This is a genomic window from Streptococcus sp. SM5, from assembly GCF_027497975.1.
Window position 1 is genome coordinate 115,344 of record NZ_JAJNSC010000004.1, and the last position, 57,671, is coordinate 173,014.

General features: G+C 39.7%; 60 protein-coding genes and 1 pseudogene (2 of these 61 cut by a window edge). 8 read left to right on the forward strand and 53 right to left on the reverse strand.

All coding sequences use genetic code 11. The annotated features are described in order from the left end of the window. From groL to PAN07_RS04510, 21 genes are all read right to left on the reverse strand, one after another. Nucleotides 1-1,350, reverse strand: the 5' portion of a protein-coding gene (groL, locus tag PAN07_RS04410) for a chaperonin GroEL (RefSeq protein WP_269797235.1). Its footprint begins 270 nt before the window's first position; the window shows 1,350 of its 1,620 coding nt (coding positions 1-1,350); the start codon lies at nt 1,348-1,350; its stop codon lies beyond the left edge, outside the window. Nucleotides 1,351-1,365: 15 nt separating this feature from the next. Further along, nucleotides 1,366-1,650 (reverse strand): co-chaperone GroES, encoded by a 285-nt coding sequence (gene groES / locus PAN07_RS04415; RefSeq protein ID WP_269797236.1) that lies wholly within the window; start codon nt 1,648-1,650, stop codon nt 1,366-1,368. Nucleotides 1,651-1,957: 307 nt separating this feature from the next. After that, nucleotides 1,958-2,353 (reverse strand): single-stranded DNA-binding protein, encoded by a 396-nt coding sequence (locus tag PAN07_RS04420; RefSeq protein ID WP_006144984.1) that lies wholly within the window; start codon nt 2,351-2,353, stop codon nt 1,958-1,960. 72 nt (nt 2,354-2,425) lie between these two features. After that, nucleotides 2,426-3,187, reverse strand: coding sequence for an SDR family NAD(P)-dependent oxidoreductase (locus tag PAN07_RS04425; RefSeq protein ID WP_269797237.1), 762 nt, complete (start codon nt 3,185-3,187; stop codon nt 2,426-2,428). 41 nt (nt 3,188-3,228) lie between these two features. Further along, nucleotides 3,229-3,855: a YtpR family tRNA-binding protein gene (gene ytpR / locus PAN07_RS04430; protein WP_269797238.1), complete on the reverse strand. Its 627-nt coding sequence runs from the start codon at nt 3,853-3,855 to the stop codon at nt 3,229-3,231. A 9-nt stretch (nt 3,856-3,864) separates the two neighbouring features. Continuing rightward, the gene (locus tag PAN07_RS04435) at nt 3,865-4,182 is read right to left on the reverse strand and encodes a thioredoxin family protein (RefSeq protein ID WP_006144978.1); all 318 of its coding nucleotides are present in this window, start codon (nt 4,180-4,182) and stop codon (nt 3,865-3,867) included. Further along, nucleotides 4,179-4,469: a DUF4651 domain-containing protein gene (locus tag PAN07_RS04440; protein ID WP_024053819.1), complete on the reverse strand. Its 291-nt coding sequence runs from the start codon at nt 4,467-4,469 to the stop codon at nt 4,179-4,181. Before PAN07_RS04440 ends, PAN07_RS04435 begins: the two co-directional genes overlap by 4 nt. 75 nt (nt 4,470-4,544) lie before the next feature. Continuing rightward, the gene (locus tag PAN07_RS04445; protein ID WP_000119707.1) at nt 4,545-4,799 is read right to left on the reverse strand and encodes a DUF1912 family protein; all 255 of its coding nucleotides are present in this window, start codon (nt 4,797-4,799) and stop codon (nt 4,545-4,547) included. A gap of 9 nt (nt 4,800-4,808) precedes the next feature. After that, nucleotides 4,809-6,143 (reverse strand): DUF438 domain-containing protein, encoded by a 1,335-nt coding sequence (locus PAN07_RS04450; protein ID WP_269797239.1) that lies wholly within the window; start codon nt 6,141-6,143, stop codon nt 4,809-4,811. Continuing rightward, a complete protein-coding gene (locus PAN07_RS04455) occupies nt 6,143-6,376 on the reverse strand; it encodes a DUF1858 domain-containing protein (protein ID WP_000368732.1) in 234 nt (77 codons plus the stop codon). Before PAN07_RS04455 ends, PAN07_RS04450 begins: the two co-directional genes overlap by 1 nt. A gap of 104 nt (nt 6,377-6,480) precedes the next feature. Continuing rightward, on the reverse strand, nt 6,481-7,260 hold the full coding sequence (locus PAN07_RS04460; RefSeq protein ID WP_269797240.1) for a hypothetical protein: 780 nt from the start codon (nt 7,258-7,260) through the stop codon (nt 6,481-6,483). 146 nt (nt 7,261-7,406) lie between these two features. After that, nucleotides 7,407-7,757 carry a 30S ribosome-binding factor RbfA gene (rbfA, locus tag PAN07_RS04465; protein ID WP_269797241.1) on the reverse strand — a complete coding sequence of 117 codons (351 nt, stop codon included), beginning with the start codon at nt 7,755-7,757 and terminating at the stop codon, nt 7,407-7,409. Between the two features lie 250 nt (nt 7,758-8,007). Next, a complete protein-coding gene (infB, locus tag PAN07_RS04470; RefSeq protein ID WP_269797242.1) occupies nt 8,008-10,749 on the reverse strand; it encodes a translation initiation factor IF-2 in 2,742 nt (913 codons plus the stop codon). 16 nt (nt 10,750-10,765) lie between these two features. Continuing rightward, on the reverse strand, nt 10,766-11,065 hold the full coding sequence (locus PAN07_RS04475) for a YlxQ-related RNA-binding protein (RefSeq protein ID WP_269797243.1): 300 nt from the start codon (nt 11,063-11,065) through the stop codon (nt 10,766-10,768). Continuing rightward, nucleotides 11,058-11,351, reverse strand: coding sequence for a YlxR family protein (locus PAN07_RS04480; protein ID WP_269797244.1), 294 nt, complete (start codon nt 11,349-11,351; stop codon nt 11,058-11,060). The genes PAN07_RS04475 and PAN07_RS04480 overlap by 8 nt, the downstream gene beginning before the upstream one ends. 21 nt (nt 11,352-11,372) lie before the next feature. Next, nucleotides 11,373-12,509, reverse strand: a complete 1,137-nt coding sequence (gene nusA, locus PAN07_RS04485; RefSeq protein ID WP_269797245.1) for a transcription termination factor NusA — start codon at nt 12,507-12,509, stop codon at nt 11,373-11,375. A 41-nt stretch (nt 12,510-12,550) separates the two neighbouring features. After that, on the reverse strand, nt 12,551-13,030 hold the full coding sequence (gene rimP, locus PAN07_RS04490) for a ribosome maturation factor RimP (RefSeq protein ID WP_269797246.1): 480 nt from the start codon (nt 13,028-13,030) through the stop codon (nt 12,551-12,553). A 127-nt stretch (nt 13,031-13,157) separates the two neighbouring features. After that, nucleotides 13,158-13,793, reverse strand: a complete 636-nt coding sequence (gene trmB, locus PAN07_RS04495) for a tRNA (guanosine(46)-N7)-methyltransferase TrmB (RefSeq protein ID WP_269797247.1) — start codon at nt 13,791-13,793, stop codon at nt 13,158-13,160. After that, complete coding sequence (locus PAN07_RS04500; protein ID WP_269797248.1) at nt 13,790-14,584, reverse strand: phosphotransferase family protein; 795 nt, start codon at nt 14,582-14,584, stop codon at nt 13,790-13,792. The genes trmB and PAN07_RS04500 overlap by 4 nt, the downstream gene beginning before the upstream one ends. A gap of 47 nt (nt 14,585-14,631) precedes the next feature. After that, the gene (locus PAN07_RS04505; protein ID WP_269797249.1) at nt 14,632-15,681 is read right to left on the reverse strand and encodes an ABC transporter permease; all 1,050 of its coding nucleotides are present in this window, start codon (nt 15,679-15,681) and stop codon (nt 14,632-14,634) included. Next, the gene (locus tag PAN07_RS04510) at nt 15,678-16,409 is read right to left on the reverse strand and encodes an ABC transporter ATP-binding protein (protein WP_269797250.1); all 732 of its coding nucleotides are present in this window, start codon (nt 16,407-16,409) and stop codon (nt 15,678-15,680) included. The genes PAN07_RS04505 and PAN07_RS04510 overlap by 4 nt, the downstream gene beginning before the upstream one ends. Before the next feature lie 67 nt (nt 16,410-16,476). Between PAN07_RS04510 and PAN07_RS04515 the strand changes: the two genes are divergently transcribed. The 3 genes from PAN07_RS04515 to PAN07_RS04525 all read left to right on the forward strand — a co-directional run bounded on the left by PAN07_RS04515 (nt 16,477) and on the right by PAN07_RS04525 (nt 17,920). Next, nucleotides 16,477-16,887: an HIT family protein gene (locus tag PAN07_RS04515; RefSeq protein ID WP_269797251.1), complete on the forward strand. Its 411-nt coding sequence runs from the start codon at nt 16,477-16,479 to the stop codon at nt 16,885-16,887. Nucleotides 16,888-16,896: 9 nt separating this feature from the next. Beyond that, complete coding sequence (locus PAN07_RS04520) at nt 16,897-17,181, forward strand: hypothetical protein (protein WP_269797252.1); 285 nt, start codon at nt 16,897-16,899, stop codon at nt 17,179-17,181. Nucleotides 17,182-17,266: 85 nt separating this feature from the next. Next, entirely contained in the window at nt 17,267-17,920 is a 654-nt protein-coding gene (locus tag PAN07_RS04525; protein ID WP_269797253.1) for a hypothetical protein, read from the forward strand. A 77-nt stretch (nt 17,921-17,997) separates the two neighbouring features. On the opposite strand, the gene dnaJ is transcribed toward PAN07_RS04525, so the two are convergent. The 22 genes from dnaJ to recJ all read right to left on the reverse strand — a co-directional run bounded on the left by dnaJ (nt 17,998) and on the right by recJ (nt 43,220). Continuing rightward, nucleotides 17,998-19,134, reverse strand: a complete 1,137-nt coding sequence (gene dnaJ / locus PAN07_RS04530; RefSeq protein WP_269797254.1) for a molecular chaperone DnaJ — start codon at nt 19,132-19,134, stop codon at nt 17,998-18,000. 357 nt (nt 19,135-19,491) lie between these two features. Beyond that, nucleotides 19,492-21,315 carry a molecular chaperone DnaK gene (gene dnaK / locus PAN07_RS04535; protein WP_269797255.1) on the reverse strand — a complete coding sequence of 608 codons (1,824 nt, stop codon included), beginning with the start codon at nt 21,313-21,315 and terminating at the stop codon, nt 19,492-19,494. Nucleotides 21,316-21,606: 291 nt separating this feature from the next. Next, nucleotides 21,607-22,122: a nucleotide exchange factor GrpE gene (gene grpE / locus PAN07_RS04540; protein WP_269797256.1), complete on the reverse strand. Its 516-nt coding sequence runs from the start codon at nt 22,120-22,122 to the stop codon at nt 21,607-21,609. A gap of 26 nt (nt 22,123-22,148) precedes the next feature. Next, a complete protein-coding gene (gene hrcA, locus PAN07_RS04545; RefSeq protein WP_269797257.1) occupies nt 22,149-23,183 on the reverse strand; it encodes a heat-inducible transcriptional repressor HrcA in 1,035 nt (344 codons plus the stop codon). Between the two features lie 161 nt (nt 23,184-23,344). Continuing rightward, complete coding sequence (locus tag PAN07_RS04550) at nt 23,345-23,857, reverse strand: DUF2812 domain-containing protein (RefSeq protein ID WP_269797258.1); 513 nt, start codon at nt 23,855-23,857, stop codon at nt 23,345-23,347. 21 nt (nt 23,858-23,878) lie between these two features. After that, a complete protein-coding gene (locus tag PAN07_RS04555) occupies nt 23,879-24,454 on the reverse strand; it encodes a DUF2812 domain-containing protein (protein ID WP_269797259.1) in 576 nt (191 codons plus the stop codon). Next, nucleotides 24,454-24,774 (reverse strand): PadR family transcriptional regulator, encoded by a 321-nt coding sequence (locus PAN07_RS04560; protein WP_269797260.1) that lies wholly within the window; start codon nt 24,772-24,774, stop codon nt 24,454-24,456. Before PAN07_RS04560 ends, PAN07_RS04555 begins: the two co-directional genes overlap by 1 nt. Before the next feature lie 119 nt (nt 24,775-24,893). Next, the gene (gene glnA / locus PAN07_RS04565; RefSeq protein ID WP_269797261.1) at nt 24,894-26,240 is read right to left on the reverse strand and encodes a type I glutamate--ammonia ligase; all 1,347 of its coding nucleotides are present in this window, start codon (nt 26,238-26,240) and stop codon (nt 24,894-24,896) included. Nucleotides 26,241-26,275: 35 nt separating this feature from the next. After that, nucleotides 26,276-26,632, reverse strand: a complete 357-nt coding sequence (glnR, locus tag PAN07_RS04570) for a transcriptional repressor GlnR (RefSeq protein WP_000659542.1) — start codon at nt 26,630-26,632, stop codon at nt 26,276-26,278. Nucleotides 26,633-26,714: 82 nt separating this feature from the next. Further along, the gene (locus tag PAN07_RS04575) at nt 26,715-27,236 is read right to left on the reverse strand and encodes an aromatic acid exporter family protein (RefSeq protein WP_235083761.1); all 522 of its coding nucleotides are present in this window, start codon (nt 27,234-27,236) and stop codon (nt 26,715-26,717) included. 132 nt (nt 27,237-27,368) lie between these two features. After that, nucleotides 27,369-28,349 carry a phospho-N-acetylmuramoyl-pentapeptide-transferase gene (mraY, locus tag PAN07_RS04580; protein WP_269797262.1) on the reverse strand — a complete coding sequence of 327 codons (981 nt, stop codon included), beginning with the start codon at nt 28,347-28,349 and terminating at the stop codon, nt 27,369-27,371. Between the two features lies 1 nt (nt 28,350). Beyond that, nucleotides 28,351-30,606 (reverse strand): penicillin-binding protein PBP2X, encoded by a 2,256-nt coding sequence (gene pbp2X / locus PAN07_RS04585; protein WP_269797263.1) that lies wholly within the window; start codon nt 30,604-30,606, stop codon nt 28,351-28,353. Between the two features lie 3 nt (nt 30,607-30,609). After that, entirely contained in the window at nt 30,610-30,927 is a 318-nt protein-coding gene (gene ftsL, locus PAN07_RS04590; RefSeq protein ID WP_269797264.1) for a cell division protein FtsL, read from the reverse strand. 9 nt (nt 30,928-30,936) lie between these two features. Next, nucleotides 30,937-31,887, reverse strand: a complete 951-nt coding sequence (rsmH, locus tag PAN07_RS04595; protein WP_269797265.1) for a 16S rRNA (cytosine(1402)-N(4))-methyltransferase RsmH — start codon at nt 31,885-31,887, stop codon at nt 30,937-30,939. Nucleotides 31,888-31,953: 66 nt separating this feature from the next. Then, nucleotides 31,954-33,780: an excinuclease ABC subunit UvrC gene (uvrC, locus tag PAN07_RS04600; protein WP_269797266.1), complete on the reverse strand. Its 1,827-nt coding sequence runs from the start codon at nt 33,778-33,780 to the stop codon at nt 31,954-31,956. Between the two features lie 62 nt (nt 33,781-33,842). Further along, complete coding sequence (locus tag PAN07_RS04605) at nt 33,843-34,559, reverse strand: M57 family metalloprotease (RefSeq protein WP_269797267.1); 717 nt, start codon at nt 34,557-34,559, stop codon at nt 33,843-33,845. A gap of 118 nt (nt 34,560-34,677) precedes the next feature. After that, nucleotides 34,678-35,910: an aminoacyltransferase gene (locus PAN07_RS04610; RefSeq protein ID WP_269797268.1), complete on the reverse strand. Its 1,233-nt coding sequence runs from the start codon at nt 35,908-35,910 to the stop codon at nt 34,678-34,680. Further along, entirely contained in the window at nt 35,910-37,142 is a 1,233-nt protein-coding gene (locus tag PAN07_RS04615; protein ID WP_269797269.1) for an aminoacyltransferase, read from the reverse strand. The genes PAN07_RS04610 and PAN07_RS04615 overlap by 1 nt, the downstream gene beginning before the upstream one ends. 121 nt (nt 37,143-37,263) lie before the next feature. Then, nucleotides 37,264-38,043, reverse strand: coding sequence for an alpha/beta hydrolase family protein (locus tag PAN07_RS04620; RefSeq protein WP_269797270.1), 780 nt, complete (start codon nt 38,041-38,043; stop codon nt 37,264-37,266). A gap of 70 nt (nt 38,044-38,113) precedes the next feature. Further along, complete coding sequence (locus PAN07_RS04625) at nt 38,114-39,775, reverse strand: ribonuclease J (protein WP_269797271.1); 1,662 nt, start codon at nt 39,773-39,775, stop codon at nt 38,114-38,116. A 371-nt stretch (nt 39,776-40,146) separates the two neighbouring features. Beyond that, nucleotides 40,147-40,806 (reverse strand): CHAP domain-containing protein, encoded by a 660-nt coding sequence (locus tag PAN07_RS04630; RefSeq protein WP_269797272.1) that lies wholly within the window; start codon nt 40,804-40,806, stop codon nt 40,147-40,149. 194 nt (nt 40,807-41,000) lie between these two features. Continuing rightward, complete coding sequence (gene recJ, locus PAN07_RS04635) at nt 41,001-43,220, reverse strand: single-stranded-DNA-specific exonuclease RecJ (protein ID WP_269797273.1); 2,220 nt, start codon at nt 43,218-43,220, stop codon at nt 41,001-41,003. Nucleotides 43,221-43,435: 215 nt separating this feature from the next. Here recJ and PAN07_RS04640 point away from each other — a divergent pair, with 215 nt between their 5' ends. Then, on the forward strand, nt 43,436-44,038 hold the full coding sequence (locus tag PAN07_RS04640) for a class I SAM-dependent methyltransferase (protein ID WP_269797274.1): 603 nt from the start codon (nt 43,436-43,438) through the stop codon (nt 44,036-44,038). 184 nt (nt 44,039-44,222) lie between these two features. Here the strand turns inward: PAN07_RS04640 and PAN07_RS04645 are convergent, their stop codons facing one another. Both PAN07_RS04645 and PAN07_RS04650 read right to left on the reverse strand, forming a co-directional pair. Further along, a complete protein-coding gene (locus tag PAN07_RS04645; RefSeq protein ID WP_269797275.1) occupies nt 44,223-44,660 on the reverse strand; it encodes an Rrf2 family transcriptional regulator in 438 nt (145 codons plus the stop codon). Nucleotides 44,661-44,719: 59 nt separating this feature from the next. Continuing rightward, complete coding sequence (locus tag PAN07_RS04650; protein ID WP_269797276.1) at nt 44,720-45,559, reverse strand: metallophosphoesterase family protein; 840 nt, start codon at nt 45,557-45,559, stop codon at nt 44,720-44,722. A 145-nt stretch (nt 45,560-45,704) separates the two neighbouring features. Between PAN07_RS04650 and PAN07_RS04655 the strand changes: the two are divergent. Further along, nucleotides 45,705-46,156, forward strand: a pseudogene (locus PAN07_RS04655) (universal stress protein). A gap of 33 nt (nt 46,157-46,189) precedes the next feature. On the opposite strand, the gene PAN07_RS04660 reads toward PAN07_RS04655, so the two are convergent. Continuing rightward, on the reverse strand, nt 46,190-47,581 hold the full coding sequence (locus PAN07_RS04660) for a Cof-type HAD-IIB family hydrolase (RefSeq protein ID WP_269797277.1): 1,392 nt from the start codon (nt 47,579-47,581) through the stop codon (nt 46,190-46,192). Between the two features lie 66 nt (nt 47,582-47,647). Between PAN07_RS04660 and PAN07_RS04665 the strand changes: the two genes are divergently transcribed. Next, entirely contained in the window at nt 47,648-48,610 is a 963-nt protein-coding gene (locus tag PAN07_RS04665; RefSeq protein ID WP_269797278.1) for an asparaginase, read from the forward strand. A gap of 41 nt (nt 48,611-48,651) precedes the next feature. Here PAN07_RS04665 and ccpA read toward each other — a convergent pair whose 3' ends face one another. Next, nucleotides 48,652-49,659, reverse strand: a complete 1,008-nt coding sequence (ccpA, locus tag PAN07_RS04670) for a catabolite control protein A (RefSeq protein ID WP_142558440.1) — start codon at nt 49,657-49,659, stop codon at nt 48,652-48,654. A gap of 196 nt (nt 49,660-49,855) precedes the next feature. On the opposite strand from ccpA, the gene PAN07_RS04675 reads away from it, so the two are divergent. Next, nucleotides 49,856-50,173: a DUF960 domain-containing protein gene (locus PAN07_RS04675; RefSeq protein ID WP_075566264.1), complete on the forward strand. Its 318-nt coding sequence runs from the start codon at nt 49,856-49,858 to the stop codon at nt 50,171-50,173. Nucleotides 50,174-50,216: 43 nt separating this feature from the next. Here the strand turns inward: PAN07_RS04675 and folK are convergent, their stop codons facing one another. The 5 genes from folK to PAN07_RS04700 all read right to left on the reverse strand — a co-directional run bounded on the left by folK (nt 50,217) and on the right by PAN07_RS04700 (nt 55,375). Continuing rightward, entirely contained in the window at nt 50,217-51,029 is an 813-nt protein-coding gene (gene folK / locus PAN07_RS04680) for a 2-amino-4-hydroxy-6-hydroxymethyldihydropteridine diphosphokinase (RefSeq protein ID WP_269797279.1), read from the reverse strand. Nucleotides 51,030-51,069: 40 nt separating this feature from the next. Beyond that, complete coding sequence (gene folE / locus PAN07_RS04685) at nt 51,070-51,624, reverse strand: GTP cyclohydrolase I FolE (protein ID WP_269797280.1); 555 nt, start codon at nt 51,622-51,624, stop codon at nt 51,070-51,072. A gap of 3 nt (nt 51,625-51,627) precedes the next feature. Further along, nucleotides 51,628-52,926 (reverse strand): folylpolyglutamate synthase/dihydrofolate synthase family protein, encoded by a 1,299-nt coding sequence (locus PAN07_RS04690; protein WP_269797281.1) that lies wholly within the window; start codon nt 52,924-52,926, stop codon nt 51,628-51,630. A gap of 1 nt (nt 52,927) precedes the next feature. Beyond that, nucleotides 52,928-53,878, reverse strand: a complete 951-nt coding sequence (folP, locus tag PAN07_RS04695; RefSeq protein WP_214262418.1) for a dihydropteroate synthase — start codon at nt 53,876-53,878, stop codon at nt 52,928-52,930. A 297-nt stretch (nt 53,879-54,175) separates the two neighbouring features. After that, nucleotides 54,176-55,375 (reverse strand): phosphoglycerate kinase, encoded by a 1,200-nt coding sequence (locus PAN07_RS04700; RefSeq protein WP_269797282.1) that lies wholly within the window; start codon nt 55,373-55,375, stop codon nt 54,176-54,178. 350 nt (nt 55,376-55,725) lie between these two features. Here PAN07_RS04700 and PAN07_RS04705 point away from each other — a divergent pair, with 350 nt between their 5' ends. Then, nucleotides 55,726-57,357 (forward strand): Na/Pi cotransporter family protein, encoded by a 1,632-nt coding sequence (locus PAN07_RS04705; RefSeq protein WP_269797283.1) that lies wholly within the window; start codon nt 55,726-55,728, stop codon nt 57,355-57,357. Nucleotides 57,358-57,456: 99 nt separating this feature from the next. Here the strand turns inward: PAN07_RS04705 and PAN07_RS04710 are convergent, their stop codons facing one another. After that, nucleotides 57,457-57,671, reverse strand: the 3' portion of a protein-coding gene (locus tag PAN07_RS04710; protein ID WP_269797284.1) for a bacteriocin immunity protein. Its footprint extends 82 nt past the window's final position; 215 of the gene's 297 nt are visible here — the last part of the coding sequence; its start codon lies beyond the right edge, outside the window — the gene reads right to left on this strand; the stop codon is at nt 57,457-57,459.

Here is a 57,671-nt window from a genome sequence, read left to right on the forward strand (position 1 = left end):
TTGACGAACTGGCTCTTCCAAGGCACGAAGTACAATGCTACGGCCTGTTGCTTCGTCACCTGTCAATTCTAAAGCTTCAACAGCTGGAATGACATTAACTAAGGCAGTCCCACCACCTGCAACGATACCTTCTTCAACGGCTGCGCGAGTAGCATTAAGGGCATCTTCAATACGGAGTTTCATTTCTTTCAATTCAGTTTCAGTTGCTGCACCAACCTTGATAACAGCTACTCCACCTGATAATTTAGCCAAGCGTTCTTGGAGTTTTTCACGGTCGAATTCTGAAGTTGTTGTTTCAATTTGAGATTTGATGACAGCCACACGGTTAGCGATGGCTTCAGGATTTCCTGCACCTTCGACAATAACTGTGCTATCTTTATCAACAGATACTTTAGCTGCTTGACCTAAAGCTTCGATGGTAGCATCTTTCAACTCAAGACCAAGGTCTTCTGTGATAACAGTTCCACCTGTCAAAATTGCAATATCTTCCAACATCGCTTTACGACGGTCACCGAAACCAGGAGCCTTAACAGCTACGACATTGAAAGTCCCACGAATCTTGTTCAAGACAAGAGTTGGTAGAGCTTCTCCATCAACATCGTCTGCAATAATCAAGAGCGGACGACTGCTTTGAAGAATACTTTCTAGAAGGGGCAAGATTTCTTGGATATTTGAAATCTTCTTGTCAGTAATTAAAATGTATGGATTTTCAAGGTCTGCAACCATTTTTTCATTATCAGTAACCATGTATTGTGAGAGGTAACCACGGTCAAACTGCATTCCCTCAACCACTTCAAGCTCGGTTTCCATTCCACGAGACTCTTCAATGGTGATAACCCCATCTTTACCAACTTTTTCCATGGCTTCAGAGATATATTCACCAACTTTTTCAGAACGAGATGAAACGGCGGCAACCTGCGCAATCGCTTCTTTGTTAGCAACAGGAATGGCATTGTTCTTCAAGGCTTCAACGGCTGCAGCGACCGCAGTTTCAATCCCACGACGAATACCAATTGGATTTGCGCCAGCAGTAACGTTTTTGATTCCTTCACGAACGATAGCCTGAGTCAATACTGTTGCAGTAGTTGTCCCATCACCAGCAATATCATTCGTCTTAGAAGCTACTTCTGATACCAATTTGGCACCCATATTTTCAAAATGGTCTTCCAATTCGATTTCTTTAGCGATTGTTACACCATCATTGGTAATCAATGGAGAACCAAATGATTTTTCAAGCACAACGTTACGACCTTTAGGTCCCAAAGTTACTTTAACAGTATCTGCTAGAATATCAACGCCACGAACCATAGCTGAACGAGCGTCTGATGAAAATTTAATGTCTTTTGCCATACTTACTTTCTCCTATTATTCTTCAACGATTGCCAAGATACTAGCTTCACCCACGATGAGGTATTTTTCATCCCCATCTTTAACATCAATACCTGCATGAGCTTCAACTAAAACATGATCTCCAGCTTTTACACTTGGAGCGACTAACTCACCGCTCAAGGTACGAACACCTTGTCCAGTAGCCACTACAGTAGCTGTTTTCGTTTCTTCTTGGCCTGATTTTGCGAGGACGAATCCCCCAGCAGTTTGTTCTTTTTCTTCAATTTTCAAGACCACACGGTCTCCTAATGGTTTCAACATCTGTTTTCCTCCATAAGATAATCATATTGTTAGCACTCTTTGTATATGAGTGCTAAACCATAGTTCTATTGTATCACTTGGTCAAAAATAGTCAAGAAAAAAGTCTGATTTATAGCATAAAAAAGAGAGTGGGACAGAAATCGGTAATTCGTTAGAATTCGATTTCGTCGTCCCACCTCCGCACAGTTGAGTAGGGCTGTAAAAGCTGATGAAATCAGCGTAGTAGAGCCCACTCAACCACTGCGTCTTGCTCGACAACCCAAAGACAATTGAGAGGCTAGGACTTTTGTCCCAGCCTCCTATCATTTTAAAAGGGAAGTTCCTCCTCTTCCAAAACTAGATCTGCTAAGTCTTGGCCTGCATTATTTTCACGCATAGCACGTTGGGCACGACTTTCTAAAAGTTGGAAGCCTGTAGCGAGAACCTCGGTCACATAGTTGGTCTGACCATTCTTCTCGAACTTACGGGTACGAAGCTCCCCATCGACAGAAATGAGACTGCCTTTAGTCGCGTAGCTAGCCAAGGTTTCAGCTAATTTCCCCCAGACAACAATATTGATGAAGTCAGCTTCACGTTCCCCATTTTGGTCCTTGAAACGACGATTAATAGCAATAGTCGCACGAGCCACTGACTTGTCATTGTTGGTTTTGTGCAATTCTGGTGTAGACGTTAAACGTCCAATCATGATAACTTTATTATACATTTTTCATCCTCCTACTTAATAATTCGGAAGAATCCAAAAAAAGTTACAAGATTTGTAACTTTTTAAATAATATTAATCTCTATGAATCATAAATCCAGTCGCTTGTTGATTGGCCATGATGGTCATATCTGTGATTTGTACTCGACGTGGTTGACTGGTCACATAAACTACAGTATCTGCGATGTCTTGCGCTTGCAAGGCTTCAATTCCCTGATAGACCGTCGCCGCCCGTGCCTCATCTCCATGGAAACGGACTTTTGAAAAATCAGTTTCTACAATTCCTGGCTGAATAGTGGTCACCTTGATATCTGTCGCTATGGTGTCAATCCGAATCCCATCTGAAAAAGTTTTGACTGCAGCCTTGGTTGCTGAATAGACTGCTGCACCCGCATAGGCGTAAATACCTGCGGTTGAACCCATATTAATGATATGCCCTTGATTAGCTGCTATCATGGAAGGCAAGAGGCAACGTGTAACTGCCATCAAACCCTTGACATTGGTATCTAACATGGTCAACATATCCAACTCTTCATAGTCCTGATAAGGAGCTAAGCCTAAAGCAAGTCCAGCGTTATTAACTAAAACATCAATCGAACCTACTGCTTCAAGAATATCTGAACAAACCGTTTTAACCATTGTCATATCGGTTACATCTAGCGGAAAGGTCCAAACATTTTGATTCGGAAAGGCTTCTGCAAACTCTGCTTTTAGAGCTTCAAGTCTTTCTATTCGACGTCCTGTGAGAACAATATTTTCACCTTTTTCTAGATAGGCACGCACGATTGCTTCACCAATACCTGATGTTGCACCTGTAATCACTACATTTTTTGCCATCTTACTTTCTCCTATCTAGTTTAATAGATACTAGTTAGCAATTAAGCTGTCCAGTGTTTAGCCGGATCGAATGGTGTTCCAACTACCTGGTCGTCTGATAATTCAATGACACCACGTTTTTGGGGAGCATTTGGCAAGGCAAGTTCACGAGGACTACACATCATCCCAAAACTCTTTTCCCCACGAAGTTCCCCTGGGAAAATGAGATTGCCTTTTGGCATCATGGCTCCAGGAAGAGCAACAATGGTTTTCAAACCGACACGCGCATTGGGAGCACCAGCAACGATTTGTACTGTCTTGTCATTCCCAACAGCAACTTGGCAGATATTGAGGTGGTCACTATCTGGATGCGCAACCATTTCTACAATCTCACCAACCACAAATTTGGGTTCCTTGTCATTGATGATTTCTTCAGCAAATCCTTCTTCTTGCAATTCTTGGTTCAAACGTGCTACTTGGTCGTCAGTTAAAAAGACTTGACCGCGCTCAGCGATTTCAAACATGCTAGAAACTTCAAAAATGTTCCATGCGATAGTTTCACCAGTTTCTTTTAGGAAAACACGCGCTACATTACCTTTACGCTCAACATCTAGTTTGGCATCTCCACTGTTTTTCACGATGACCATAAGGACATCGCCGACATGTTCTTTATTATATGTAAAAATCATTCTTTTCTCCTATTTCAAACTTGCTAAAAAGTCATTGATTTGCCCCTTTGTTTTACGGTCACGATTGACAAAACGTCCAATCTCCTTGTCCTTGTCTAAAACAACAAGACTTGGAATCCCGTATACATCCCAAAGTTTAGCAAGTTCCATGTACTCATCTCGGTCTACCCGTATAAAAGTGAACTCTGGATTTGCCTCTTCAATCTCTGGCAAGGCAGGATAGATATAACGGCAATCGCCACACCAATCCGCAACAAAAAGGAAGACCTTCTTGCCATCCTGCTCCACTAGATTTGCTAATTCTTCGATATTTTTAGGAGAAATCATAAAACTTCCTCCTCGTAGATGAGATCTTCATCTTCATAGACAAAGGTATAGTGACGACCATCTTCAAAAATGACACCACCAACAAGACGTTCTAGGCTACTTTCGTATACTTGGACATAGAGAGTCCCAATCTCACCCATTTCTGAGAAATAGTCACGCACAATAGCAGTTAACTCTTCCTGTGTCTTCATGAGTTTGTGATCATCAGCTACTTTCTTAGCACCAAAGGCAAGTGCTCCAAGTCCTGCCACGACTAAACCTGTTTTAATAATATTTTTCGTTTTCATGCTAACATTGTAACACAAAAAGGCTCAAGGAACAATGAAAAAGAGAGTTCCACTCCCCTTTCCATTTTCTACAATTTAATAATTTCTCTCACCAAACAAACCTTCTGGTAAATCATGGAAACCTTTGCCTGCCTTGAAGTTTTCAAATTTACCTAGCAAGAACTGGTAGGCGTCCAAGCGACTCTCGTAGCGAATCATGGCATCTTTAGCACGCTCATCTTGATCTTCTTCATAGACCTTTTGACTTTCCTTGTGTGCCATATCGTTAATCATGATTTGGGTATTAACCCAGGCTTCAAATTCCTTCATAAATTCTTGCTCGTAACTCATTTTTTCTCCTTATTCTAATCCACGGAAAAAGTCTGTATCAATCTCACGGTAGGGTTGGATGTCCTGAACATATTCCAAGACTCCTTGAAACTCTCCTGCTTGATCATGGACAGCTGCGTAAGTGATATGGACAAACTTTCCACGTGATTCTGACTTGAACCACATCTCGTACTTGTCTTTTTTCCCATCACGAAGACCTTGCATAATCGCTTTGACTTTCTCCAAATATTTTGGTGGGTGGCATAGTTCGACATTTCTTCCAACTTGAGACGGTGTCCTCTTGAAAATCATCTCATCAGCTGGCGTATTATCGTTATAATACTGGAAGATATCATCCTTATTAACAAAGGTAATCTCCATCGGCAAATGATTAAGAATAAGATTGGCTTGTTCAACTGAGAGATAACCATTGCCAAAAGCCTGCTGGCTATTGCGGTCTACTACTGTTTCCTTTTCCTTAGGTGTGAAGGTGATGGTAAGCTGGCCTTCTGGCGTATCAATCACTTGCTGAACTTGTCCATCTACAGTTTCTGGCTGAATTGGTTCTTCTACACTTTTTTCCTCAACAAAACTTTGACGTTCTGGAATCCATTTCTCAGACGGACGGATAATGGCATATCCATAGGCGTCACTTTCCTCGGCAATCTGAATCCAGTCATCCTGGGTAAAGGATTCGAGCAGAATCATGAGAAGGATTGATTCTTCCTTAAATATCATACTTTCAAACTCTGTCGCAAAAATTTCAAAAGCTTCCTTTACGGCGGAAATCGGTACTTCTGGGAGCGACTTAGCTGCCACTAAAGCTGTTTGAAAGAGTTCCCTAATCTGATCATCAACTCCCCACATGACTTTGGGAGGTGAATCATGTCCATAACGTTCCATGATAGGAAAAAAGAGCTCTTCCTTGCGCTGGTAGTGAATATCAAATTGCCCAACAAGCCCCATCTGACGCAACAAACCCTTACGCATCTCCGCCAGCATTTCCTCGTCGTCCACAGATTCATAAGTCGAGAGCAATCTACGGACCCGAATCAAAGCAGCACGGAGAGCTAGATTTTCATCCTTAAAGATTCGTACAGGGTGACCAGGATGCTCGGTATCTTCAACTTCTACGCCCTTAACAGCATTTTTAAAAAGATTAGCATGCACATCACAGAGTTCCATGACATCTTCAAAGGTCACGCCAGAGTCAGAGTTCATCAACTCGTGCTCCATAAGGGAAATTTCAATAGCAGATACACCTGTAAAAGTAGCATCAAATCGTTCCTGAACGGACTCTGGAGAAGCTCCATTATGCAATTCTAATAAAATATCCCGCAGGATATGAATACGTTCATCTGCCATTAGTCTAATCCAATCACTTCATAACCATTTGCTTCAAGCGTACGCACAATCTTATCCATAGGAGTTCCCTCCAACTTAGATCCCTGTTTGAGCGATACTTTTCGCCCTACCGTATTTCGCATCAAGGGATTTGCAAGAGGTTTAAAACCAAGCTCAACCAAAATATCTAAAACTTCTGGATGTTTATCCACCACTTCCGCAACTGGAATTGATACATCGATTATATTGTCCATGAGAACCTCCATGAGTCTATTTCTAATCATTTAACTGTTTTTATTATACCATAAGGAACGGGATTAAAAAAACTAGCAACACAAGACTTGCTAGTTTCATCATATCAGTCAATTTCGATTACCTCAGCCTCTTTTCGAATAATTGCCATATCATTTTGATATTGCACTTCAGAATAGTTAACTAATTTGGATAATTCTTTTTGCAATCTTTCGCCCATGGGTTTCATAGTCGCATAGGTTAATCCCCCTGAAATAACCCCACCTAGAATAGGAATCGCTTTTCCCATTCCCTTTGCCAAGCCTCTCCTTGTAAGAGTAACCCCAAAAATTTTCATAACCTTTTTTAAAATAGGGTACCAGCCAGCCTTGCCTACGGTTTTCTGAGGTACTGTGGTCATTACATGTTTAGCGACTGTAACACCACCAGAACGAAGCAAGGCACCCGCTCCGTTTACCCCAAGCATGACCCCTAAATAAAGTAATAGTGTGTTTTTAGCTTCTTCACTTAAGTCATTTCTTGACGCCCAAAGATCATTAAATCCATAAATATATCCCAATTCTTGAGCTAATTTTAAGGAAAAAGCATAAAATTGGGCTACATCCGTTGGAATAGTAAGCGCCATTAGAATACCACCAGGTAAACCTGCTAGAACAGATGTTCCACTTGCTCGTAAAACATTATCTTTTATGCAGGACCTGGCTACCCTATCTAAGGTTTCCTGGGGTAATAATGAAGGAGGACCTTGTTCTAACAATTTGGCAATATCCTTCTTATCTAATTCTTTAGAGAACTTCTCCACTAAAAATTTTTCTCTATTTACTTTCACGACAGGAAGCTTTACAACTTGTTGTAAAACTTTTATAGCTATATCTTGTTTAGCCATCTATATCTCCATTTTATATTCAAGTTAAGCTTTATCATATCATACTATTAGAGATTTATACATTTTTTTAACCGACTTTTAAGAAGGGCAACTAATTAATCTATCATCATGTTTAAAGTAACAAAAAAGAGGGTTGCCCCTCTTTCTTATTTCTTATCCAGGTTGCGTAACATTTCGTCAATCTTATTACCATATTCGATGGATTCGTCTTTGACAAAAGTTAAGTCTGGAATTTTGTATAAGGTCAAATTGCGACCAAGTTCACGTTTGATAGTTCCAGTTGCTTTTTCAAGCCCGACTTGAGCTTTTTGATTATCTGAGGCAAGATTACTCAAAATAGTGTAGTAAACCTTAGCCATTGATAAATCACCCAACATCTGAACATCTGTAATGGTCACACCTTGAACACGGGGATCACGGACTTTCTTTTGCAAAATCTCATTGACTTCACGCTTGATTTCCATGCCCACACGGTCCGTACGGAAATGATTTGCCATAATTCTTCCTTTCTTTTTAATGAGTTAAAAGCTAGGCCAGCAGACCTAGCTATTTTTAAATTTATTGATTTTCAGCTCAAATTGAAACGAAGTTCAATTTGAACTCATCCGCTTCTTTCGCCGTGGTGAAAGTGCAAGAACTGATAAATCAGTTCTTGCACAGGGGATTTTTGAGACATGTGGCTCAAAAATAAGCAATGAAACCATCGGTTTGCTTGCGTCCCTCACCACCTAAGAAAGGGGCAAAGAATTATCTCTTAACTTCTTCCATGATATAAGCTTCAATCACATCATCTGTCTTGAGATCATTGTAGCCATCAATCATCAAACCACCTTCACGGCCGTTTGTAACTTCTTTAACGTCATCTTTATAGTGTTTCAAGCTAGCTAGTTCACCATCGTAAGTAACTACACCGTCACGAATAACACGAACTTTAGAGTCACGGGTAACTTTACCATTGATAACCATAAATCCACCGATAGTTCCCACTTTAGAGACTTTAAAGGTTTCACGGATGATTGCTTCACCAATAACTTTTTCTTCAAATTCTGGATCAAGCATTCCTTTCATAGCCTCTTCCATCTCTTCAATAACCTTATAGATAATGCTATGGAGACGAATTTCCACATCATCAGCATCCGCTTGTTGACGGGCTTGTGGGGTAGGGCGTACGTTGAAACCAATGATAAAAGCATTAGAAGCTTCGGCAAGAGTTACGTCAGACTCATTAATAGCACCGACAGCTGAGTGAACGATAGTAACTTTCACACCCTCAACATCAATCTTTTGCAGTGATGCAGAGAGAGCTTCAACAGAACCTTGTACGTCTGCCTTGATAATAACGTTAACAGACTTGAGTTCCCCAGCTTTGAGAGTATCAAATAGGTTTTCAAGGCTAACACGTTGAGTTACCTGACGTTGTTTCAATAAAGCACGTTTAGCACGTTCTTCACCCGCTGCACGAGCAGATTTTTCATCTTCATAAACGGCAAAGTGATCACCCGCCATTGGCGCTTCGTTCAAACCAGTGATGGAAACTGGTGTTGATGGTCCTGCAACCTTAACACGACGTCCAAGGTCATTGGTCATAGCACGAACGCGTCCGAAAGTATTACCAACAACGATCGGGTCTTGAACATTCAAAGTACCTTGTTGAACAAGAAGGGTTGCAACCGCACCTTTACCTTTATCCAAACGAGCCTCGATAACAGTACCGATAGCACGAACTGTTGGGTCAGCCTTAAGTTCTTGGAGTTCAGCTACAAGAAGGACTGTTTCCAACAACTCATCAATGTTTTGGTTAAACTTAGCTGAAATTTCTACGAATTCAGAATCTCCACCCCAAGCTGTTGACATAACACCATGTTCTGCCAATTCACCAATAACACGTTCTGGGTTGGCACCTGGTTTATCAATCTTGTTAATGGCAACAATAATTGGTACGTTAGCCGCTTTTGAGTGGTTGATGGCTTCGATAGTTTGAGGCATAACCCCGTCATCTGCCGCTACAACCAAGATTGTAATATCCGTTACAGAAGCACCACGTGCACGCATTGAAGTAAAGGCCGCGTGTCCAGGTGTATCAAGGAAGGTGATCTTCTTGCCATTCTCCTCAATCTGATAGGCACCAATATGCTGAGTGATACCACCTGCTTCTCCTGTCGCAACACGTGAATTACGTAGAGTATCTAAAAGTGTTGTCTTACCATGGTCAACGTGTCCCATGATTGTAACAACTGGTGGACGTTCCACTAGTTGGTCTTCGTTCAGATATCCATCTTCAGCAAAGAAACGCTCAATATCAGCATTGTCCACTTCAACTTTTTGTTTGGCTTCAATACCGTAATCTACCATGAGGAGTTCGATTGTTTCACCATCTAAAGACTGGTTTTGTGTCGCCATCACGCCCATCATGAAGAGTTTCTTAACAATTTCAGCTGGCTCACGTTTGATACGTTTTGCGATCTCCGCAACGGTCATACCATCTGTATATTCAAATTCTGTAGGCAATTCATGGAACTTACGCTCCGTAACAGGTTTTGGAGTCTGGTTACGGTTATTTTGTTTATTGCCTTTTTTATTTTTCTTGTTATTGTTCCAGTTACTATTTCTTTGATTTCTCACTTGATTTTGACTACTTCGATTCTTTTGTTGTTTTCTTGGACCATCTTCTTCGTGATCATAATCATCACGTTCTTTATCAGGTCGAGCTTGCTTTTTACGACGTGTATCCACTGCAGACTCTTTCACTACAGGTGCTACCTCTAAAACTGGCTGAGTTTGTTCAACTGTTTTGGCAGCTTCTTCAAAGATTTCTTCAGGTTCCTTGCGTTTGTTCGCTTGGGCTAAAGCCTCTTTTGCTGCTTGAGATTGCTTAAAGCGCTCCTCGCTTGAACGAGCATACTCTGCATTTTGCTCTGCTTTAAGGGCTGCTGCACGAGCCTTGAAGTCAATACGAGGTCCAGCCTGTTTTGGTCGATTATCCTCTTGTTGACGACGTTCATTGCCACGATAGCCTTGTCCTTGCTGTTTTTTCCCTTGATCATTGAATCGGCGATTTTCACGATTTCCATGTTCAGGTTTCCCAGACTTACGTTCATCTGTCTTTTGACGAGGACCGCCTTGTTGATAATCCCGCTTATTTCCCTTTTGTTGTTTACGACGTTCTGCTTGCTCTTTGGCACGGGCTTCACGCTCAGCCTTAAAGTTACGACTCTGAGGTCTAGCAACTACCTTGTCAGTCTTAGCTTGCTCTGAGACTACTGTTTGGGTAGCTTCTTTTACTTCCTCTTGTTTGGGCGCCACAGCTTTAGGTTTCTCCTTTTGTTTAGGAGTAGGTTTAAAACTTGCCACAATTTTAGCAGCTAGTGCTTCCTCTACGCTTGAAGCATGGTTTTTCACTTCCAAGCCCAACTCTTTTGCACGCGCTACAACTTCCTTACTTTCTTTTCCAAGTTCTTTTGCGATTTCGTACAATCTTTTCTTAGACAAATCATGTCCTCCTCTTCTATTCCATAAGAGACCTCATTTTCTTTGTAAATCCAGCATCTGTCACAGCCAGTACTTTTCTTGATTTTCCGACTGCTATGCTTAATTCCAGTGTTGAAAACACGGTAATAACTTCTACTTGATAATAACGACTTTTATCCTGAATCTTCTTGGTTAGATTTGGGCCAGCATCATGGGCCAGAAAAACCAATTTGACTTTCTGGTCTTGGATGGCCTTAACCACCATTTCTTCACCGGATATTATCCGACCTGCTCGTTGAGCCAATCCCAAGAGATTGCTTACTTTTTGCTTATTCAAGTCCTAACTCTCTTCTTTTAACTTTGTGATCAACATAAGCGATTAATTCATCATAAAAGCTTTCATCGACTTCCATACTAAAACTACGGTTAAAGACTTTTTTCTTTTTAGCCTCTAGGGCTTCTGCATTGTCTAGCTTGATATAAGCGCCCCGACCGTTGGCCTTGCCTGTTGGATCAATAAAGACCTGTCCTTCTTTGTTCTTGACAATACGTAGCAAATCACGCTTATCAATCACTTCATTTGAGACCACAGACTTGCGCAAAGGGATTTTCTTTGTTTTCATCTTTCCCTCCTCTAGCAACTTTTATTCTTCGATCAATTCATCTGCATCTGCGTAATCCACTTGACCAGCTTCTTCCATCGCTTCAAACTCACTAGCAGATTTGATATCAATGCGGTAACCTGTCAAATGAGCGGCTAAACGAACGTTTTGTCCACGACGACCGATAGCAAGAGATAGTTTATTATCTGGCACAACGACCAAGGCACGTTTACTATCATTTTCATCAAAGATAACTTGATCAACTTCTGCAGGAGCAATAGCATTGTAAATAAACTCAGCTGGATCTGCTACCCACTCGATAACATCGATGTTTTCTTCTACAGGTACCATACGGTCGCTCTTAGCATCGTAACGAGCTGGGTGGAATTTGCTAGTGATTTTCTTAATGTTAGCTCCACCACGTCCAACGATTGTACCAATAGCATCCACATTTGGATTGTGGCTACGAACAGCAACTTTCGTACGATCACCTGCTTCACGAGCAACACTCATGATTTCAACGGTTCCGTCATAGACTTCAGGAATTTCCTGCTCCATCAAACGTTTGATCATTTCTGGATGACTACGGCTAACAAATACGTTAACGCCACGTGGATTGTCCTCCACTTTGTAGACATACACATCTATACGATCGTGGGAAGCAAACACTTCTCCAGGAATTTGGTCTTGTTTTGACAATTGGGCTTCGATACTGCCAAGATTGACATAAATAAAGCGGTTGTCAAAACGTTCTACTGTACCTGACATGATTTCTTGTTCATGCTCTTTGTAAGTATTGTAGGTAATGGCACGTGTTTGCTTGCGCATCTTTTCCATGATCGTTTGTTTGGCAGATTGGGCTGCTACACGACCAAACTCTCCTGGTGCCTCTTCAAACTTAATCTTATCACCTAGTTCATAAGCCGAATTGATGGCAAGAGCATCTTTCAAGCTGATTTCCAAGCGACTATCAAACACTTCATCAACAACCTCACGAACAGTGTAAACTGTAAAGTCGCCTGTCTTTTCATTAAAGTCAATAGCTACGCTATCTGATTGACCATAACGTCTGCGATAGGCTGAGCGAAGCGACTCTACTACTGCGTCGATGATATCTTCTTTTTTGATTCCCTTGTCTTCTTCCAGAATACGGAAGGCCTCTAGCATTTCTTTACTCATGTTTTCTTCACTTTTGAATCCTCAAAAGCTTCCTTTCTTTTCTATAGTTTTACTGCTAAACGTGCTTTTGATACCAAACTGTATGGAATGTTGACTGTTTTTTTACGAGTCTTGTCCATATATTCCATAGTTAATTCATCTTCTTCAAAGGAAAGCAAAGTTCCCTCAAAAACTTTCTGTTTATCAATGGACTGATAAAGACCAACATGGATATATTTCCCAACTGCACCAGCGACTGCTTCCTTTGTTTTCAAAGGGCGCTCTAACCCTGGACTGGTAATTTCTAGGAAATATTGTTCTGGGAAGGGATCCGGCTTGATGGTATCTAGGACAGGACTGATAATTTCAGTCAAGTCTGCCGTATCATTCAAGGTGATTCCTTCAGGCTTGTCTACAAAAATACTAAGAATCATGTCACTGCCAATCTTTCCATACTCGATATCTACGAGTTCAAAAGGAGCTTCAATAACAGGTTCTACGACTTCTCTGACTAATTCAACGATCGTTGCGATTGCGTCCACCTCCTCATAAGCAAGAGGCGAAGATATCTCCCCGCCTCTCTTTCTTATATTCCTACTGTCAAGTATAGCACTTTTTTGTACTAATGTAAAGCATAAGCACTCAAATAGCCTGACTTCAAGCTATTTCTTAAAATTCTGCCTCGACTCGATAGATAACCTGACCTTTGCTAGAGAATTTTTGCTCGTATTCAGTCATAACATTACCTTCAAAGTCGCTAGCATGCAAGTCCAACCATACTCCATTGAGCTTCATTCCATATTGTGAAAAACTTACTAGACTATATTCGAAGAGCCCTCGATTATCCGTTTTAAAATGAATTTCACCATGTTCTGGCAAGATTCGTTTAAAGGTATCTAGGAAACTCTTATATGTCAGACGACGCTTTTCATGGCGCTTTTTGGGCCAAGGATCCGAAAAATTCAAATAGAGGCGGTCAATCTCACCATCTTCAAAATAATTGGTCAAATCTGAGCCATCTACCCATAGAAGTTTGATGTTAGGCACTCCTACTTCTAGGACCTTGTCTAAGGCAAAACTTAAGACGGATTTTTGGATATCAATACCGATGTAATTGATATCCGGATTTTGTTTAGCCATACCTGATACAAAGGCACCTTTCCCACTTCCAACTTCAACATGAATAGGGTTGTTATTGCCAAACAAATCTCGCCATTTCCCTTTGGCCTCTACAGGATTTAGAACAACATACTGAGGATTTGCCTCTAGTAACTCCGTTGCTCCTTTACGATTTCTTACTCTCATTTTTTCTTTCCATACTTGTCTCTGAAAATACGCAAGGTATAAATTTCCCGATTAACATTATCTAAGTCTAGGTTTTCATAATATTTGGTAATCTGGTTTAAAAACGATAACTGAGCATACCAAATCAATTTATTCATGACCGTTTGATTATTTTTATAACCGTAGTTGGTTAACCACTCTACCCATTGATGCTCTGGGATATAATGACAAAGCATATGCGCAACATCAAGCATGCGATCAGTTAGACGAACCGAATCCCAATCGACTAGATAAATTAAGCCACTATCTGTTTCGATCCAATTACTATGACGCACATCCCCGTGAACAATTGTCGCATAATCTTCTCTGAAAGACGGAAGATTTTCTCGCAAATCCTTTAGTACCAGTTGTAGATACTGATTATTTTTCAGAGCAGTTGGAGCTTTTTCAATCCAAGATTGAATTAAATCGAGAGGTGTTTCTAATTTATAACCTAAACGAGTCAACTGTGTCATTAAGGGACGAGAACGGTGCAGACGCGTCAAAATATCAATAATTTGCTTACGATTCATATCACTTGGAGTCAGGATTTTTCCTGTCAACCACTCCTGAGCACACATATCACGACCATCTGATAAACGACGACTCCAAAGTAACTGCGGAGCAATTTGTTCTCTAGCTAAACCAGATAGGATTGGAGATGTATTCATTTTTACAAAAATACGCTTCCCGTCGGGATAACTTCCCATATAAGCCTTACCACTTTTCCCAGATATAGGGGTCAGCGTTAGCTCCATATCACCCAAATCCATTTCTTCCCTCCGTATCATATTTCCTTACTATTCTACTAGTTTTTAACCTATTCGTCAACCAATCTACCAAGTTGGTAAGGTATATAAAAATACTTGAAGGCTAAACTGATTCCAACTAGAGCAAGAAGGGCCATCTTGTCATCTATGACGATAATTCCAACCAAACTTTCCAACAATAAGACAACGACTCCTATAGCTGAAACAATTGCTTTTAATCCTTTTTCTTTTTCGCCCTTTTCTAATGGAAATAACTGCGTAAGATATTGATAATCAAAAGCATGATAAAGGGCAAGAAGTTGGAAAATTAAAAGATAGTTAAACAAAGAAACTATTGCAATAGCAATCCAAGACTGATCTATAAAAATTAAAGCCAAGATAGATAAAAGTAGAAGGCGAATGCTTAGAGCAAATAGATCACCATTGCGAAGATAAGAGCGTAAATAGAGATTTTGCCAAATTTTTCCAGGGACTTTAGCAAGTGTTCTTAATAGAAAGTCTAAATAAGCTCGACGTTTAACACTGTTTGATATTCCTTTAACTTGTGTAAATAGTGCAAAGAATCTAAGAAGAATTTGCTTTCTTTTGTTTTCTTGAAGAATAAGAAAATCCCAGTCTAGTCCATTTTCACTAAAAAAAGAATTTGCTTTTCTTTGAAAAAGCCAGTATTTTCCTGCCCCCATCATCAGTAGATAGAGTGCAAAAATTGGTAAACCAGCACCCATCGCTAAGAATAATGGCGCTAATAAGATTAAAAGAAAGCTCTGTACACTGAGCCAAAAAATAAATGATCTAAAGCTTTGCTTTTTGATGTGTTCTTTCACTTCTTCTTCAGCAACGATGAGAAATAGTTTATCAGGTGCTTCAAGATAGGTTGCAATTCCTCCCCATACTAGTATGAGACCAGAAATAATCGCCAGTAAAAAAACAAGTGGCAGGTGATCCTCAGGAAAATTTTGGAGAAGTTGATTGTACTGAAAAGCTAGAAAACCTAATAAGACCAGTAAAAATAAAACAAAATGATCATTGAGTACATATCTAAGGTAGCCTATACATTCCTTGCGAAAAATTTGCTTTCGCTTTAGAAACAAGTCTTTCATAGTTCCTCCTCTTTGGTTAAGGCCAAATAGATATCATTGAGACTTGCTTCTGGCATATCAAAAGCTTGGCGTAGTTGAGGAAGATCTCCTTTAGCTCTTACTTGTCCCTTATGTAATATTACAAAAGAGTCACACATTTTTTCTGCAGAATCAAGAACATGGGTACTCATGAGAATCGATTTCCCCTTTTTCTTTTCCTCGTCTAAAAGCTGAATTAAATCCGAAATTGCCAAAGGATCTAGACCTAGGAATGGCTCGTCTACTATAAAAAGACTAGGATCTACAACAAAGGCACAGATAATCATGACCTTCTGTTTCATTCCCTTAGAAAAATGAACGGGGAACCAATCTAATTTCTGATCCAAACGAAACATCTTCAAAAGAGGTTCTACTCGTTCAAAAGCTTGTTCTTGCTCGATATCATAGGCCATAGCAACCGTCTCAATATGCTCTCTAAGAGTCAATTCCTCATATAAACTAGGTGTTTCAGGGATATAACCAATCTGCTGACGGTATTCACGAGGATTAGCTCGTAATGTCAAGCCATCGATATTAATTTCCCCACTATAAGGTGTCAAAAGTCCAATAATTTCGTTAATTGTAGTTGATTTGCCAGCACCATTTAGTCCAATCAAACCAACTAATTTCCCACTTTCAACTGTAAAAGATACATCCTTTAAGACAGGGACGTGAACATAGCCTCCTGTCAGGTTTTTTATTTCTAACATATTTTCTCCGAATTTGGTATAATGTAGCTATATTATATCAAAATTTAAGTCAGTAGAGGTGCTTTTTATGTCAGATTGCATTTTTTGTAAAATCATTGCTGGAGAAATCCCTGCATCTAAGGTTTATGAAGATGATCAAGTTCTTGCTTTTCTTGATATATCCCAAGTAACGCCCGGACATACCTTACTCGTTCCGAAAGAGCACTACCGTAATCTCCTAGAAATGGACCCAAATAGTGCTAGTTGCCTCTTCGCTCAAGCTCCGGTCGTAGCGAAAAAAATTATGGTTGCTACCAAAGCGTCCGGTATGAACATCATTTCTAACTGCGAAGAAGTCGCTGGTCAAACGGTCTTTCATACCCATGTCCACCTCGTTCCTCGTTATAGTGCAGATGATGACCTCAAACTTGACTTTATCGCTCATGAACCTGACTTTGACAAACTTGCCCAAGTCGCTGAAACGATCAAAAACGCTTAAGGAGTTGCTATGAAACTATCTAATTTACTACTTTTTGCCGGTTCTGCTCTAGGCAGCTACCTTCTTACAAAGAACCGTGAAACCATTACCGAAGAAGTTAGCGATACTAGTTCACGAATCGAATCCATCAAAGAAGACCTAGATATCATCCAAAATAGTCTTGAAGTCATTAACCAACAAAAAGAACAAATCAAGGAATACCAAAAGGATTTGACCTACAAGTTTAAAGTCTTGGAAAAAGATATCCAAACAAGACTTACTGTATTAAAAGAAATGCAGGAAGAAAATCAATAAGGCAAAGAAAGTCTCCTAGTTTCCTTATATCCTCTTAAATCCATTTTGGATTACCAATTCCTAACAGAAAAGGGAGGGAATAAAATTGAAACAATTTTTAAAAGTTCTGATGCGAGTGGTCCTGATTATTTCTGGTGGCCTCTGTCTTCTTGTCGCCCTAGCATTTCTAATACTGTCCAATCTTTTCAAGGCCTCACCGAGTGACATCCGAGAAGGAAATGAAGCCTTAAAACAAATCTTTATCTCCCTTGACATGCCTCCTGAGAAAGTAGAATCAAATGGAAGTTATCAATTCGAGGGCGGGGGCTTGGATTTTTATGTGACTTTCTCAGACCAGGTTATCAATAGCCACCCCGTCCTTAAAGAAAGTCCAAACCTCACTAAAAACCGACTCAAAGTCTATGTTCTACAGACAGGAGATATTTCTTACTATAAAGTAGGGGATAACTTGTTCAATCACGGTTTATTGCAATTTTTAGAGAAAGAAAGTAGGAATTATTTACAAGAAATCGGAAAGAAACCAAATCCTAATTACTCAATTCTATATTGGAAGGATCAGGAGAGCCTAAAAAAGGGTGTCGCATTCTATGAAAAAGCGTTGACCCTGGTAGATCTTCAGGATAATTCGGCGATTAAGCATATTGATACTGTCACCGTGAAACCTGGTAAAGAAGCGGAAATCAAGCAACTGATCCAGGAAATGGATGAAGCTGGCTTGCTCACTCAAAAATATAAATAGTAGACTAACTGGAAAACGATTTTCTGAAGCTAAATTTTTCAAGACAACACAAAAAGAGCCAATCGGCTCTTTTTGCTTTATTCTCCTTCAAAGGCATCTTTTATATGGTCAAAGAAGCCTTTTTTCTTTGGATTGACTTTCAAGTCACCTGCAGCTGCGAATTCTTTCAAGGCTGCTTTTTGACGATCGTTCAAACCTGTTGGAGTCACGACATTGACAGTCACATACTGGTCACCGACAACACCACCACGAAGACTAGGAGCTCCCTTGCCACGTAGGCGGAATTTTTTACCAGTCTGCGTTCCTTCTGGGATGACTAACTCAACATCCCCATGAACTGTTGGAATATCTACTGTATCTCCAAGGGCTGCTTGAACAAAGTTTAAGTTCAAATTATAGAAGATTGTTGTCCCTTCACGCTCAAACTTATCGCTTGGTTCAACCGAAACGACTACATACAAGTCTCCAAAAGGACCACCGTTAAAGCCTGCCTCCCCTTGACCAGCTAGACGAATTTGTTGACCAGTTTCGACACCTGCTGGAATTTTTACATGGACACTATGAGCTTGTTTTTCATGACCTGTTCCATGACATGTTGTACACGGATCTTTGATTTCTTTTCCACGACCGTGACAGACATCACAGGTAACCTGACGACGCATCATACCAAGTGGCGTGCGTGTATCAACATTGACAACTCCCGAACCATGACAGCGCCCACAAGTAACCGGACTAGTACCAGGTTTAGCACCAACGCCATCACAAGTACGACAGCTTGATTCACGATTGTATTTAACTTCTTTTTCTGTTCCGAAAACAGCTTCTTCGAAGGTCAAATTAACTCGGTACTGGAGATCATCACCTTGACGAGGAGCGTTAGGATTGCGTGAAGCGCCACCTCCGCCAAAGAAACTTGAAAAGATATCCTCAAATCCACCAAAGCCACCTGCTCCGTCGAATCCACCAAAACCGCCTGCTCCACCAAAGCCACCGTTGGCTCCAGCCGCACCATATTGGTCGTAAGCAGCACGCTTCTGTTCATCACTTAAGGTCTCATAAGCTTCTTGAACTTCCTTGTACTTTTCCTCAGCACCAGGCTCTTTATTGATATCTGGGTGATATTTTTTAGATAATTTCCGATAGGCTTTCTTGATTTCATCTTGAGATGCATCTTTCGAAACGCCCAAACGGTCATAAAATTCAGTATTGTTCATAATTCAAGATACAAAGGGCGTCAAACGGACACAGCCATCTAGGAGTTTTGACGACGGAAGCTTGCGTCCTAGAAAAAACTATCTTTTTGGCACAGTCCGTAGCCCGTGTTCAATTAATCGAACACTCTTTGTTCCTTTCTTTTAGTGTTGCGAAACGAACTAAAATATTAGCATCGTTCCATTTTACCGAAAAACAGAGGCTGGGTTGCAACCTCTGGATTTCTTCTTATCATTTAGTTGTTAAGCTGAATTGAGCACGCCCTAACCTCTTGGTGAAAAAGATAAATCTTTCTAGAAACTAAAGTTTCTGCGTCAGATTTCCTATTTTCACTGTGAGGTTTTAACGGGCTCTGCATCTTATTTCTCCGTAAACTCTCCATCTACGACGTCATCTCCTGCGTTTCCTGTTGCTTGTGCGCCTTCTGCTCCTGCTTGAGCTTGTTGTGCTGCTGCGGCTTGTTCGTAGAGTTTCACAGCAAGTCCTTGAGCTTTTTCGTTCAAGGCTTCAAGTTTTGCTTTCATTTCGTCCAAGTTATTGTCTTCTTGGGCTTTCTTAAGCTCATCAAGGGCAGCTTGTGCTGCATCTCGTTCCGCATCGAAGCCTTTGCCTTCAGTTTCTTTGATTGTCTTTTCAGTCGCAAAGATAGCTTGGTCTACTTCGTTACGAAGGTCTACTTCTTCTTTACGTTTCTTATCTGCTTCAGCGTTAGCTTCTGCATCTTTCATCATGCGGTCGATTTCTTCGTCTGTCAAACCTGAGTTCGATTGGATAACGATTGTTTGTTCTTTTTGAGTTCCAAGGTCTTTAGCCTTAACAGATACGATACCGTTCTTGTCGATGTCGAATGTTACTTCGATTTGTGGGATACCACGAGGTGCAGCTGGGATATCTGTCAATTGGAAACGTCCAAGAGTCTTGTTATCTGCTGCCATTGGGCGTTCACCTTGAAGAACATGGATATCAACGGCTGGTTGGTTGTCTGCTGCTGTTGAGAAGACTTGTGATTTAGATGTTGGAATGGTTGTGTTGCGGTCGATCAATTTTGTGAAGACTCCACCCATTGTTTCGATACCAAGTGACAATGGCGTTACGTCGAGAAGGACAACGTCTTTGACATCACCAGTGATGACACCACCTTGGATGGCAGCACCCATGGCAACAACTTCGTCAGGGTTTACTGATTTGTTTGGTTCTTTACCAGTTTCAGCCTTAACAGCTTCTACAACGGCAGGAATACGAGTTGAACCACCGACAAGGATAACTTCGTCGATTTCTGACAAGCTCAAACCTGCATCTGAAAGGGCTTGTCGAACTGGAGTTTTAGTACGCTCTACGAGGTCACGAGTCAAGTCGTCAAATTTAGCACGAGTTAATGTCATTTCCAAGTGAAGAGGTCCAGCCTCGCCAGCAGTGATGAATGGCAAGCTGATTTGAGTTGAAGTTACACCAGAAAGGTCTTTCTTCGCTTTTTCAGCTGCGTCTTTCAAACGTTGAAGAGCCATCTTGTCTGTTGACAAGTCGATACCATTTTCTTTCTTGAATTCTGCTACCAAGTAATCGATGATTTTTTGGTCAAAGTCGTCACCACCGAGTTTGTTATCCCCTGCAGTAGCCAATACATCGAAGACACCATCACCAAGTTCAAGGATAGATACGTCAAATGTACCACCACCAAGGTCGAATACCAAGATTTTTTCTTCTTTGTCAGTCTTGTCCAAACCGTAAGCAAGAGCTGCTGCAGTTGGTTCGTTGACGATACGTTCTACTTCAAGACCAGCAATTTTACCAGCGTCTTTAGTTGCTTGACGTTGAGCATCGTTGAAGTATGCAGGAACTGTGATAACAGCCTTGGTTACTTTTTCACCAAGGTATTCTTCCGCATAACCTTTCAAGTATTGAAGGATCATCGCTGAGATTTCTTGTGGTGTGTATTCTTTACCGTTAGCAGAAACTTTTTCAGAAGTCCCCATCTTAGATTTGATAGAGATCACTGTATCTGGGTTTGTTACTGCTTGACGTTTTGCAGCGTCACCAACGATGATTTCACCGTTTTTGAAAGACACTACAGATGGAGTTGTACGGTTTCCTTCTGGGTTTGCGATGATTTTTGATTCAGTTCCTTCAAGAACTGCTACTGCTGAGTTTGTTGTACCTAAGTCAATACCGATAATTTTAGACATGTGTTTTTCTCCTTAAATTTTATATTCTTTTTTTCTTTTTGATACTCTTCTTAAGTGGCGACGCCGTCAGAGCTTGACTTCGTCAATCTCTTTGACTAAACTTTGAGCCTCAGGTCTCAAAGTTTGCGAAAATACCGCCACGGCGAAGAGTATCGCCTTTGGTTCGCTTCACTCACTATTGTAAAGCCGAACCGTTTCTTATCTTTCTTTCATAGTTTAGTGTCATTTCGGACAAGTAATCTATTATGTTACGACACGAGGAGTCGGAACCACAGATTTCTGACTTATCGCTTAGTTATATACTACTACCATAGCCGGTCTTAGGATGCGGTCATGGAGTTTGTAGCCTTTTTGGAAGACTTGTGCGATGGTGTCTGCTGGATGTTCGTCATCAGCTGGGACTGTTTGGATGGCCATATGGTAGTTATGGTCAAACTCTCCATCTGCTGGAATTTCTTCAATTCCTTCTTCTTTCAGAGCATGAATCAAGCTTTCTTGCACCATCTCCAAGCCCTTTTTCACATCATCCTTCAAACCTTCAACAGCAAGGGCACGTTCTAGGTTATCCAGTGATGGTAAGATTGCTTTTGCCAAATCTTGGCTGCGATAGCGTTGCAAGAGTTGGCGTTCTTCGTTGGCACGTCGCTGAATGTTTTGCATTTCTGCATGAGCACGAAGATATTTGTTTTCAAATTCCTCGGCACGTTCATTAGCCAAGTCCAATTCCGACTTCTCAGGAGTTGTTTCTTCTACTGGTTCAACAACTTCCTCTTCTTTTATTTCTTCATTTTTTATATCTTGGGCCATTTTCGCCTCCTTTAATGATTTCAAACTTAATTCACTTCATAGTGATTGCTGCTGAGATAGCGGTAAAAATCCGTCAACTTCATAGTCAAAACTCGATTGACAACATTGAGTTGATTGACCAATTGTTGATAATTCAGATTAACCGGACCTATAATCGCAAGAATTCCAAATCCACGATAGGGAATCAGGAACTTACTGCTAATCACTGCTAAGTCAGCAAGACAAGATTCTTGGCTATCAGCAACTCGGACACTTTGCATCTGGTCGCCAATCAAATTCTCTCGAATTTCCAAAGCTACCTTTTGTGGCTGATCAAAAAATTGATAGGCCGCTAAATTAGCGAAATTCAAAAGATTGACTTTGCCAGAAACCACAATATTTTCATTGAACATTTCTTTGAAGATATGCTCAATAAGATCCATAACGTTGTCCGTTGTTGTGAAGTAACGTTGGATAATTTGCGGAATCTCTGTCCGAATCTTGTAGTGAATATCCAAAACAGTTTGATTCAGGAAACGTTCTTGAATCATGGTCTTGAGGCGATTTAAATCCTCCTGCAAGAAATTTCTCGGAATCAAAAACTGACTGGTAACTGTTCTAGATTCATCAAGCGTAAAAACTGCCAGAGCTGTATGTTGTCCGAGGACAACAATATCAAAAGCTGTCAGCTTCTGCCTACTTGGTTCGACATCCAGTGCTACAACCGTACAACCACTCAAGTCTGACAAGATTTTAGTTGCCTCTTGAAGGATATCCTCAAGCTTGAAGAACTCCTGATCAAATGCTTTTACAATCTCATAAACTTGATTCTCAGCTAAACGGTCGAAGGACAAGGAGTGTTTGACATAGTATTGAAATCCAGCCACACTCGGCATCCGACCACTGGAAGTATGAGCCTTTTCAAGCAAACCTTGCTTTTCTAGAGCTGCCATATCATTTCGAATGGTAGCACTACTAGAGTTGATAGACTCTTGCAAGGCCTTAGATCCAACAGGTTCGTGTGTTTTGGTAAAGATGTCAACAATCAGATTTAAAATATTCTGCTGACGTTCTGTAACCATCTCGTCACTCCTCTCTGTCAGATTTTTTTAGCACTCTATATACACGAGTGCTAACTTATGATTCTATTATACACCCTTAGAAAAGAATGTCAAGACAAAAACTCAAAAAATTAGCACTCTTTTATCAAGAGTGCTAAAAATCAGTCTTAGGACCTAGAAAATTATCTTACATTCTCAAGATATTTCTTTTTAAGTCTGTAAAAACTATAGATTAGGTAAGAAATCATAAGGGCATAAAGGGCAAAAATAAGGAAGAAAGACTGAGAGAGACTTTCTCGAAACAGACTCATACAAACAACTAGACCGCCAGAGATAGCTACTGTCGATGTACGAAACCTAGATTTCACATTTTCCCATCTAAGACGATTGTCCATGAAAGATTGATCATTTAAAACTACATCACAAGTTGCTTTTTGAAAAACAGTATAAGAACAATTTTCCACATATTCCCATCCTCTATCCTTAATATTTTGTAAATCTACCTCATTTTTTCTAAGGCAGCTAGTATTCCACACACGGTAAATCACATCATCTGGTCGGCATTCTTCAAAATAGAAAAAGCCAAAACGATTCGATTTAAATTTCCAACCTTTCAAATGCATCTCATGCAAATAATCTTCTACCTTATCCAAATCAAAAATGGTAAACATTCGAAATTTTACTTTGCTATTCATTGTCTAACCTCCAAAATGGTTTTATTTATCAGATAATTCTTTCCACTTTTGAAACAATCTCCAAAAAATATAGGAAATCTGAATCGCGAAAACTATCAATAAAGTACAGTCTATGATAACAATCAAAAACATTCCCCAACTGAAATAACTTCTTCCACTGAGCAACTTTGAGAAAACCGGTAGTAGCACTGAAAAGAGAAGCAAAACAGGAAGCATCCGCATTGTTAAAATCTTCTTGACCATGGCTAACTTCCCGGCCGCGTCATTATAAATTTCAAACTCGGCATCCGACTCAACTCCAGAATAAAGCTTTCTAAAGTAGGAAAAACCATTAAAGTCTGCAATATGCTCCCAGCCACAATCTTTAAACAGTTGTAAATAGGAAGCTCTCTCTGACTTTTTCATAGGATAAAAGTCCAACTGATAAACCACCTGCTCCGGTTGGCACTTTTCAAAAGTATACTTAACCGCAATTACTAAGCTAGAGTAACTTACTTCCTTAAGTTTCCAGCCCTGAGCATGCATTTTACTGAGATAGAGAGCCTCTCTATCATAATCCGCAATGGTACAAATCCTATAAACAACTTTCTTTTCCATCAAAGCTCCTCCCGACTATTTCTGTAGAGCCGTTCAATACGTTTCAACTCAGTCTCTAAAACTTTTCGACCCAAGTCTGTTATCTGATAGATTTTACGCTTTTCCTCTTCTCGGACAAAGGAAACCAAGCCATCCTTTTCCATCTTTGACAGGGTTCCATACATAGTTCCAGGACTAATTGATACTTGCGAATCTGTCATCTCTTTGACCTTTTGTGTAATACCATAGCCATGATTTTCCTTCTGCAGACAGAACAGAATATAAAAACCCGTTTCAGTCATGGGAAGGTAAACCCGCCTAATCTTATCTGTTAATTCCATTTAAGCAACCCCCTATGTAGTTCGATGTATCGCATTTCGTTATATAAAATATATCACACCTCGATATAAAATGCAAGAAAAAAAAGATTGTCCTCACGGACAATCTTTCTGATTTATCATTAGTATAGATCTAAGTAGTTATCAATTTCCCATTGTGAAACGAAGGTTGCATAGCTTGCCCATTCGATGCGTTTAGCTTCAAGGAAGCTCGTATAGATATGCTCACCAAGGGCTGCTTTAACCACTTCGTCTTCTGTCATAGCCTTCAAAGCGTTGTGAAGAGTTGATGGAAGGTCAGTAATGCCAGCCTCTTTACGCTCTTCTGCAGTCATAATATAGATATTTTCTTCGATCGGTGCTGGTGCTTCGATTTTGTTTTCAATACCGTGCAAACCAACTTCCAAAAGAACAGCCATTGCGATATATGGATTTGCCATTGGGTCTACTGAGCGCAATTCCAAACGTGTTCCCATTCCACGAGTAGCAGGAACGCGGACAAGTGGTGAACGGTTACGACCAGCCCAAGCGATGTAAACAGGTGCTTCGAATCCTGGAACCAAACGTTTGTATGAATTTACTGTTGGGTTCATAATAGCTGTGTAATTGTAAGCGTGCTTGATCAAACCACCAAGGAAATAATAGGCTGTTTCTGACAATTGCATTCCTTTTGGATCATTTGGATCAAAGAAGGCATTATTCCCTTCAGCATCAAACAAGGACATATTGCAGTGCATTCCTGAACCAGCGATACCAAATTTAGGTTTAGCCATAAAGGTTGCATACAAACCATGTTTACGCGCAATTGTTTTTACAACAAGTTTAAAGATTTGAATCTTGTCACATGCACGAAGAACTTCATCATACTTAAAGTCAATCTCATGTTGACCTACGGCAACTTCGTGGTGACTAGCCTCTACTTCAAATCCCATTTTAGTCAAGACATTTACAATCTCACGACGGGTATTATCGGCAAGGTCTGTAGGCGCCAAATCAAAGTAACCACCCTTGTCATTCACCTCAAGAGTTGGGTCTCCATTTTCATCAAGCTTGAATAGGAAGAACTCTGGTTCCGGACCAAGGTTGAAAGATTTGAATCCAACTTTCTCCATGTGATGAAGAGCTCGTTTAAGGTTGCTTCGAGGATCTCCAGCAAATGGCTCTCCTTCCGTTGTATAGACATCACAGATCAATCCTGCGACACTACCGTTCTCATCTCCCCAAGGGAAGACAGTCCATGTGTCCAGGTCAGGGTACAAGTACATATCTGATTCATTGATACGAACAAACCCTTCAATAGAAGATCCATCAAACATAGCCTTGTTTGACAAGACCTTGTCTAGTTGTTCATCTGTAGCAGGAATTTCGACGTTTTTCATTGTTCCCAAAATATCTGAAAACATAAGACGAATAAAGGTTACATTTTTTTCCTTAACTTCACGACGAATATCTGCAGCTGTGATTGGCATGGTTTTTCTCCTTATATATGACGACTAGCGGTTGCCTAACCGCGACCAAAAGGTGATTGTTGAGAAGCAAAGCGACTTTGTTGAAGAACCTCGTTCCGAAGGGCCCGACGCACCTCAGTTTGACTGACTGGTTTTTTAGCTTTCGCTTCACGTTCGGCATATTTTTTCTTGATAGCAGCAATGTTCAGACCTTCAGAGATATAATCCTTAATCTCAAGCAACCGATCCATATCATTTAAAGAATACATCCGGCGATTACCTTCGTTTCGATCAGGTTTTATCAACTCCTGATCTTCATAATAACGAATTTGACGCGCCGAAAGATCGGTCAACTTCATAACACTACCAATGGGGAAAACTGCCATATTGCGACGAAATTCTTTTTCCTTCATGTGCACTTCCTCTTCTTTCTGTCTATTATAGACTAAAAAAAATCAATCGTCAATTGTTAATGTTATATCTTGTGACATTATTTTATTTTTTCTGTATGAAACTCCGCAAGCGATCAATATCATAATTTACTAGAATTGCTACAAAAACACCCATAAAAGTCTCAAAAACTCGAGCAAAAACGTACAAAACAGTTTCTCCGCTCGGAATTGATAGGGTAATAATCAGCATAGCTGCAACTCCTCCGATGACTCCTGACTTATTGTTCATGGCAACATTTGTCATAATGGTTAACATGGTACAAATCGGAACAACAAGGAGAGTCACCCAAAAGGCTCCATGGAAAAAGTTGTTCAAGAGAAAGAAAATCAGCGCATAAAAACCACCGATACTATTTCCCAAAATACGCGAAGTTCCAAAATGGACACTCTTGTCAAAGTCTTCTCTCAAACTAAAAACGGCTGTAAGAGCTCCAATCTGAAGACCCTTCCATCCAAAAAAACCAAAAATCATGAGGACCAAAAAAACAGCGATTCCTGTTTTAAACGTTCGCATCCCTAACTTAAACTTAGATTTATCAAATGTATACTTTTTAAAATAACTCATCATTTCATCTTTCTTTTTTTCCATTTTATCATAATTTTACTTTTTTGAGAAAAGGATTCGTCAATTGAAGAAAACAAGAACTAAAAAGAGAAGGGTATAAACCCTTCTCATTATCAAGTCAATATTCTATTTTTAGAATAAATACATGAAAGCCAAGGTTACGAGACTAGCAAGCAAGCCCACTCCCCAGAAGAAGAAATCGACCTTCCACTCACTCCATGCTTGACCTTTACCTGAAAATCCACCCAACTCAAAATGATGATGAACAGGTGTCATACGGAAGATACGCTTGCCTCCACTAATCTTAAAGTAGCTAACCTGCATCATAACAGACGTTGTTTCAAAAACATACACTATCCCAATCAGGAGTAGCGTCCATTCTTGGTGAAGAGCCATGGAAATAGCCGCTAACATTCCTCCAAGTGCTAAACTTCCGACATCCCCCATAAATACCTTAGCAGGTTTGTGGTTAAAGACGAAGAAGCCAAGTAATCCACCAATCATAGCTAATATGACTAACAGAATGTCCAATTGGTTCTGTACGTAGGCAATCACTCCGTAGGCAGATAAACTAATGACTACAGAAATACTTGCTAGCCCATCAATACCATCAGTTAGGTTGACAGCATTTGAAAAACCGACTAACCAAAAGAGAGCAAAGAAGATATAAAAGACTCCCAGGTGTAGGGGATAACCAAAGACATTCAAGATATCTCCACCTCTATCATAGAAGAAATAGAAGATTACTCCTCCGACTAATTGAAGCAAGAGTTTTTGTTTCGGATTAAGCCCTTCATTGATTTTTCTAAAAACCTTGAGAAAGTCATCTAAAAAACCTACCAAACCATATAGTAGCAAGATGAAGAGAATCATCCCTAGATTGTTGGTCAATTGATTTGTCAAAAGCGCAAAGATAAAGCTGACTAAAACACCTACTATAAGGAAAACAATTCCACCCATTGTTGGTGTTCCAGCTTTTGCTTGATGCTGTTTAACATCTTCGTGCATTTGCTGACCAGTGATTTGTGCTTTACGATAAAAACGGATAAAGGCTGGAATTCCAATGACCGTTAGAATAAAGGCGCACACTCCAGCAAGGATAGAAATGATCATACTAATCTCCTAAAGTTATTTTTATTTTCTGTAGATCTTTCAAAGTTGTATTGGTTCGAACACTTTGTTTTTTAACAGTTTCTCCACTACCTTCAAATTCAACTTCAATATTTAGCCACTTAGCTAACGTTTCAACATTTTGCTTCGTCCAACCATACAAATCCGGCATTTCTTCTACCTTATCAGAAAGAAGTAAGATTTGTTCATTAGCATCTAAATTGGTCCCCTCTGCTACTGAGCTTTCCTTAATTTTAGTACCTGAACCGACAACAATCGGTTGTACAAGGTTACGACGTAGTTCTTCTGCCAATCCCCCAGGACTATAGTCTTTAGTCGAAGGCATTGCATAGCTAGTTGTAGTTGTTACTTGATCTAAATTCTTAGCAGTTGATTGAAGATTGAGCAATTCTTTCATGGCCGAAGCTCTCTCAAGTATAGGGTTGGCAAATTCACCAAGTTGTGCCTGAGAATAATGCTCTGGTTGTTGAACTGTCACATAGAAAATAAAATCAGGATTTTCAGAAGGATGCATGGTTACTACAGAAAAGATATGATTGGTTTCCCCAACTAAGTATCCTCCATTTTGCTCATCAGCAATCTGCGCAGTCCCGGATTTCATTGCTACATTTTGGTTTGGAAGAGTAATCACTCCTTTTCCAGTACTATGATTGTACATAGTTCCATAATAGGGATCCGTTCCCACAGTAACCATATGCTCTCGTGTCACGCTAGCTGCTTCCTTAGAAACAGGATTCCCCACTACTTCTTTTTTCGACTTACGAACCGTCTCATCATTTGGATCATATAAAGCACTGATAAATTTAGGCTCTAGCATAACTCCATCATTAGCAATAGCTGTAAAAGCTCTGAGCATTTGCACTTGAGTTACAGAAATACCCTGACCGAAGGAACTCATGGCAATATTGACAATATTGTCATCAGGCAATTGTCCACCATACTCATTACTCATCCCAAATCTTGTTGGAATTCCGAATTTGAAACGATTGAGATAATCCAACCAAGTTGCATCTCCCATCTTTTGCTCTAACAAGGTCATTCCGATATTACTAGAGTGGGCAAAACCTTGCGAGTATGTCATTATTCCACCACTCGTTAACCCTTCATTTACATCCCAGTCCTTGATGGTAGCATCAGCAATTTTTAATTCGGAAGCATTAAAAGACTCTCCTCCAGGGAATGTTTTATTGTCAATAGCGGCCGCCAGAGTCATTACCTTCATGGTTGATCCTGGTTCATAGTTACTTTGATACAGAAGATCACGCCAAACAAAGTTCTCATCCAACCCTTCTTTTGTATCTGCATCAAAAGTTGGCTTTTGTGTCGTTGCAAGAATTTCTCCCGTTTTGGCACTCACCAAGGTCGCAGTCATATATTTTCCCTTAACTTTTTCTTGGAAGGCATCCATTTGACTTTCCATGAAAGATTGTAAAGGACTAGATAGGGTCGTGTAGACGTCTTTCCCGTTTACAGTCTGTCGGGTAACTTGTTCCGTACCTGGAACAATATTCCCTAAACGGTCTTTCTCATATGTGATAATACCATCGGTACCAGCTAATATGCTATTTAAGGAACTTTCCATTCCAGATGTTCCGATGAGTCCTTTTGTGCCATCTTCATTCTCATGCAATTGAGCCAATCCTATAAAAGATGAAGCAAACTGCCCATTTGGGTAACTTCGATTGGGACTTGTAGTGAAGTCAATACCTTCTATCTTTGCAGCTTCCAAATCATTTTTAATAGACATCATATTTGCATAAGTAATGCCATTTCCTTTAGCACCAAAAGAAACCTGCTTTAGATTAGGCTGAGAAAGTTGCTCCTTTACATAAGATTCTTCCATATCTAAATACTTATGAAAGACTTCCGCGACTTTGTTATACTGAGATTCTTCAACATAAAGAATCTCACCATTTGCAGATTTATATTCTTTGTCAATTACCGCATAAACATTATAAGATGTGGCATCTTCTGCTATAGGTGTTCCATTACGGTCGTATATGGTTCCTCTCTTTGCAGGAACTGTTCGTGTAGTCTGGTGAACTCTAGCTGCTTCCTTAACTAAGTTAACACCAAACTTTGAGCCTGTACCAATAATTACCGCAAAATTAACCAAAAAAACAGCAAAGAGAAAGACGGCCAAAAGGCTCAGACTCTTTCCCACTCGTCTGCGGTTTTCCATTGGAGATTTACGATTCTTAATGGCAAAGCGTATTATTTTTTCTTTCATAGTTTTCATCTACTACTCCGCCGATCGGATATTTTCATTATATAATTGTAACTCTTGCGAATCTGCAATACCTGTCAAGCGTTCTGACCGGATTAATTCATTAACTTCTTGCTTAGCATCGTCCAACTCGGTCTTCTTCACTTCAATCTGAGCATTCACACTCGTCAACTCACCTTGGATTTGCAATAGCTTTGTTTGCATATAAACAACACTGATAGCTAAGACTAGGGCTGTAATGGCAATTGAAAGGTAAAAAGCCTTTTCAACCCGCGAGAATCTCTTGATACGTGCCTGAAGTAGTTGGCTAGTCGTTTCTCTTTTTTCTACCATTTTATCCTCTTACTTGTGAATTTTTCTAGCGACTCTTAGCTTAGCTGAATGGGAACGATTATTAGCTTCTAATTCTGCCTTGCTTGGTAAAATCGGCTTGCGAGAAACCAATTCCATTTTGGGCTTGAGTTCATCTGGAATAAAAGGCAAGCCTTTCGGAACTTCTACTGTCGAAGCTTCCTTAAATAGTTGCTTGGTCAATCGGTCTTCTAGCGAATGGAAGGTAATCACTGATATTCTTCCATCTAGAGCCAGCATATCTATCGCTTGCTGGATAGATTCATCGGCTGCTCCTAGCTCATCATTGACTTCAATACGAATAGCCTGGAAAATCTGCTTAGCTGGGTGCCCTTTTTTCTTAAGCTCTTTCGCAGGCTTGACCGACTTGATAATCTCTGCCAATTCGGTTGTCGTCTCAATCGGCTTCACTTGACGAACTTGCTCAATTTTGCGTGCAATTTGTTTAGAAAACTTATCTTCTCCATATTTGAAAAAGATTCGAACCAATTCATGATAGTCATAATGATTGACAACTTCATAAGCAGTCAAACTAGCTTCCTGATTCATCCGCATATCCAGCGGCGCATCCTTCTTATATGAAAAGCCACGTTCACGCTGATCCAGTTGCGGACTCGATACTCCTAAATCATAACAGATTCCATCTATTTCTTGGACCCCAGCTTCATGCAATCTAACCCTTAAGTTACGAAAATTGTCCTTAATAAAAGTGACCATCCCTTTTTCGATATAAGGAGCTAGACGTTTTTGCGCATTATCAATAGCGTTTTGGTCCTGATCAAAGGCATACAGATGCCCTTTCTCACTTAGTTTACTTAATAAATACTCGCTGTGGCCCGCTCCACCCAAAGTCGCATCAACATAAATACCGTCAGGTTTTACATCTAGCATATCAATTGTTTCATAAAGCATAACCGTTACATGATGAAATTCTTTAGTCATATCTTATCTATTTTACCATAATTCTGACAAGCTTGCACCCGCTAGACTACAAACCTTTTTTGCTTGTTATTCTTCGTAGTTGGCAAGTTTCTCAGCAACTTGAGCATAATTTACATGGTCCTTAGGATTTAACTGTCTATGAATAGCATCTGCAACAGCTCTTGGTATGCCAACTTCCACTATTTCATCCACACTGGCGTCCTTAATTTTTGTTAGAGATTTGAAATATTTCATCAAATTCTGCTTGCGTTTGGGGCCTAAGCCTTCAATTCCATCCAATTGAGAGGAGAAGGAATTTTTAGAACGGAGTTGACGGTGGAAGGTGATTGCAAAACGGTGAACCTCATCCTGAATGCGTTGCAAGAGGAAAAATTCTTGAGAATTGCGAGACAACTCTACCACCTCAAGTGGGTCTCCAAAGAGCAATTCATGAGTTTGGTGCTTGTCGTTCTTTTGCAGACCTGCGATCGGAATATCTAACCCTAACTCTTCTTGAATGACCTGTTTAGCGATATTGACCTGACCTTGTCCCCCATCAATGACAATCAAATCTGGCGGTGTCAAACCGTCACGCTGGATCCGTCCATAACGTCTACGAATAACCTCTCGCATACTTGCATAGTCATCTGATCCGACCACAGTCTTGATTTTATACTTACGGTAATCCTTCTTGCTCGGTTTTCCATTGACAAAAACAACCATAGCAGAGACTGGACTAGTCCCCATAATATTAGAGTTATCAAAAGACTCGATACGGACTGGGGTCGGAATTTGTAAAAGTCGCCCAAGATTTTCAATAGCCCCTTGAGTTTTTTCAACTGATTTCTCTAACAGATTAAACTTCTGCTCTAAACTAACACGAGCATTTTTGATAGCCAGATTAACCAGTTGCTTCTTCTCCCCTCTTTGGGGCTTGAGAACCTTGGTATCCACCAAGGCCTTGACAGCCTCTTCGTCAATATCCTGAGGAATCAGAATTTCATTTGGAACCAAGTGAGATTTTTCTTGATAAAACTGCCCCACATAGGTCAGAAAATCCTCATCCGGATCGTTGTAGTAAGGAAAGAGATTGACATCCCGTTCAATCAATTTTCCCTGACGGACAAAGAAGACCTGAACACACATCCAGCCCTTATCCACGTAATAGCCAAATACATCACGATTTTGAAGATCTTTTGCCATGACTCGTTGCTTAGTCCGAAGGGTGCCAATGGCCTGAATCAAATCACGGTATTCCGCTGCACGTTCAAACTCCATACTTTGGGCTGCCAAAGCCATCTTACTCTTGAGTTCATCAATGATTTTATCGTCTTGTCCCTTGAGAAAATCAGAGACTTCTTGGGACATAGCTTTAAAATAGGCTTCATCCTTGCGACAAACCGTATGAGCCATGCACTGGCCTATGTGGTAGTAAAAACAGACTTTTGAAGGTGGATTAGTACACTTTCGGAAAGGAAAAATCCGGTCTAAAAGTCGCTTGATTTCATTGGCTGCGCCCACATCCGGATAGGGACCAAAATAGAGTCCTCCGTCTTTCTTGACCTGACGGGTGATAATCAAGCGAGGATAGCGCTCATTGGTGATTTTGATAAAGGGATAGGACTTGTCGTCCTTGAGCATAATATTGTACTTAGGCTTGTTTTCCTTGATGAGATTAATCTCTAAAAGAAGGGCCTCTATATTAGACTCCGTAACAATAAACTCAAAATCCACAATTTCAGACACCAAGGCTTCTGTCTTGGTATCATGGCTCCCACGGAAGTAGGACCGCACCCGATTGCGCAGATTTTTAGCCTTTCCTACATAAATGATAGTGCCGTTTTTATCTTTGTGAATGTAACAACCAGGGCTAGTCGGCAAGAGCTCCAGTTTTGATTTAATCAAGTTATTCATAGTTCCATTATAGCATAGGACGAACAAAAAGCCCCTCATTCCATCACTCAAGGAGCCTTATTTTATTTATCTACTACTTCCTTTTCCGTCTCATACAAGCTCTGAATAGCCATAATGTCCTGAGTTTGGATACCATAATAGGACCCATCCGGTTGCATGACTGAAACTTCATTGGTGTGTTCCAAACCAATGGCATGACCTAGCTCATGCTCTGCTGTATGCAAGATACGATCATAGGTATAGCCATAGTTTGGATTAGATAGATAGTAATGATTCAAACGAACGGTTACCGAAGTGAATTGTTTGGTTAGGAGATTTGTTTGACTCTCTGCCTCGCCAGCAACAGCTGTCGAACCATCGTTCATCTCAGTCGCAAAAATATTGGTCTGATCCGGTTCTGTTACAAGCACAAAATTAAAAGCGCCAGTCTGATTCCAGTTAGCAATAGCCTCAGCGTAGGCTTTTTGGAAGGTTGCATCCATTTGGGGATCAATATAAATCGTTGCTTGCGCTTTTGGCCATTTTGCTCCTGAAGCTTGATGATGATCTATCTGAGACAAATCTTGCAACTTACCAGTCTCTTGCCATTGGTGCCAACCTGTTTGGCCGACTTGAACAAGATTGCTTACTTGATTGAAGACACCTGATAAATCGCCTGTCACATACCAGAGAATCCCAAAAGTAATGAGAATTAAGAGTATAAGTGTCCACATAAGGCGCCAAAACATACGCAAAATTCCTAGTAAAAATCGATATAAAACACGAATAATCCAGCCCATGATTGCCCACCTTTCTAAAAAATAAGAACCCATCTTTGAGTAATGGATAGCCATTCTAAAGATAGATTCTCTATTTTACTGGAGAAAACTAAAAGAAATCTAAAAATACTTCTTTTACTTATCTCCCCATTAATTTTTTCAAAACTTGTAAACACTTAAACTTGAACGGGTTTGGATAATATCGGAAAGTGCCTGGTTTACGAACAATATAGCCATTGAAATTCTGCTTAAAGCGTAGAACTCCATCGCTACCATCAAAGAGGCCTTGGATACCTAATAAATTGTAGCTAGGAATCCCTCGTTTTATACATTCTAACATAACATATTCTTGGAGAATTGCTGGAGCATAAAATTTACTAAATTCTGAATAGGAGCCACTAAACAGATAGGTGACCTCTTGCGGCATATAAACAAAGAGACTGGCTGCTAACACAACATCTTCGTCTCCATACTTTTCAGCTAGCTCTTTTGCCTCAGTTTTACGAAGTTCAAAAGAATCAAACTGACTATTATACTCTCTTAATGTATTTTGTATTTTATCAGAATTAGGATTTGCAAGTAGCTTGGTTTTAATTTCCTCTATCTTGGCTTGTAGTCTATCCTGCTCTATTTCTAATCTATTTAAGTATTCGTTAAAATTAAGAGTGGCGATAATAAACTCAGCCTTGTCTTTAAAAGAATCATAAAAATGTTGATAATATTCCAGACTCTTATCACTATAATTTCTTCGTTCAGATGTTTTAGTAGTGATTCTTTTAAAAATAGCTAACTCTTCTCGTTGAAGTTTCTTCAACTTAATACCAAATGTATTGGCTTTCTTTACCAAAGACTTACCTTTTTTACTAAATGTAGTAAGAAGTGTTTTTTCTGTTATTCCAGCTAAATTTTTAAGATAAAGCCAATCTGGCTCACCCCCTGGATAACCAGTCATTAATCCATCATGTTGAAATCCAAGATTAGTAAGAGTAGAAATTATCTCTTTTCGTTCTTCGCTACTAGGTTGTCCACTGCTATCAAATGTTTGATAAGTATCATAAGGTTTTACGATTAATTGAAGCACCCCACGACTCTTTGCATATTCTTTAAGACAATTATAAAAAGCATCTAAGTAGCGTGAATCCGAATAGATAGGGCCACAATTTATCTCCATATGTAGTCCACCGGTCATCGGTAACGTATATACTAAAGCTGCAACTAAAATTTCTGCATCTTCTTTCAATGCCAAATAGGTAACATCTGCACCTCGAGTTCCTAACAAAACACCCATTTGCTCACTTTGAATAAATGAACGATTTGAAATTGTATCCGCAAAACTTTGAAATTCCGTACTCGTAATTGAAGTTAAAACCATTAGGATTTCTTTCTATATATTGATTTTCTTAACTTTTTCCTAAGTTTATAAATTTGTCCACCTAAAGGATATAGAGGATGAATCGGTATTGTTAATTCCCCAATATACTCTTCGATTGTTGGAGAATATTTAGATTTAAAAAGATATAGGCCACCTTTAAAATCTCCCTCAACTCCTCCAAGATTCTGCCATAACGTTCCACGGTCAAAAGATTGTTTAGCTGTAGAATACCAAGTCAGAATAGGCGCATTATATTGTTTAAAGGTGTCATCCATTCCCGCATACAAATTGACAGAAGTAGTACCAAATTCTATTGTTAAGGTTCCCGAAAGCGGGGCCACCTTCACTCCTGACTCAATGCGAGAATTCAAAAATGCAATTTCTTGAACTAAGCGTTCCCGCTCTTCTTCATTATTCTTAATTTTACCTGGTTTTGTTTCTTGAGAGAAAGCTTCTGCAGCTAGCTTGTTTTTTGCTAATTTAGACTCTAATTCTTCTAATCGTTTTTCTAAATCTAAATAAGCCATTGTAATAAAACTAGAGTTTTCATAAGCAGCTAATAATTGATGATAATACTCTTCATTTCGCAGATGAATATCTTTTCTGACTTCTGTTTTTCTCATCAAAGTCGTAAAATCATCTAATAGCTCTTCTCTTCCATACTTAATCTCGATTCCTTTATTTAAAGCTGTACGAATCGCTTGTTTGGTTGACTTCGGTAAGTTTTCTTCAAATCCTTCTTTATAAATCTTAGCCTGAATCCTTGGCTGAATAGTTTGAGACATGTCTGTTGATAATCCAGACCAAATTACCCCAATAGCTTGTAAACTCTGGATGATTTCTTTTGTCTCCGGATTAGAACAAGTTGTACAGTCCTTATGTATTACAGTTTTACTTAAAACAAGACTAGGATCACATTTAACAAATAGTGACTTTTTCCTTTTGGCGATCGTTTTGAGAGAGGTAAAAACGAATTGTAATAACTCTTTATCTTTATAATCCAATATTGGACCTCTCGCAACATAGCACATGGTAAAACCAAAAGGTAAAGACCTATATAACAAGCTGGCTGAAGCTACTAGCTGGTCGTCTTTAAAAAAGCCAACTATCTCGTTATCCCATTGATTTTTTACATTAGCCCAAGCACTACTTTGTAAAAGATTTGCCAAATCACTTTTTTTGACAAACTCATCATGTATTTCAGGTGAAATACCTATTTGATAATGATACATTGGCTGGTCCTTTTCCTAATAAATTTATAACATACCTATTCTACTACTTTTTTATTAAAAAATAAAGAATTATAGAATTATAGAATCATTATGTTCTAACACCTAAACAGAACTTTAATTCTTATATAAGGCGCTCTTCCAAAATAAAGTTGATAGGTAGAGTAGCTAAAAATCGTTCCAATTGTTTTTCCCAGTAATACCATTCATGGGCACCTGGACTATGACTATAGGTCACATTAAAACCTAGATTTTTGAGATTTTTTACTGCTAGATTATTAGCAGAATAAAGATAATCTTGTTCGCCACACCAAATCCAGAGTTTTGTCTTCTTATCTGACTTTTCAGCTAGGCTTTCCAGTGAATATGGACTACTTTCCCAATTTTTAATCTCACCAAAAATACCTTGCCAATATGTCCGATTCCCTAAATCTTGATTTTCTGGAGAAAACTCCTGAAAACTAAGGGCACCAGAAAAACTAGCTGCATAGGAGAAACGGTTAGTTGACAGAGCTAATTTGAAGGAACCATAACCGCCCATAGATAGTCCAGCAATAAAAGTCTTTTCACGTTTACTAGTCATGTTAGGGAAAAAGCGCTTCATGACTTTAGGTAACTCTTCTGATAAGGCAGTATAGTAGTTAAATCCATATTGGGTGTCGGTATACCATCCATTACTAGTATTAGGCATAACAACAATAAGATTAGTACCACGTAGCAAACGCTCAACATTAGTACGTTTGAGCCAACTATTATGGTTTCCAGACATCCCATGTAAGAGATAGAGGACAGGAATATCTGTGCAATTCGGGTCTGTTACCCTAGAGCTATCAGGATACAGAACATTGACTCCCCATTCCATATCCAAAACTTCTGAGTAGTACTCAATCTTCATTACTGCCATTATTTTCTCCTTTTAGGTTTAAGATAAGAAAAAGCCGAAATTCGACTTTTTCTAGATCTTTATTTAATTATTATTTTGCTTCCATAACTACTGGTAAGATTGCTGGACGACGCTTAGTTTGATCAAAGAGGAACTTGGACAAACTGTCTCGAACTTTACCTTTGAGCTCTGACCACTCAAATTCTTCACCTTGTAGATAGTCTTCAACTGTTTGGTTAATCAACTCTGAGCTCTCACGCAAGATGTCACGACTCTTCTTGAGATAAACAAATCCACGTGTGTGCACTCGTGCCTTGGCAATGATTTTCTTCTCACGGCGGTTAACTGTAATCGCAACGATAAAGATCCCATCCTCCGACAAGACCTTACGGTCACGAAGAACAACATTTCCGACATCTCCAATAGCATTTCCATCAATCAGAATATCTCCTGCAGTGATAGCACCTGACGAAACAAAGTCACCATGTTCATAGGACATAGTACTTCCTTTTTTGGGAATGAAAATATGCTCTGGCAACATGCCAACTGCCATTGCCGCTCTAGCGTGAGCATCCAGTTCACGATACTCTCCTTGAATAGGGAAGAGAAATTGTGGTCTCAAAAGATTGATCATTAACTGTAAATCACGAGCATTTCCATGCCCTGATACACGTAGGCTTGATGTAATGAGTCGAACAACACCACCTGCTTGGTAAATCATGTTTTCTACACGAGCCATAACAGCTTCTTTAGCAATTGATGGCGTTGTAACGATATACACTAAATCGCCATCCTTGATTTCCACATAGCGGTGGCGCCCAATAGACATCTTACGAAGTCCATTAATCGGTTCACCCATACGACCAGTTTCAAGGATGATTAACTCGTGATCCTCAAATCGAGACATATCTTTAGGTTTAATCAAGAGACTTTCGTTAGCCAATGATAATTTTTTCAAGCGAATAGCTGTACGAACGATATTTTCAATATCAAATCCAGTCAAAACAACGCGACGTCCTGTCTCTGCAGCAGCATCAAAGACTTGCTGAATGCGAGAAAGGTTACTTGCAACGGCAGCTACAATGATACGTCCATCCCAGTCAGAAATAGTTTGCGTAATTTCATCACCAACTTCACTTTCGCTGGCTACTTGAATATTACTGTCTGCGTTTGCTGAGTCGCTTAGAAGGGCTAAAACTCCTTCGCGGCCAATTTCTGCTAAACGACCAAAGTCAGTTGCATATGATTCGCTAGCCGTTTGGTCAAATTTGAAGTCCCCTGTATAAACGATACTTCCTTCAGATGTTTTCAAAACGACACCCAGACTCTCTGGGATAGAGTGAGTTGTGCGGAAGAAGGAAACCTCCGTACCCCCAAAGTCGATTTCTGTATTTTCATCAATAACATGGAAATCATCGAATTTTTTAGCACTATCATTTCCTTTAACAAAAAGCTTAGCAAGTTCAATAGTCAACTCTGAACCAAAAACAGGAACTTTCACTTCTGACAAAAGATAAGGAAGAGCTCCAATCGCATCCGCATGTCCGTGCGTTAAAAAGACACCTGAAATTCGGTCACTATTTTCAAATAAATATTCCATATTTGGAATAACAACGTCAACTCCAAGCTGCTCGTTTTCAGGATATTTTAAACCTGCATCCAAAACAAAGATTGAGTTGTTAATCTCCGCAATATACATATTTTTCCCGTTTTCACGGACACCACCTAAAGTTGTTAATTTAATATTGGTCATTTTTCCTCCGAGGTATTACAATAACTAGTTTGTAGAGTTTTAAAAGCTCTCTTATTCTGAAAGTATCTTCTACTTTCTACCGAATTATGTCCTTTCATTATACCATTTTTTTACCGATTTTCAAAATGAAGGTTTTATTTCAACCAGAGATTCTTGACCACTAAAAATTGAATTGATTTTTTATATTTTTAAGATACTCTATCTAATATAATTTAACGACTGAATTCTCAAACGATCAAAGCTTCTGTCCATTATGGAGTCTAAAAAATAGTCTAAAAACATTCAGTAATCTCTCACTAGGTCTATACTCAGCATAAGGAATTGCCCAAAAAGAAAAAGATTTAGAAATTCTAAATCTTTTTTAGTCATTTTTAGTTTGGGTAGATATAAGTGACTCTACCTAAAAATCCATTAGGATTAAAGTAACCACGATAATTAGCAATTTGCTTTTGACGTCTGTAGTTCGCTTCCAATACCTGGATAGAATTTTCACTTTGTACATCTGTCACATAAGCAACGTGTCCATATTCACCACCGTCCCAAACGGCGATTGCACCTACTACTGGAACATTTCCTACACGATAACCTTGAGCACTAGCATAAATCGCCCAAGTATTAGCATTTCCCCACCAGTTGCTTGCCCAAGGAGCCAATTCTTTTACGCCCCATGTACACTGACCAACAGGATATGAGTTCCCATAGTCTGTCGGAGTATTTTCAATAACATCTTCTACGTCTGACACATCATCTGCAGCGCTAGTTGCCTCATAAGCTGGTGCATTATATGAAAAACTACCTTGAGATAAACCGCTCACTTCCAGAATATCACCTGGGTGGATAGTGTCAAAAATGGTTTTCCCATTGTTAGCGGCCAACACATAAGGATCCATACCATGTGCACTAGCAATAGCAAAAAATGAATCCCCATTTTGGACAACGTAAGAGTCTGCACTAACAGTTTGAGCACCAACTGTCGCCAAAATGGCAGTAGATGTCAAACCAAGAGTCAGTTTAGCAACTGTTTTTTTCATAATGAATTTCTCCCTTTTTAATAATTCCTATTTGTTTTTGTTGTTTATAAGGAAATAATACCTAATTTACATGTCAGATATTTTAGAGTTATATTTTAGTCATATTACAAATAATTATATTTTTAATACATGAAATTTAAGGGGGATAAGGGAGGTTAAAAAAGCTGAGATTGTTCATCTCAGCTTCCTTTCTTCTACTTTTCCATTAAAAAATTATAAATTTCTTGCACCGTACCTAGCGCCATCATCTCCTGGTCTTTAACAGTTTGTTTTAGTTGTTGATAAATATGACTTTCTGCTATGTCCCTCTTTGGAGCTTCTCTATTCACTTTCATCACACCATTCTCAATCGTGACAAATCCAAGTTCTTCAAAAATCTGAATCATCTTAACTAATAAGATTTGCTCAATTTTGAGATAGGCTGATAAATCTTTTAATTTATAGCGAATATCGAATTCTGGGAACTGGTAGATTATCTTATAAAGCTTAGCAAATTGCTCTCTTGTTCCATAACCTGTCAAATAGTATGCTTTAGCGATATCATTTTTAAAGTAAATAGCAGAGAAATCCTGTTCTTGCAACACTTGTTTGAGAAGACTGAGATCCTCGGGAATATTTTTTACAACGATTGCTGGGCTAGAAAATTTTTCTGGCAAATCACTGGTGAAATCTAGGACAGGTACTCCCTCCGGTAGATTTATATTCTTACCACGAATATTAAAGAGTTGAACTCCATCAACACGCGCATCAACCATCATCAACTGCAAGGCTGTTTGTCCATTCCACTGATTAACGGATAAGGTTACCGCTAACTCCAAATCTTTAACTTGAGCAAACTCTGTTGCCAAGGATCCTTTGCCAAAAGCTACAACTTCAAAGTTTGCTGAGCCTTTTGAAATCTTTAATTTTAGATGGGCATTTCCTGCCCCCATAGTACGTGCATTCTCAACCTGAAAATCTCTTATATAAAAGACAGGTTTTTGGTGATCCATACCAAATGGCGCCAAGCGTTCAAAGTTTTTTACAGTCTCAATCGTTAAAGCCTCTAAATCCAAGTCTTCATCTAGACGCAAATTGTTTTTGGTAGCTACATCCAATCCTTTTTCTGTGATATAAGCTTCCAAAAGTTCTGACAAGGCTTCTAATTTATCAACTTCTAAAGTCATACCTGCAGCGCCTGCATGCCCACCAAAGGCGATAAAAAGTTCCCGATGCGGGTCTAAAGCATCAAAGATATCCACTGCTTCTATACTTCGAGCGCTTCCTTTCGCTCGTCCATCTTCGATGTTAAGGACGATAACTGTTTGTCCAAATTCTTCAAGCAAACGCCCAGCAACAATACCTAGAACCCCTGGATTCCATCCCTCTTTTGCTAAAATTTGGACCTTTTTAGTTGGATCAAGCATCCCTTTTGCCTCTTCATAAATAGTCTGTACAATTTCCTTACGCTCCTCATTCTTCTCATGAATCATAAGGGCAATCTCATGTACTTCCTCATCATCAAAGCCAGTTAACAACTCAATAGCAGGATTAGGATCATCCAAGCGTCCTAGGGCATTTAATCGTGGTGCTAACTGAAAACCAACAGTTTCTTCTGTAAGGTCACCGCTAGAAATCCCTGCTATTTCAAATAACTCTTGGAGACCAATTCGTTGAGTGTTGCGCAAAACTTCTAAACCGTATTGAACCATGATGCGATTTTCATCTGTTAAACTGACCATATCAGCAATCGTCCCAATAGCAACCAAATCAAGCAACTCAACCTGCACTTCCTCCAAGAGGGCACAAGCTAGTTTAAAAGCCACCCCACAACCCGCCAAATGTTTAAAAGGATAGTCTGCTTCAGGATGCTCAGGATGAACGATTGCATAAGCATCAGGTAAGACCTCCGGTAGAGAATGGTGATCCGTTACAATAACATCTACTCCCATAGATTGAGCCAAGTCAATAGCTTCATGCCCAGCCACTCCATTATCTACGGTTACAATCAAGGATATCCCTTGTTGTTCAATGAAGTATTTGTAAACACTGGCATTAGGACCATAACCATCTGTAAAACGATTAGGAAGATAGACCAAGCACTCGGCTCCTAGTTGTTCTAATGTTTCTTTAAGGATAGAAGCTGATGTCATCCCATCTGCATCGTAGTCTCCATAAACGAGAATAAATTCACCCTGCTCTATAGCACGACGAATACGATTCACTGCCTTATCCATATCGTGGAGAAGATAGGGATCGTGTAAATCATCTAGACTTGGTGCCAAAAAACGAGACAAACTATCTTCATCCTTAATACCACGGCTAAATAATAGACGAGCAGCTTCAGGCCCTAGCCCAGCTTTCTTGGCGATTTTTGTAAAATCTGCATCCTCAACTTGAGGTGCAAATTGCCAATTATAAGTCGGAATAATCAAAATTCATCCACTCTTTCTTACGATTCTATCCCTTTATTATAACATGATTTCAAGTTTTTCTCCTCTTTATTTTCTTAACTCTTTCAATCAAAATCCCAAAAAACTCCTGTTCTCATCAAAGTTTAAAAGCTATCCACCAGTTGATAATTCTATACCTTTTCAACAAGACGTAGCCAAAATTTTAAAACATCTTCTCTTTATGCTACACTATTGACATGGAACATCATTTTAATCATCGAGCAGAATCTTTCGATTCTCCCAAAAACCAATTTCTTGCAGACCTTGTAAATGCAGAGATCAAGCAACAAGTCTCTGAGCTATCTACCAAATCAATCCTAGATTTTGGAGGAGGAACTGGACTTATCGCTCTTCCTCTAGCTAAACAAGCCAAGTCAGTGACCTTGGTTGACATCGCAGAAAAAATGCTGGAGCAAGCTCGTATCAAGGTTAAAAACCAAAAACTTGAAAATCTACACTTGATTCAACAAGACTTAGTGCTTAAGCCATTAGAGCAAACATTCGATCTCATTATCGTTAGTCGTGTTCTTCATCACATGCCTAATCTTGATTCCAGTCTAGCTATGTTCAAGGAACATTTGACTCTTGGAGGACAACTATTGATTGCTGATTATACCGTACCAGATGGAGAAAACCATGGTTTTATTATTTCGGAACTTGAGGAGACTCTTAAAAATCATGGCTTCTCAGATATTCAGACCCAAATACTTTATAGTTCCGACCATCTTTTCCTTGATAAACCTTCTCAACTATTTCTTACTTCCGCAAAAAATGAAATCCCTTCAAAAGGCAGCCACTAAAAACAATCTCACCTTCTTCTTTCTCAAGTTAAAAAGCTTTTTAATCGCCTTCTTTTCAAGTATTTCTATAAAAAAACTCTCCTTAAAAATCAAGGAGAGTTTTTTTATTACCAGAGTATTCCCTTATAGGATAAAAGGAGGGATATAAATAATAAAGCATAGAAAAAGAGGAACTAAATTCCTCTTAATCTTTAATTCTTTTTTCTGCATCTGCCACTACTCGAGCCAGACTAGTTTGGCTTAATTCTTCTTCCATGGCTTCTTGAATTTTATCTAACTTTTCATCTAAAACTCCATGGATGTTAGCTCCTACTGGACAGTCAGGATTAGGATTATCATGGAAACTAAAGAGTTGTCCTTTCTTCCCTAAACACTCAACTGCTTGGTAAACATCTAAAAGACTGATGTCCTCTAGGTCTTTGATAATCTCCGCTCCACCAGTTCCACGCGCGACTGAGATTAACTCTGCCTTTTTGAGTTGGGATAAGGTTTTTCGAATAATAACAGGGTTAACTCCTACACTTGCTGCTAGAAAATCACTAGTCACCTTACTTTCTTTCCCTCTCAAAGCTATGATAATCAACATATGGGTTGCAATGGTAAATCGACTTGAAATTTGCATTTTCTATCCTCCTATTGAGCTGATATCCTTTATTTATTATAGCCCATATAGTTGTAATGTCAATAGTTACTACTAAGCCAATCATCAAGCTCTGCATCATGTCCCTGATCTTGAGCAATCTCATGCAGAAAATCTTGATTATGAGTGTGGTGAATTCCATTAACTAAACTTTCATAATAGACTTGATAATAGGGTAAATTCAAATCCTTTGCCAACTGTAGTTCTTTCTCTACATCGTATTCCACACGCCTAAAGTCCACATCTTTCAAACCTTGTTCATCGAACTCTAAAATCATGTATTGGGCACGCAGATCCTTTCGGAGCTTGTCTGATAAAAAGAAGGGTTGCCCAATTGATCCTGGATTTAAGATAAGTTGACCTCCACTTGCATAGCGCAAAAACTGTTGGTGAATATGACCGTATACAGCTATATCACAGTCTGGATTGACTACTAAACGATCAAAGTCTTCTTGCTTACCCAGATGAATCAACTCTCTCCCCCAGTTTTTATCCGGCAAATGGTGGCTAATCCCAACAGTCAAATTTCCATATTGACGATGAGTTTGCAAAGGGTATTTTTGTAAAGCTTCAATCTCCTCTACACTAACTTCCTCCATGATATACTGACACTGGCGTAAAAGATAACGCAGACTTGGTTTAGTTTCATCTAATTTTCGATGACAAGCCCGCCATAGACTATATTCCCAATTTCCCAAGACTTGAGTAGTAATCGGTAATGTTGATAATAGTTCTAGAATGTTTTTTCGACCTGTACCAGGCATGAGAACATCTCCTAATAGCCAGTACTCATCGACTTCTAGTCGTCGAGCATCGTCTAAGACTGCTTTTAGAGCTGTTGTATTCCCATGGATGTCCGAAAGTACCGCAATTTTTGTCATGATTTTTCCTCTTGTTTTTCTCTGATTTCATTATACCAAACCCCTCTTTAAAATCAAAAACCACGTCTTTTCCTATTGTTTTTTACTTTACTTTTTTAGTGAAAAGGGTTACAATGAAGGTGATAAAACTAAGGAGGTTTTTGCTATGACACAACGTTACGAAAACATCATGGTAGCAGTCGACGGTTCAAAAGAAGCTGATTTGGCTTTTATCAAAGGAGTTCAGTCAGCATTACGTAACCAGGCTAAATTAACCATTGCCCATGTCATTGATACTCGTGGTATTCAAAGCATTTCAACTTTCGATGCAGAAGTTTACGAAGAGTTACAAGTTGAGGCCCAAGATTTGATGGCAGAATATGAAAAACGTGCAAGAGACGCTGGTCTTACAGATATTCAAGTTGTCATCGAAATGGGAAATCCTAAAACTCTATTAGCTAAAACCATTCCTGAACAAGAAGAAGTCGATTTGATTTTAGTTGGAGCAACTGGACTTAATGCCTTCGAGCGTCTACTTGTCGGTTCTTCATCAGAATATATCTTACGCCATGCCAGGTCGATCTCCTGGTTGTTAGAGACACAGATAAAACTTTTTAAAAAGAATTAAAAAAGGAGCCAATGGGCTCCTTTTTATTGTTTATTTTCTCTTTCTTTATGGCGTTCATAAGCCCTGATTTGACGTGCAAGTTCCTTCTTAATAGCTGGTTCTGGGGCATGTTTCTCCTCCCAACCTTCAGGTTTGAGAATCTTGTGAGTCACTGGATCAAACTGGGCCTTACCATCTGGGAAAATCTTGGCCATATTGGCTTGATGGACAATCTCAAAAATACGCTCTGGATCCACTCCCATCAATACAAAACTACCATAAGTAAAATATAGAGTATCAATCAAGGCATCGACTTGTCCAACCAAAGTACTTTCAGCAGGTATTTTTTGAGAAACTTTATCTGCTGATACATCAAGTGCCTGGTGCAAATCTTGTACAGCTTGTTGAAATTCCTCTTCAGAATTGCTTGCAGCACGGACAAATTCAACTAACTCTTCAACTTTGAATGCGGCTCGATGAGTTGCTCCTTTTACATCCCAAACTTTAGGCTCTTCCTGAGTTCTCTCATCCATCAAATGATGGAAGGCTTTAACCTTATTAAAGTGATAATCTCGACTCACAAATACTTTTTCAGAAGACAATACACCAAAGTACTCCAAGGCCTTGTGTATACCTCCCTCTTGGTTGCTTGTTGTGATGTGTTTTGCTACTTCCTTAACACTACTGCTACCATTTCCCATAGCAACAGACATCCCAACACCAGCCAACATTTCCAAGTCATTGTCAGAATCTCCAAAAGCCATGACTTGATTAAGATCAAAACCATACTCTTTTCCGACACGGCGAATCCCTTCTAACTTGGAATTCCCCTGGTTGATAATGTCCGCTGCAAAAGGATTACTTCTAGTGAACTTGAGATGGTCTAATTCTGTAGCTGCTTGATTAGACTCTTCTGGAGTCATCAACATCAGAACTTGATAGACCGGTTGGTTGATTAAGTCCAGCAAATCCTCTTCTTTTTGAGGGACGGCTTTACTAACCATACGGTTGAATGAGTTACTGATTGTTCGAGTCAAAAACTTAGGTACAAATCGACTGACCAATTGTGATAAAGGACTGAGACCAAAGGACATGATTCGAGAACCAACAACTGCTTGTCTAGTTCCCATAGCGATTTCTTTTTGATTTGCCTTTGCATAAGAGATGATTTGTCTGAGACTTCCCTTATCGATAGGACTGGCAAAGAGAACACGGTCTTTGTTAAAGATATATTGGCCATTATAGGTAACTGCAAAATCTAAATCTAAATCATCCATCAAATCTTTAACAAAAAAAGGTCCTCGTCCTGTTGCTACTCCAACTAGGACACCCTGTTCTTTTACAATCTTAATGGCTTCTTTTGTGGATTTCAAAACACTCTTACGATCATTTACCAGCGTTCCATCTATATCAAAAAATACTGCTTTGACTTCCATGACTGTCTCATTCCTTTCTTTTATGATACAATGATTATACCATATTTCAGAAAAAGTGAGTGAATCATGACAAAGAAAATCCTCGTTTTACACACCGGTGGCACTATTTCTATGCAAGCAGACGAATCAGGTGCTGTCAGAACTAGTTCGGACAATCCTATGAATCATGTCTTAAATCCCCTAGAAGGTATCCAGGTCCGTTCCCTAGATTTTTTAAATTTACCCAGTCCCCACATTACACCTAAACATATGTTAGCCCTTTATCATAAAATCAAGCAAGAGGCGGCATCTTTTGATGGAGTGGTTATTACACATGGAACTGACACCCTTGAAGAAACAGCTTATTTTCTTGATACTATGGATATTCCTCAAATCCCTATCGTGTTAACTGGAGCTATGAGAAGTTCCAATGAACTTGGAAGTGACGGAGTTTATAACTACCTGAGCGCCTTACGAGTGGCCAGTGATGAGAAAGCAACCGACAAAGGTGTACTGGTCGTTATGAATGACGAAATCCACGCCGCCAAGTATGTTACCAAGACCCACACTACTAATGTCGGGACTTTCCAAACGCCTACTCATGGCCCCCTTGGACTCATTATGAAACAGGAAATTCTCTATTTCAAAACTGCTGAATCCCGTGTCCGTTTTGACCTTCATTCTATTAAAGGTTTAGTTCCTATCATTCCAGTCTATGCAGGCATGACCGACGAACTGCTCGATTTACTTCCTATTGACCAACTAGACGGGCTGATTATTCAAGCCTTTGGAGCTGGCAATGTTCCAAAAGAAACTGCGCAAAAATTGAAGTCCCTCATTCAAGAAGGACTACCAATCGCTCTAGTTTCTCGCTGTTTTAATGGTATCGCCGAACCTGTCTATGCCTACGACGGAGGAGGGGTTTGTTTGCGAAAATCAGGTGTCTTTTTCGTTAAAGAGTTGAATGCTCAAAAAGCTCGCCTAAAACTCCTTATCGCGATTAATGCTGGACTCAAAGGTGATGAACTTAGAGAATATATGGAAGGATAAGAAAAACTCAGGAAACTTAACAATTTCCTGAGTTTATTTTTTTATTTTTTACGAGTTGATCGACGCTCTGTTAAGCCATGTTGAAGTAGCACTTCTCTTTCTTCCAACTCTTCTTTATGCATAATCTTAGTCAACATACGCATACTGATTGCACCTAAGTCATACAAAGGTTGAGCAATAGTCGTTAGATTTGGTCTTGTATAGCGTGCGATTTGTGAATCATCACTGGTGATAATTTCAAATTCTTCTGGCACAGAAATTCCTTGGTCGGCCAATCCATTCAAGACTCCTGCAGCCAATTCATCACCTGTAACAATAGCTGCTGTTGCTTTTGAAGAAATCAATCGCTCTGCTAAAGCATAACCATCATCATAGCGGTATTTTGACTCAAAGACAAGACCTTCACTATAGTTGATACCCGCTTCTTTCAATGCATCCTTATATCCAACCAAGCGCACTTTCCCATTAATATCGTCTACTAATGGACCACTGATAAAGGCAATTTTTTTGTTGCGCTTCAACAAATGACGAACAGCATCTGCAGTAGCAGTCTTATAATCAATATTAACGCTCGGAAGTTGATGCTCTACATCCACAGTTCCTGCCAAAACTACAGGCGTTCGTGAACGTGAGAATTCTGAACGGATTTTTTCTGTTAAGTGATAGCCCATAAAGATGACACCATCAACCTGTTTTGAGAAGAGGGTATTAACCACCGATACTTCTTTTTCATCATCTTCATCACTATTAGCAAGGACAATATTGTATTTATACATTTCGGCAATATCATCAATACCTTTTGCTAGAGTGGCAAAAAATGTATTTGTAATATCTGGAATGACAACTCCAACAGTTGTTGTCTTCTTACTTGCCAAGCCACGAGCTACTGCATTAGGACGATAATCTAGACGTTCAATAACCTCTAAGACTTTCTTTCGAGTGTTTTCTTTAACATTTTTATTTCCGTTAACAACACGACTAACTGTCGCCATCGAAACTCCTGCTTCACGGGCAACGTCATAAATTGTTACTGTATCATCTGTGTTCATTCCGGTTCCTTTCTCTATTGAAAATTTTGTTTTCATGTTTGTACCATTTTCATTCTATCACTTGTTGTAAGCATTTTCAAGCATTTAATAAATTTTTATTTAAAATTCTTATTTCCTTCAGTTTTTTACAACAAACTTTTCTTGATTTTTACACCATTTTGCAGTATGATAATAAGAAAACGAGTTGGAGGTATGGATGGCTTTTACAGATTCTCATAGACGTTGTGCAAGTTTTGGTATCGCAACAAACTTACCAGACGATGTCATCGACTCCATTTGGTATATTATTGACCATTTCCTAAAACATGTTTTTGAGTTAGAAGATGAGCTAGAGTTTCGACTCTTAAATAGCAATGGAGCTATTACCTTCCGATTTTCAAGTCAACATCTACCTACAATCATTGATTTTGACTTCACCCACCCTTTTGATCCTCTCTATCCACCTAAAGTAATTGTTTTAGATATGGATGGAAAGGAAACTATCCTTCTCCCAGAAGAAAATGAACTTTATTAAAAAACCTAGCATCCTAACAATTAGTTTAGGAAACTAGGTTTTTTTATTTTTTCAATTCTTGATACAAGTGACGAATCGGTTGTCCTAGCACTGGATGAATAAAATGCGGAGCTATTTCTTGAAGGGATTCTAGGACAAAGAGACGCTCGGGAATATAGGGATGTGGCAAGATGAGGGCGTCAGTATAGATCACTTGGTCCTCTACAAATAGCAAATCCAAGTCAATCAAGCGTGGTCCCCAATGTACCTCTCTAACTCGTCCCATTTCTGACTCAATCGCCAACAAGGTTTCTAACAAGATTGGAGCTGGCAACCAGGTTTCCACTTCAATGACTTGATTGGCAAAGCTAGCTTGCTCTACCCCGCCCCAAGGTTCAGTCGTAATTACGCTAGACTCCTTGAGAACATGGATGCCACGAGCTCGCATTTTATCAATCGCTTGCTCGAGATTAGCTGTCTTATCACCCATATTACTTCCTAGAGCGATAAAAGCTCGTTGTTTACGACGATGAATGGTTACTGAACAGGTATCTAGTGGTAGATGAATAGGCGCCCATGGTTTTTTCAGCTCCAGCTCAATCTCTTGAACGATAGGGTAAGTCTCAAATGTACGGTCTACAAGTTTGTAGGCGACTGTTTCAATCAAGTCCTCAGTGGTTTCCTGAAACCAAGTCGTCCATTGTTGACACAGTTCTCCGTAGTGTATAGAAGACTCCAAGTCCAACTCTGTCGCAGCCTTGGTCATATCGTAGGATAAGCTAGCTGAAATGACAAACTTTTGCCCCAGTTCTTTCTCACTAGGAAAAATTCCATGGAAGGCAAAAATTTCTAGATCTTTAATTCGCAGTTGATCCATAACTAGTCCTTTCTAGAAAAATTCACTTGAAGCGGATTATTTATAGTCCCATCAGACGATAAGCTTGGTCTCGGAGATCCTTATCTGTCTCAAATACACCACGTGCCACTGTTGTCAAAGTTGCAGTTCCTGGTTTTCTAACACCACGCATGCTCATACACATATGCTCTGCTTCAATGACAACAAAAGCTCCCTTGGCCCCTAAATACTCCATCAAGGCGTCTGCAATTTCGATATTCAAGCGTTCTTGAATCTGTGGCTTTTTAGCATAAACTTCCACAGTACGAGCTAGCTTTGACAAACCTGCCACACGTCCGTCTGGAATGTAGGCGATATGAGCTTTCCCATAAAATGGCAAGAAGTGATGTTCACACATGGTATGGAAAAAGATATCCTTTTCTACTACCATATTGTCATCAATAATTTCAAAGGATTTTGACAAATGCTCCTCCGCAGTTTGACCAAGTCCTGAAAAAATCTCCTGGTACATGCGAGCTACACGTGCAGGAGTTTCCTGCAAGCCTTCGCGGTTGACATCTTCACCGACTGCCTCGATAATCATTTTTACAGCCGTCTCAATTTTTTGTGTATCCATTCTCTAGTTTTTCCTCTCCATCAGATAGGCTCTTACCTGGCTCAAGAAATACAAGGAGCCCGTTACTATCCTAACTGTTTTTTTCTCTTCATCATCTGTCATTTTTTGATCTAGAAATGCCTGCCAACTTTGATAGTTAAGCTTTCTAGACTGGGCCACTTCTTTTAGCACCTCTTCGTCTGTCGCTCGACCATCATCAAAGTGAGTCAATGTCAGCTCAGTATCTGGCAAAGTTCCTAGCAAGTCTAACATATCCTCCAAGGCCTTGGTTTTGATACATGTAAAAAGTATTTCCTTGTGATAATCAGCAAATCGTTCTTCCAAAGTAGCTAACAAAGCCTTGACAGCATGGGGGTTGTGTGCCCCATCTAAAATCATCAAAGGACTTCTAGAAACAACTTCAAAGCGTCCAGGCCAACTTGTTTCTTCTAAGGCTTGAGCCAACAAGTCATTTTCTGGTAATTCTCGTCCACTCTCATGGCAGTACCTATCTAGTAAAGCTAGTGCCATCCCAGCATTCTCTATCTGGTGCAAACCCAGCAATCCTGTCTGAAAGCGACCTTGTCTAAGCGGGCTTGTATAGTCAAAGACTTCTCCCGTCCCCACACTCCCTTGATGACTGACTTGATAATCTTCCCCATAAACAAGCCTAGGAGCCTCTTTCGCTTTCGCGATTTGGCCGATGACCGCCAAGGCTTCTGGGACAATATTCCCCGTTACCAGGGGAACTCCTTGTTTGATAATTCCAGCCTTCTGCTCTGCGATGGCTTCCAAGCTATCCCCTAGTAAAGCTACGTGATCTAGGCCAATAGTCGTAATACCTGTTAGGATAGGCTGACAAACATTGGTACTATCCAAAAGTCCGCCCATACCAACTTCCATAATAGCTACATCCACTTGCTCAGAAGCAAAATAGTCATAGGCTATAGCAGTGATAATCTCAAACTCTGTCGTTCCCTGCAAATCATGAGCATGCTCCCCCTCAAGTAGTGAGCGATAGTCTACCATCAAGGTCTCTAATCTTGCTTCTGGGATAGATTCCTCATTAATGGCAATCTGATCCGTGTAATGAATCAGATAGGGTGAGCTAAAGACTCCAACTCTTATCCCCATCTCTCCCAACATATTCTTCAAAAAGGCTATAGTAGATCCCTTCCCATTGGTTCCTCCGATATGGATAACCTTGAGTTTCAGATGGGGATTGCCACGTAAGGCTAATAGCTTCACCATCCTCTCCAAACCAAAATGCGGTTGGTCTGTCCGGTAGTTAGTTATCCACTGATTCGTTTCGTTTTTATTCATCTTATTTATACTGTTTCAAGTTTAAATTTTCCGCATCATCTGCCAGACGAATGGCTGATGCGATTTCAACTGCCATCTTGTGGCTGGCTACATCGTGTACACGCACCACTTCTACACCCTGCCTAGCAGCGATACTAGTCACATGAGCTGAAGCAGTATCACGATTGCGGAAGCCTTCTTCAGTTTCCGGGTTTACTTCAAAACCATTTTCTTCCAGAATATTGATGACAAAGCGCTTGCGAGAGACTCCTAAAAAGATAGGATAGCCCATCTCGTGTAATTTATCAAGGTCACGTAGAAGTATGAGGTTTTCCTTTTTGGTCAAGCCAAAGCCAATCCCTAGATCCAGCATGATGTTTTCTTTCGAAACTCCTGCTTTTTCCGCTCTTTCTAGAGCACGGTTAAAGAAAGCTGTCATCAATTCTTCTACTGGTAGTTTTTCAAACTCATCTAAGTCTTCCTTTGTAAAAGGCTCTCCAAAGCCAAAATGAGGGAAGATAAGTGAACTAGGGTGCTGAGGGCGTGCCATGACTGGATTAAACATGATGACTACCTGAGCTCCAGCTTTAGCAACCACATCAGCCATCTTCTCATCACCCATGAGACCAGTAATGTCATTGACTATATGGGCACCAGCTTTTAGAGCTGCTTCTGCAACTTGACTTTTCCAAGTGTCTACCGAAATCAGAACATCACTTTCTTGACGGATAGCCTTAATGACTGGAACCACACGCTGGATTTCCTCTTCAATCTCAACATAGCTACTTCCAGGTCGAGGTCGAGTAGACTCTCCACCGATATCTAAAATAGTGGCACCTTCAGCAATCAATTTTCGAGCTTGTTTTAAGGCTTCTTCAAAAGCAAAAAATTGGCCCCCATCAGAGAAAGAATCTGGGGTGACATTGATAATACCGCAAATAGCTGTTTTTGTATGATTGTCTCTTTTTTCCACGATTATTACTCAAATTTCATTTATATTGGTATTTCTCTATTTTACTGTTTTTTTTGGATTCTGTCCAATTATCCCTCGCTACTCTCAAACTTTAAAAGAGCGCAAAAAAGAGAGTGGGACAGAAATCGGTAACTCGTTAGAATTCGATTTCGTCGTCCCACCTCCGCACAGTTGAGTAGGGTTGTAAAAGCTGATGAAATCAGCGTAGTAGAGCCCACTCAACCACTGCGTCCTGCTCGAAAATCCAAAGACAATTGAGAGGCTAGGACTTTTGTCCCAGCCTCCTTTTTTATATTCTTATTTTTCAGTTAAAGCTGCAAGTCCTGGAAGAACTTTACCTTCAAGAAGTTCCATTGAAGCTCCACCACCAGTAGAGATCCATGAGAACTTGTCTGCACGACCAAGGTTGATCGCTGCGGCAGCTGAATCACCACCACCGATGATTGATTTAACGCCTGGTTGTTTCACGATAGCGTCCATTACACCGATTGTACCAGCTTGGAAGTCAGGATTTTCAAATACACCCATTGGTCCGTTCCATACAACTGTTTTCGCACCAGTCAAAGCTTCGTCAAATTTAGCGATAGATTTAGGACCGATATCCAAACCAAGGAATCCTGGGTCTACTGCTTCACCTTCAGTGTCTTTCACTTCAGTGTAGTCAGCAAATGCATTCGCTTCTTTTGAGTCAACTGGCAAGATCAATTTACCGTTAGCTTTTTCAAGAAGAGCTTTGGCAACATCCAATTTGTCTTCTTCTACAAGTGAGTTACCAATTTCGATACCTTGTGCTTTGTAGAATGTGTAAGTCATCCCACCACCGATAAGAACTTTATCAGCTTTTTCAAGCAAGTTTTCGATAACACCGATCTTGTCTGAAACTTTTGAACCACCAAGGATAGCCACGAATGGACGTTCTGGAGCTTCAACTGCTTCTTGGATGTAGGCAATTTCATTTTCAAGAAGGAATCCAGCAACTGCTTTTTCAACGTTTGCTGAGATACCAACGTTAGATGCGTGTGCACGGTGAGCTGTACCGAATGCATCGTTTACGAAGATACCATCTCCAAGTGATGCCCAGTATTTACCAAGTTCAGGATCGTTTTTAGATTCTTTCTTGCCATCAACATCTTCGTAACGAGTGTTTTCAACCAAGAGAACTTGTCCATCTTCAAGAGCGTTAACAGCTGCTTCTAATTCCGCACCACGTGTAACACCTGGGATAAATGTAACTTCTTGCCCCAACTTAGCAGCTAAGTCAGCAGCTACAGGAGCAAGTGATTTACCTTCTTTATCTGCTTCTTCTTTTACACGTCCAAGGTGAGAGAAGAGGATTGCACGTCCACCTTGTTCAAGGATATACTTGATAGTTGGAAGAGCTGCAGTGATACGGTTGTCGTTAGTAATCACGCCATCTTTTACAGGTACGTTGAAGTCAACACGAACGAGAACTTTTTTCCCTTTCAACTCAACATCTTTAACAGTCAATTTTGTCATTTGAAAAGACTCCTTATTTTTTTTATGTGTTAATTATATCACAAAATCAGCAAAAGAGATAGAAAAACCTTAAACTTTTCTCTTTCTCGATTAGTCTGTTACTTTAAAATAAGAGTATAAAACTAGTGATTGTTAGATAATCGGAACTCTCACTAATTTTAAATTTTCATCCAAAAAATTATTAAATGCTTACTAGTTGGAATAATAATATCCCAACTAAATGATACTTTTTAATAAAAGATTCGTTACATTTTTATTAAAATTTACTATTTACTACTTGTGAGATTGCTTAGAATCCTTTAAAATAGAATGGGAGAGATTCCGCGATTAGTTTTCGGAGGAAAAAGAAAATGTCCATTAATTGGCAGGAAATTGCATTTCACTTTTTAGGTGGTCTGGGACTATTCTTATATAGTATCAAGACCATGGGGGACGGTTTGCAACAAGCAGCTGGAGATCGTCTTCGATTTTACATTGACAAATATACTAGCAATCCTTTCTTTGGAATTTTAGTTGGAATTGGAATGACTGCCCTGATTCAATCGAGTTCAGGTGTTACAGTTATTACAGTTGGTCTGGTTAGTGCTGGACTATTGACTTTACGCCAGGCTATTGGGATTGTCATGGGAGCCAATATTGGAACAACCGTTACGTCCTTCATCATTGGATTTAAACTGGGAGACTACGCATTACCTATGCTTTTTCTCGGAGCAGTCTGTCTCTTCTTCACAAAAAATAGAACCATCAATAACATCGGACGAATTGTCTTTGGTGTCGGTGGTATCTTCTTTGCCCTCAATCTTATGAGTGGCGCTATGGAACCCCTTAAGGATTTACAAGTCTTTAAAGACTACATGGTAGAACTTAGTAAAAATCCAATCTTGGGTGTTCTTGTCGGAACAGGTTTAACCCTTCTGATTCAAGCCTCCTCAGCGACCATCGGGATTCTACAAAATCTCTACGCTAGCAATCTGATTGACCTTCAAGGAGCCCTACCAGTTCTCTTTGGGGATAACATCGGAACTACCATAACTGCTATTATTGCTTCCTTGGGTGCTAATATTGCAGCCAAACGTGTGGCAGCAGCCCATGTGGCCTTCAACGTCATTGGAACAGTTATCTGTATTATCTTTCTCGTTCCATTTACATCTTTAATCCAATGGTTTGAGAGTTTCTTAAATCTAGCTCCAGAAATGACCATTGCCTTCGCCCACGGAACCTTCAACATTACCAATACAATCATTCAGTTTCCATTCATCGGAGCTCTTGCCTTCTTGGTAACCAAACTTATCCCTGGAGAAGACGAAGTTGTCAAATACGAGCCACTTTACCTTGATGAACAACTAATCAAACAAGCTCCATCTATCGCTCTTGGAAATGCTAAAAAAGAACTTCTACACTTAGGTAATTATGCTGCGAAAGCCTTTGACCTCTCTTACGACTATATCATCAACTCTAATGAAAAAGTTGCAGAAAAGGGACATAAGACTGAAGAAGCTATCAATACCATTGATGAAAAATTGACTCGTTACCTCATTAGTTTATCTGGTGAAGCTTTGAGCCAAAAAGAGAGTGAAGTCTTAACAAATATCCTTGACTCTTCACGAGACTTGGAACGTATCGGAGACCACGCAGAAGCCCTGCTCAATCTTAATGATTACTTACAACGCAAGAATGTTCAATTCTCTGAGGCTGCCTTAGAAGAACTAGCAGAGATTTATCTTAAAACTAGTGAATTCGTCAAAGATGCTCTTGAGAGTGTCGAAAATAATGATCTCGAAAAAGCGAAAGCTCTTATCGAACGTCATGAAGATATCAACAATCTGGAACGTGTACTTCGTAAGACTCATATCAAACGCTTAAACAGTGGCGAATGTTCTACCCAAGCCGGGGTCAACTTTATCGATATCATTTCCCACTACACTCGTGTATCAGACCACGCTATGAACCTTGCTGAAAAAGTCATCGCTGAACAAATTTAATAGACAAAAAGCCCCTTTTTCTTGGGGGCTTTTTTCTTCTCCTTAACAGTCAAAACTATCTTTGATTCCTTAATAAAAAAACTTTGATACCAAATGGAATCAAAGCATTTTAAAGATTTCACCCCAGATTAGAGCAGAAGTTGCAGTTCCTCTGTACTTGTCTTCTTCTCTTCTGATAAAGCGGGCCAGATTGACTAACTCTGGCGCTGGGGTCTTGGGATTCTTGAGAAGTTCAAGAGTGATCAGACCTGATAGCCGTACCGCTAGCAATCGCTCATTGGTACTGGGCAATTGCTTAGCAGTCTCTACCAGTG

Coding starts and splice junctions, on each gene's coding strand:
- folE (WP_269797280.1), bottom strand. CDS start 51,624: ATGGATACACAAAAAATTGAGACGGCTGTAAAAATGATTATCGAGGCA.
- PAN07_RS04665 (WP_269797278.1), top strand. CDS start 47,648: ATGACAAAGAAAATCCTCGTTTTACACACCGGTGGCACTATTTCTATG.
- PAN07_RS04675 (WP_075566264.1), top strand. CDS start 49,856: ATGGCTTTTACAGATTCTCATAGACGTTGTGCAAGTTTTGGTATCGCA.
- groES (WP_269797236.1), bottom strand. CDS start 1,650: ATGTTGAAACCATTAGGAGACCGTGTGGTCTTGAAAATTGAAGAAAAA.
- mraY (WP_269797262.1), bottom strand. CDS start 28,349: ATGATCATTTCTATCCTTGCTGGAGTGTGCGCCTTTATTCTAACGGTC.
- uvrC (WP_269797266.1), bottom strand. CDS start 33,780: ATGAATAACTTGATTAAATCAAAACTGGAGCTCTTGCCGACTAGCCCT.
- rbfA (WP_269797241.1), bottom strand. CDS start 7,757: ATGGCAAATCATTTCCGTACGGACCGTGTGGGCATGGAAATCAAGCGT.
- glnA (WP_269797261.1), bottom strand. CDS start 26,240: ATGCCAATCACAGCTGCAGATATTCGTCGTGAAGTTAAGGAAAAAAAT.
- trmB (WP_269797247.1), bottom strand. CDS start 13,793: ATGAGAGTAAGAAATCGTAAAGGAGCAACGGAGTTACTAGAGGCAAAT.
- folK (WP_269797279.1), bottom strand. CDS start 51,029: ATGGATCAACTGCGAATTAAAGATCTAGAAATTTTTGCCTTCCATGGA.
- ccpA (WP_142558440.1), bottom strand. CDS start 49,659: ATGAACACAGATGATACAGTAACAATTTATGACGTTGCCCGTGAAGCA.
- PAN07_RS04630 (WP_269797272.1), bottom strand. CDS start 40,806: ATGAAAAAAACAGTTGCTAAACTGACTCTTGGTTTGACATCTACTGCC.
- PAN07_RS04425 (WP_269797237.1), bottom strand. CDS start 3,187: ATGGCAAAAAATGTAGTGATTACAGGTGCAACATCAGGTATTGGTGAA.
- PAN07_RS04500 (WP_269797248.1), bottom strand. CDS start 14,584: ATGGATTTGGGTGATATGGAGCTAACGCTGACCCCTATATCTGGGAAA.
- PAN07_RS04605 (WP_269797267.1), bottom strand. CDS start 34,559: ATGGGCTGGATTATTCGTGTTTTATATCGATTTTTACTAGGAATTTTG.
- PAN07_RS04435 (WP_006144978.1), bottom strand. CDS start 4,182: ATGATTTCTCCTAAAAATATCGAAGAATTAGCAAATCTAGTGGAGCAG.
- PAN07_RS04445 (WP_000119707.1), bottom strand. CDS start 4,799: ATGAGTTACGAGCAAGAATTTATGAAGGAATTTGAAGCCTGGGTTAAT.
- PAN07_RS04450 (WP_269797239.1), bottom strand. CDS start 6,143: ATGGCAGATGAACGTATTCATATCCTGCGGGATATTTTATTAGAATTG.
- dnaK (WP_269797255.1), bottom strand. CDS start 21,315: ATGTCTAAAATTATCGGTATTGACTTAGGTACAACAAACTCAGCAGTA.
- pbp2X (WP_269797263.1), bottom strand. CDS start 30,606: ATGAAAACTATGAAAGAAAAAATAATACGCTTTGCCATTAAGAATCGT.
- PAN07_RS04455 (WP_000368732.1), bottom strand. CDS start 6,376: ATGGACAATATAATCGATGTATCAATTCCAGTTGCGGAAGTGGTGGAT.
- PAN07_RS04555 (WP_269797259.1), bottom strand. CDS start 24,454: ATGGAAAAGAAAGTTGTTTATAGGATTTGTACCATTGCGGATTATGAT.
- PAN07_RS04700 (WP_269797282.1), bottom strand. CDS start 55,375: ATGACAAAATTGACTGTTAAAGATGTTGAGTTGAAAGGGAAAAAAGTT.
- PAN07_RS04705 (WP_269797283.1), top strand. CDS start 55,726: ATGTCCATTAATTGGCAGGAAATTGCATTTCACTTTTTAGGTGGTCTG.
- PAN07_RS04480 (WP_269797244.1), bottom strand. CDS start 11,351: ATGAAAACAAAGAAAATCCCTTTGCGCAAGTCTGTGGTCTCAAATGAA.
- ytpR (WP_269797238.1), bottom strand. CDS start 3,855: ATGATTTTTACATATAATAAAGAACATGTCGGCGATGTCCTTATGGTC.
- nusA (WP_269797245.1), bottom strand. CDS start 12,509: ATGAGTAAAGAAATGCTAGAGGCCTTCCGTATTCTGGAAGAAGACAAG.
- hrcA (WP_269797257.1), bottom strand. CDS start 23,183: ATGGTTACAGAACGTCAGCAGAATATTTTAAATCTGATTGTTGACATC.
- PAN07_RS04625 (WP_269797271.1), bottom strand. CDS start 39,775: ATGACCAATATTAAATTAACAACTTTAGGTGGTGTCCGTGAAAACGGG.
- dnaJ (WP_269797254.1), bottom strand. CDS start 19,134: ATGAACAATACTGAATTTTATGACCGTTTGGGCGTTTCGAAAGATGCA.
- PAN07_RS04515 (WP_269797251.1), top strand. CDS start 16,477: ATGTCAGATTGCATTTTTTGTAAAATCATTGCTGGAGAAATCCCTGCA.
- PAN07_RS04615 (WP_269797269.1), bottom strand. CDS start 37,142: ATGTATCATTATCAAATAGGTATTTCACCTGAAATACATGATGAGTTT.
- PAN07_RS04650 (WP_269797276.1), bottom strand. CDS start 45,559: ATGACAAAAATTGCGGTACTTTCGGACATCCATGGGAATACAACAGCT.
- grpE (WP_269797256.1), bottom strand. CDS start 22,122: ATGGCCCAAGATATAAAAAATGAAGAAATAAAAGAAGAGGAAGTTGTT.
- PAN07_RS04440 (WP_024053819.1), bottom strand. CDS start 4,469: ATGAAAACGAAAAATATTATTAAAACAGGTTTAGTCGTGGCAGGACTT.
- rsmH (WP_269797265.1), bottom strand. CDS start 31,887: ATGACTAAAGAATTTCATCATGTAACGGTTATGCTTTATGAAACAATT.
- PAN07_RS04460 (WP_269797240.1), bottom strand. CDS start 7,260: ATGGCTAAACAAGATATAGCTATAAAAGTTTTACAACAAGTTGTAAAG.
- PAN07_RS04610 (WP_269797268.1), bottom strand. CDS start 35,910: ATGGTTTTAACTTCAATTACGAGTACGGAATTTCAAAGTTTTGCGGAT.
- PAN07_RS04510 (WP_269797250.1), bottom strand. CDS start 16,409: ATGTTAGAAATAAAAAACCTGACAGGAGGCTATGTTCACGTCCCTGTC.
- PAN07_RS04645 (WP_269797275.1), bottom strand. CDS start 44,660: ATGCAAATTTCAAGTCGATTTACCATTGCAACCCATATGTTGATTATC.
- PAN07_RS04420 (WP_006144984.1), bottom strand. CDS start 2,353: ATGTATAATAAAGTTATCATGATTGGACGTTTAACGTCTACACCAGAA.
- PAN07_RS04520 (WP_269797252.1), top strand. CDS start 16,897: ATGAAACTATCTAATTTACTACTTTTTGCCGGTTCTGCTCTAGGCAGC.
- PAN07_RS04640 (WP_269797274.1), top strand. CDS start 43,436: ATGGAACATCATTTTAATCATCGAGCAGAATCTTTCGATTCTCCCAAA.
- PAN07_RS04560 (WP_269797260.1), bottom strand. CDS start 24,774: ATGGAATTAACAGATAAGATTAGGCGGGTTTACCTTCCCATGACTGAA.
- PAN07_RS04575 (WP_235083761.1), bottom strand. CDS start 27,236: ATGAGTTATTTTAAAAAGTATACATTTGATAAATCTAAGTTTAAGTTA.
- glnR (WP_000659542.1), bottom strand. CDS start 26,632: ATGAAGGAAAAAGAATTTCGTCGCAATATGGCAGTTTTCCCCATTGGT.
- PAN07_RS04690 (WP_269797281.1), bottom strand. CDS start 52,926: ATGAATAAAAACGAAACGAATCAGTGGATAACTAACTACCGGACAGAC.
- PAN07_RS04620 (WP_269797270.1), bottom strand. CDS start 38,043: ATGGCAGTAATGAAGATTGAGTACTACTCAGAAGTTTTGGATATGGAA.
- PAN07_RS04505 (WP_269797249.1), bottom strand. CDS start 15,681: ATGAAAGACTTGTTTCTAAAGCGAAAGCAAATTTTTCGCAAGGAATGT.
- PAN07_RS04660 (WP_269797277.1), bottom strand. CDS start 47,581: ATGGAAGTCAAAGCAGTATTTTTTGATATAGATGGAACGCTGGTAAAT.
- ftsL (WP_269797264.1), bottom strand. CDS start 30,927: ATGGTAGAAAAAAGAGAAACGACTAGCCAACTACTTCAGGCACGTATC.
- PAN07_RS04550 (WP_269797258.1), bottom strand. CDS start 23,857: ATGAATAGCAAAGTAAAATTTCGAATGTTTACCATTTTTGATTTGGAT.